The organism is Pseudomonas pudica (assembly GCF_015680405.1).
Classification (GTDB): domain Bacteria; phylum Pseudomonadota; class Gammaproteobacteria; order Pseudomonadales; family Pseudomonadaceae; genus Aquipseudomonas; species Aquipseudomonas pudica.
The window spans coordinates 1-57671 of sequence record NZ_JADLJS010000029.1 but is presented as its reverse complement, the minus strand read 5'-3'; the positions used below and the strand labels follow the sequence as shown (position 1 = coordinate 57671).

The window sequence follows — 57671 nt, the reverse complement described above, 5'->3', positions numbered from 1 at the left end:
AAAAAAACACTGGGTATGCCTACCCATGGCAAGCAGTGAAACAGTGCGTGAAACCTGTCCGGACCGCGCGGGCAAGCAGCCAGGCCCACATGGCGGGAACAAGGGAGCGACAGGCGGAAAAAACACCGGATGCATCTTCGGACGCGGCCGACAACCAATTTCCACAAATAACGCAAGCCAAAGCGAAGGTTCCACCTGCTTGCGGGCATTGCGCCCCGAGCAGGAAAAACAGGTAGAAAACGTTCTTGGCGACCGTCAGTCAGGACACTGATTCAGGTCATGGCAGGCCGAAGGTGCAGCGCTACACTTCATCCGCTCTCCCCCCTTTGGAGGTATGCCGCGATGAAAATTGTCGTCAGTGCGTCGAGCCGAAACCCCGCCTGCCCCTGGCAGGTCCAGCTCGATCAACACGTGGTCAGTTTCCGCAGCGAGGCCGAAGCGCGCGCCTTCGTCGCCACGCTGGAAACCCGGTTGCAGGCACCTCACCCGCTTATGCGGGAGCCTTGGCCGGCAACCGTCGGGTCAGCAGCGCGACACTGACCACCAGCGCCCCACACAGGCTGATCACCAGCGCCATCGGCACCGCACTGCCATCATGCAGCAGCCCGACCAGCGCTGCGGCACCGGCAGCGACGCTGAACTGCAGGCAGCCCATCAGCGCCGAGGCACTACCGGCCCGTGCGCCCTGCCCGCTCATGGCACAGGCAGCGGCATTGGGGATGATACAGCCGAGGCTGGAAATGCAGACGAACAGCGGAACCAACAATGGCCACAGCTGAGTTGGCCGCATTGCCGCCACACCCAGCAACGCCAGGCCCGCAGCCAGGTAAAGCCACACAGCACGCGCCAGCAGGAACGCTGGCCCGCGCTTGGCCAGCAAGCGTGCATTAACCTGTGCCACCAGGATAAAGCCGGCGGCATTGGTACCGAACAACCAGCCGTAATGCTCGGCTGGCACGCCGTAGAGCTTGATGAACACGAAAGGTGAGCCGGCGATGTAGGCAAACATGCCGGCGATGGCGATACCACCGGTCAGGGCATGGCCGACGAATACCCGGTCAGCGAAGAGGCGCAGGTACTGGCGCAAGGCGCCAGACAGCGGTTGCCGCGGTATGTGCTCGGGCAAGCTTTCCGGCAGGCCCAGGCTGACCGCCAGCAGGCAGCCGGCACTGAACAGGCTCAGGGCGAGGAAGATGGATTGCCAGCCGGCCACGTTCACCAGCACCCCGCCCAGCATTGGTGCCAGGATTGGCGCCAGGCCCATGACCAGCATCAACTGCGAGAACACCTTGGCCGAGGCCACCGGGTCGCACTTGTCGCTGACGATGGCCCGCGACAGCACCATCCCGGCGCAGCCGCCCAATGCCTGGACGAAACGCGCCAGCACCAAGGTGTCGAGGTTGGGAGCATAGGCACAGGCCAGTGACGCCAGAGTGAACAGGGTCACCCCGAACATCAGCGGCTTGCGCCGGCCAAAGCGGTCAGCCACCGGCCCGTAGGCCAGTTGCCCGATGGACAGGCCGAGAAAGTAGGCGGCCAAGGTGGCCTGAACGTGTTTTTCATCGGTGGCGAACGCCTGTGCCATGGCCGGGAAGGCGGGCAGGTAAAAGTCGATCGCCAAGGGCCCGAACGCACTGAGTGCGCCCAGGATGAGCACCATTCGCAGGTTCATCAGGAATCCATAGCAGGCTAAGCAAGTGCTCGATTCTACCTGCTGTGGGCCCTATCGACATGAAAACATTTGCAACAACTTCAAGTGCTGCCGCGGTCTCTGTGGGAGCGGGCGTGCCCGCGAATCAGGCAGCGCGGCGGATGGCACCGGCGGTGCCGGTGTTCGCGGGCACGCCCGCTCCCACAGGCAAGTGTTCAGGCTACTTCGGCCTGATAACCTTCATCGCGAATGGCCGTGAGGATCTGCTCCTGAGCCAACTCGCTCTGCACCCGTACCTGCCTGGCCGCCAGGTCGACCTCCACCTTGGCCGCGGCATCCTGCTCCTGCACCGCCCGGGTCACGGCTTTCACGCAATGGCCGCAGGTCATGCCTTGTACATTGAACACTTGCATGGGGTTACCTCCTTCAGGTTTTGCACGAGTCTCAAGCTTGCCATCGGGGCAAGGTCAAGACCTGTCGACAATAGCCGGGGTGGAAATCCGCGCGCGCGTCGGCCAAGCTGCGCCTTTGATGATCACGCAAGCAGGAGATTTTTCATGTTCAGGGCAGCATTGGGCGTCGTCGGGCTATTGAGCACGCTGGCTGCAGTGCCACCGGCCAGTGCCGAGGGCAACTCGGACTACAGCGTGCTGATCATTTCCCGGGAGCGCCTGGAAGTGGCCACCAGTTGCGAAATCGGCATTTACCTCAACGACCAGCTCTCCGGGCGCGTGTTCCAGGAGCAATCCACCTCGTTCAACCTGCCGCCCGGCCCGGTGGACGTGCGTCTGCGCCTGCTGCCCGGGCAAATGCCCGGCTGCGCTGCGGGCGTCGAGGACCAACGCAGCACACGACTGAACCTGCAGGCGGGCCAGATCAACAAATACCGCATCGCCATGGGGCAATATGGGCTGGAGTTGAAGCGAGCCGGCCTGGGCTATTGACCTTACCTGCGTGGCAAGGTTGATGCTGGAGGCCTGTCCAAGGAGGAGAGCCATGCCCGCATCCACCACATACGACCTGCCGATCTCCGGCATGACCTGCGCCAGCTGTGCCGGCCGGGTCGAGCGCGCCCTGCGCAAAGTCACCGGCGCTGAACAGGTCAGCGTCAACCTCGCCACCGAACAGGCCCGGGTCCAGGCCCCGGCCAATAGCTTGCCCGCCCTGGTCGACGCCGTACGCGAAGCCGGCTATGGCGTGCCTACCCGCACCGTCGAACTGCAGATTGGCGGCATGACCTGCGCCAGTTGCGTCGGGCGTGTAGAGCGCGCCCTCGGCAAGCTGCCGGGTGTTGAACAGGTCAGCGTCAACCTGGCCAGCGAACGCGCGCACCTCGAAGTGCTGGCGGCCCTCGCCGACAACCTGCTGATCGACGCCGTGCAAAAGGCCGGCTACAGCGCCAGCCTGCCGCAAACCGCAAGGGACGACCAGAACGCTGCACAACGCCGCCTGCGTAACGAACGCCTGGCGGTCGGCGCAGCCTTGCTGCTAGCCCTGCCATTGGTGGTGCCCATGCTGGTGCAGCCGTTTGGCGTGCACTGGATGTTGCCAGCGTGGGTGCAGTTCCTGCTGGCCACACCGGTGCAGTTCATTCTTGGCGCGCGGTTCTACGTGGCTGCCTGGAAGGCCGTGCGCGCCGGTACCGGCAACATGGACCTGCTGGTGGCCCTGGGCACCAGCGCCGGCTATGGCCTGAGCCTGTACCAGTGGGCGCAGGCCCCCGCCGGCATGGCCCCTCACCTGTACTTCGAAGCCTCGGCCGTGGTGATTGCCCTGGTGCTGCTGGGCAAGTACCTGGAAAGCCGTGCCAAACGCCAGACCGCCAGCGCCATCCGTGCCCTCGAAGCCCTGCGCCCGGAGCGGGCCGTGCGTCTGGTCGATGGCCGGGAAGAAGACGTGGCCATTGCCCAGCTGCGCCTCGGCGATCTGGTACTGGTCAAACCCGGTGAGCGCTTCCCGGTCGATGGTGTGGTGGAAGAGGGCAGCAGCCATGCCGATGAAGCCCTGATCAGCGGCGAGAGCCTGCCGGTGCCCAAGCAGCCCGGCGACAGCGTCACCGGTGGCGCCATCAACGGCGAAGGCCGGCTGCAGGTACGCACCCAGGCACTGGGCACCGAAACCGTGCTGGCACGCATCATCCGCCTGGTAGAAGACGCGCAGGCGGCCAAGGCACCGATCCAGAAGCTGGTCGACCGGGTCAGCCAGGTATTCGTCCCGGCCGTGCTGGTACTGGCGCTGATCACCCTGGTCGGTTGGTGGCTGGCCGGCGCGCCACTGGAAACCGCGCTGATCAATGCCGTCGCCGTACTGGTCATCGCCTGCCCCTGCGCCCTCGGACTGGCCACACCTGCAGCGATCATGGCTGGCACCGGGGTCGCCGCCCGCCATGGCATCCTGATCAAGGACGCCGAAGCCCTGGAGCGCGCCCATGCGGTCAACCGCGTAGTGTTCGACAAGACCGGCACCCTCACTTCCGGCAGCCCGCGCGTTGTCCACAGCCAGGCGCAGGTGGGCAGCAACGCCGACCTGCACCGACTTGCCGGTGCCCTGCAGCGCGGCAGCGAACACCCGCTGGCCAAGGCGGTACTGGATGCTTGCGCCGAGCAGGGCTTGGACGTGCCTGGCGTTGTCGACAGCCAGTCGCTGACCGGGCGTGGTATCGCCGGGCGCGTGGAAGGCCGCGAGCTGGCCTTGGGCAACCGCCGCCTGCTCGACGAAAGCGCCCTGCCACCCGGCGACCTGGCCGCCAAGGCCCAGGCCTGGGAAGCCGAGGGGCGCACCCTGTCATGGCTGATCGAACGTGGCGCACAGCCGCGGGTGCTGGGCCTGTTCGCCTTTGGTGACAGCCTCAAGCCCGGCGCCGCGCAGGCGATCGATACCCTGCACGCGCAACACATCAGCAGCCACCTGCTGACCGGCGACAACCGCGGCAGCGCCAAAGTGGTGGCCGATGCCCTGGGCATCGACGACGTGCATGCCGAAGTGCTGCCGGCCGACAAGGCCGCGACCGTGGCAGCACTCAAGCAGGATGGCGTGGTCGCCATGGTCGGTGATGGCATCAATGATGCGCCGGCGCTGGCGGCCGCCGATATCGGCATTGCCATGGGTGGCGGTACCGATGTGGCCATGCAGGCCGCCGGCATCACCCTTATGCGCGGCGACCCACGCCTGGTACCGGCCGCCCTGGAGATCAGCCGCAAGACCTATGCGAAAATCCGCCAAAACCTGTTCTGGGCGTTCATCTATAACCTGATCGGCATCCCGCTGGCCGCACTGGGTTATCTCAACCCGGTGCTGGCCGGCGCTGCCATGGCCCTGTCCAGCGTCAGCGTGGTGAGCAACGCGCTTTGGCTCAAGGCGTGGAAACCCACCAGCAACACCCAGGAGGCTCCATGAACATCGGCCAAGCCGCCCGCCGCAGCGGGCTCAGCACCAAGATGATCCGTTACTACGAGTCCATCGGCTTGCTCAAGCCCGCCACGCGTAGCGACAGCGGCTACCGCCTGTACCAGGCGGAAGACCTGCACAGCCTGGCCTTCATCAAGCGCTCACGCGACCTTGGCTTTTCCCTCGAGGAGGTCGGCAAGTTGCTGACCCTTTGGCAGGACCGCCAGCGTGCCAGCGCCGATGTGAAAGCGCTGGCCATGCAACACATCGATGAGCTGAACCGACGCATCGAAGAGTTGGTCAGCCTTCGTGACACCCTCGGTGAGCTGGTTTCCCACTGTCAGGGAGACGACCGCCCGGACTGCCCGATTCTCAAGGACCTGGCCAACGGCGCTGCGGATGGCTGCTGCCACTGAACTGCCCGCAGCCCTTTGGTATGCCATATACGTCCAAACACGACCGAATAGTCACCAAAGACGACTTTACCTAGTAATTACGGGCTTTTTTCCTACATAAAACCCGGATCATGCCGATGCAATAGCTACCTGCCTCGTGTGTCGATAATTAAAAAATCCGGGAGCGTCGATGAACATCAAACAGAAACTGACCTGGGCATTCGCGGTCATCGCCGGCTTGCCCATCGTCCTCGTGGCCACGCTGGTGGTCCTCAACCTGCGCGGCGAAGCCCGCGACGGATTCCTCGAAGGCAGCAGCCGGGAAATCCGCCAGGTCAGCAACGCGATGAACATCTTCTTCCAGGGCATCAACCAGAACGTCGAATACATGGCTGCGCAACCGCTGGTCGCCGCCACGGGCAGCGAGCTGAACAAATACATGAGCGCTACCCCGTCCTACGAACTGGGTGACCAGGCCAGCAAGCTGCTCGACTTCATGACCCGCCTGGCCAATGCGCATCCCAGCTATGCGTACATGTCCTATGGGGTGAGTGACGGCGGTTACGTTGGCTGGCCGGCCGGGCAAAAATTCGTCAATTACGACCCACGCACCCGCCCCTGGTACCAGCTGGCCATGGCCAACCCTGGCAAGACCTTGCGTACCGGCGCCTACTACTGGGCTGCCGACGACGCCGTGCTGGTCAGCACCGTGCGCACCGTCGCCAACCAGTTGGGCAACCCCGGCGGCGTAGTCAACGTCGACGTCTCGCTCAAAGGCCTCACCGAAATCGTCCAGCAGATCAAGCTGGGCGAAAGCGGTTACGTGCTACTGGTGGAAAACAACGGCAACGTACTGGTCGACCCTCGTGACGCCAAGCATAACTTCAAGCAACTGGCGAGCTTTGGCGAGGGGTACGCCGAGCTGGCCAAGCACGGCAAGGGGCTGGCCGAAGTGGAGCTGAATGGCGTGCGCTACATGGCCAACATCTACCCGGACGAACAGCTGGGCTGGACCCTGATCGGCCTGATCGAACAAAGCGAAGTGATGCAGACCACCACCCGCCTGACCTGGTTGATCGGCGTGGTGGCCCTGGTACTGGCTGCGTTGTTCGCTGTGGTCGGTACCACCTTCGCCAAGCTGATCGTGCGCCCGATCAATAGCGTAACCAGCGGCCTGGAAGATATCGCCCAGGGCGAGGGCGACCTGACCCGCAACCTGGAAATCCGTGGCCGCGACGAAACCGCGCAACTGGCCAGTTGGTTCAACCAGTTCCTCGGTGCCATTCGCAGCCTGATCCAGCACATCAGTGCTGCCGCCAGCAAGATCCTCAGCACTTCCAGCAGCTCGACCCGCGTTTCCAGCGATATGGCCGAAGCCGCAGGCCGCCAGCGCGAAGCGGTAGACATGGTCTCCACCGCCTTCCACGAAATGGTCGCCACCGCCAACGAAGTGGCACGTTCCTGCAGCCAGGCGGCGCAGTCGGCCGACAGCGGCCAGCAACAGGCCCGCGAAGGCCAGCAGCAGATCGATGCCGCGGTACATAGCGTCGACCGCCTGAGCCAGGAGATCGAGCAATCGGCGCAGTCGATCCAGCAGCTGGAGCGTGACAGCAACGCTATCCAGTCGATCCTCGGCACCATTCGGTCGATTGCCGAACAGACCAACCTGCTGGCGCTCAACGCCGCCATCGAAGCGGCCCGTGCCGGCGAGCAGGGGCGTGGCTTTGCCGTGGTCGCCGACGAGGTGCGGGCGCTGGCCAAACGTACTGCCGACTCCACGGCCGAGATCGACGGCCTGCTTGGCAACCTGGCCAGCCGCACTGCCGAAGTAGCCGCACAGATGCACGCCAGCCTGGAGGTTTCGCAGCAGTCGGTGAGCCGCATCGGCCTGGCCCGTGACAGCTTCGGGCAGATCCGCGAGTCGGTGGATGTGATCCGTGACATGAACACCCAGATCGCCACGGCGGCCGAAGAGCAGCACCAGGTGGCCGAGGACATCAACCGTCATATCAGCCAGATTCATGGCGATGCGCAGTTGGTGGCGGAACTGGCCCAGGCAGCGCGGATGGATTCGGAGAGCCTGGCCGGGTTGTCCAATGAGCTGGATGCGCTGGTGCGCAGGTTCCGTACCTGATTGATACATTACCTGTACCGGCCCTATCGCCGGCAAGCCAGCTCCCACAGGTACTGCACAGGCCCTGAGTGCAGTGGAATCCTGTGGGAGCTGGCTTGCCGGCGATAGGGCCGGTGCAGGCAAACAATGCCTGATTGCCTAAAGCTTCAACTCCCCCGGCGTCGCGCCGAACAATTGCTTGAACGCCGCAATGTATGCCGAGGTGGAGTCATACCCACACCCCAACGCCGCCTCGGTCACACTCTCCCCCGACTCCAGCAACGCCAGCGACGACAACAGCCGCATACGCTGCCGCCAGTTGCGAAAACTCAAGCCCGTCTCCCGCTGGAACAGCCGCATCAGCGTCTTCTCCGAGCACCCCAACTCTCGCGCCCACTGCTGCAAGGTCTGCGACTGATCCGGGGCAGCGATCAGACCATTGCACAGCGCCAGCAACCCCGGGTGCCGTGGTAGTGGCAACGAAAAACCGACTTCGGGCAGCATGCGCAACTGGTCGAGCAGCACCGCCACCAGCCGCGACTCGGCACTGTCCCCCTCCGGGTAGTCTGCCGGGAACAGGCAGAACTGCTTGATCAGTTCGCGCGCCAGCGGGGTCACTTCCAGTACCCGGCATTGCTCCGGTGCCCACGGGCAGGCATCCCGGCGCACGTAAAGGCTGCGCATTTCGGCCTGCATGGAGGTGACCACTTCGTGTTCGGCATCGGCTGGGATCCACACGCCCCACTGGGGCGGGGCGAAGTAGCTGCCTTCGTGGGTATACACCCCGAGGACGCCGCTGATGGCGTAGGAAAACTGCACCCAGTCGTGCTGGTGGCGGGTGGTCCAGGAGCCGGCGCCAAGGCTTTCGGCTCGTGCATAGAGCGGTCTGGGCAGGTGATCCAGCGCCGGAATGGGGCGGGGGTGTCCGATGATGGGCATGGCGGTTTCTTGTAGTTCTGACCAGACAAGCCTAACAGCTCAGCGCTCGACGATGACGGTCACCCCCTGCCCACCCGCTGCACAGATCGAAATCAACCCCCGCCCCTTCCCCACCCTCGCCAGCAACTTGGCCAGGTTGGCCAATATCCGCCCCCCGGTCGCGGCAAACGGGTGCCCGGCCGCCAGCGAACTGCCCTTGACGTTGAGCTTGCTGCGGTCGATCGCCCCGAGCGGCGCATCCAGCCCCAACCGCTCACGGCAATAATCGGCATCTTCCCAAGCCTTGAGCGTGCACAGCACCTGGGCAGCAAAGGCTTCGTGAATCTCGTAATAGTCAAAGTCCTGCAGCGTCAGGCCATTGCGCGCCAGCAGCCGCGGCACCGCATACACCGGCGCCATCAACAGCCCTTCGCGACCAGTAACGAAATCCACCGCAGCGGTTTCACCATCGACCAGATAGGCCAGCACCGGCAGCCCCTGCTGCTCGGCCCATTCCTCGCTGCCCAGCAACACCAGCGAAGCACCATCGGTCAGCGGTGTGGAGTTGCCGGCCGTCAGCGTGCCCTGCCCGCTGCGGTCGAAGGCTGGCTTGAGCTTGGACAATTGTTCCAGGGTCAGGTCGGGGCGCAGGTTGTTGTCACGGGTCAAAGACAGAAACGGCGTCAGCAGGTCATCCTCCCACCCTTCGGCGTACGCGGCAGCCAGCGCCTGGTGGCTGAGCAATGCCAGCTCGTCCTGTTCGGCACGGCCAATGCGCCAGGCCTGGGCCATGCGTTCGCAATGTTCGCCCATCGACAACCCTGTGCGCGGCTCGCCGTTGCGCGGCAATTCAGGTTTCAGGTGGTGAGGACGCAGCTTGAGGAATGGCTTGAGCCGCTCGCCCAGGTTTTTGCCACGGTTGGCCTGCAGCAGGATATGGCGCAGGCCTTCGTTGACTGCAATCGGCGCATCGGAGGTTGTGTCCACGCCGCCGGCAATGCCGCAGTCGATCTGCCCCAAGGCAATCTTGTTGGCCACCAGCAACGCCGCCTCCAGCCCGGTGCCGCAGGCTTGCTGGATATCGTAGGCCGGCGTCTGCGGCGACAGCCGCGAGCCCAGCACGCACTCACGGGTCAGGTTCATGTCACGCGAGTGCTTGAGCACCGCACCGGCAACCACTTCCCCAATGCACAACCCATGCAGGCGGTAGCGTTCGATCAGCCCTTCGAGGGCGACGGTTAGCATCGCCTGGTTGCTGACCGTGGCGTAGGCGCCATTGGAGCGGGCGAAGGGAATTCGGTTGCCGCCCAGGATCGCGACCCGGCGAAATGAACGCATGCGCTTGTTCCTCCTGAAACAATTTGATCCGTACAGCCTAGGTGTTTTTACCGCATTCGAACGACCTTGCCACAAAGTTGGTCCACACTTTCAAGCTTGCCTTCCGGGAGACCCACTCATGAGCGATCGCTACCTCGGCTTTGCCAACTCCAACCTCGGCCGCCGTCTTGTGGATGCCCTTGGCCTGCCACGCCCGGCGCCGCTGGAGCGCTGGCAGGCCGGCCGCCTGCGCCCGGTCGAAGGTGCCCTGGTACTGGGTGGCGGGCCACTGGCTAGCCAGGTCGAAGCCATTGCCCCGCGGCTGACCGACACGCTTTACAGCTTCAATACCGACAACCTCCGGGCCGAGGCGTGGGTGGCAGGCCTGGGGCCGAAGATCAAGGCCGTGGTATTCGATGCCAGCCACCTGTCCGACAGCGATGCGTTGAAGCAGTTGCGCGAATTTTTTCAGCCTCTGCTGCGCAGCCTGGCACCGTGCGCCCATGTAGTGTTGCTGGGCCGCGCACCAGAAGGCCTCGACGACCCGTTGGCCAGCATTGCCCAACGGGCCCTGGAAGGCTTCAGCCGCTCGCTGGCCAAGGAATTGCGCAACGGTGCGACCGCGCAGTTGCTGTATGTCGGCCCCGGCGCGGAAAACCAGTTGGAAGGCGCCCTGCGCTTCTTCCTCTCGCCCAAAAGCGCCTTCATCTCCGGCCAGGTGCTGCGCCTGCATGCCTGCACCAGCCAGGTCGAGGACTGGACTCGGCCTCTGGCTGGGCGCCGCGCCCTGGTGACCGGTGCCGCGCGCGGCATCGGCGCCGCCATTGCCGAAACCCTGGCCCGGGACGGTGCCGACGTACTGCTGCTGGATGTGCCGCAAGCCAGCCAGGACCTCGACGCCCTGGCCGCGCGCCTGGGTGGCAAGGCGCTGCCCCTGGACATCTGCGCCGGCGACGCGGCAACGCAACTGCTTGCGGCCCTGCCCGACGGCATCGACATCGTGGTGCACAACGCCGGTATCACCCGCGACAAGACCCTGGCCAACATGACCCCGGAATACTGGGACGCGGTGCTGGCGGTCAATCTCAAGGCACCGCAGGTGCTGACCCAGGCGCTGTACGACAACGGCGCCCTGGGTGAAAACGCGCGTATCACCCTGCTGGCCTCGGTCAGCGGCATCGCCGGCAACCGTGGGCAGGCCAACTATGCCGCAAGCAAGGCTGGGTTGATCGGCCTGGCACAGGCATGGGCGCCCCGGCTCGCCGAGCGCGGCGGCAGCATCAATGCCGTGGCCCCCGGTTTCATCGAAACCCACATGACCGCCGCCATGCCGATGGGCCTGCGCGAAGCAGGGCGACGCCTGAGTTCGCTTGGCCAGGGCGGCCGCCCGCAGGATGTCGCCGAAGCCATCGCCTGGCTCAGCCAGCCGGGCTCCGGTGCAGTCAACGGCCAGGTGCTGCGGGTATGCGGCCAGGCCTTGATGGGGGCCTGAACATGAGCCGACACTGGCACGATCTGCACAGCCCGGCTTCGCGCGCCAGCCTTTACCTGCGCGCGGCCAGCAAGCGCACCATCAGCGGCGACCAGTTGCCGGATGACGGCCTGCGCTGTTTCATCCGCGTCCAGCCGGGTAACCTGGCCGCCTATCGACGGCTGTGCCACTTCATCGACGATGGCCGCCTGCCGGGTACTTATCCACATGTCATGGCGTTCGCGCTGCAGTTGCAGTTGATGACCGCACCCAACTTCCCCTTCCCGCTGCTCGGCCTGGTGCACCTGCACAACCGCATCGAAGTGCTTCGCCCACTGGGCGGTGTCGAAGGGCTGCGCTTTGCGGTGCATGCAGGCAATCTGCAAGCGCATGCCAAGGGCGGCACCTTCGATCTGGTCACCGAAGCCGAAGACGGCATCGGCCTGCTCTGGCGCGAGACCAGCCGCATGCTGGTGCGCGGGCTGAAGCTTGAAAGCGAGGCAGGTGAGCCTGCCAAGGACGAACCGCAAGCGCTGCCGGAGGCGACCCGCTGGTACGCCGACAGCGATATCGGCCGGCGTTATGCCAAGGTCTGCGGGGACTACAACCCGATCCACCTCAGCGCAGCCAGTGCGCGGCTGTTCGGCTTCCCCACGGCCATTGCCCATGGCATGTGGAGCAAGGCCATGGCCCTGGCGGCACTGCGCGGGCACCTGCCGCACAGTGGCTATGCCTTCGAGGTGGATTTCCGCAAACCGGTGCGATTGCCATCGGAGGTGGTGCTGGGTGCCAGTGAGGCGGGGACCATGGGAGAGCTGCGGCTGGATGGGCATGGAGGGGTGCTGCATATGGTCGGGCGCTGGGCCCCTCTGTAGGAGCGACCTTGTGTCGCGATGGGCCGCAAAGCAGCCCCGGCGATGCCAGCGGCGCAGCTGATAATTTGGGGCCGCTTAGCGCCCCATCGCGACACAAGGCCGCTCCTACAGGAACCATGCCTCTCCTGGCGGTATACGCTTGCTTTGCATCGGGCCTGCGCAGAAGCTATGCAGCATTAGGAGATCCCCGATGAACCTGCAAGAACTCACCCAACGCCTGCACCAGATCCGCGACAACAACGACTGGCGTGGCTTCCACAGCCCGAAGAACCTGGCCATGGCCGCCAGCGTCGAAATGGCCGAACTGGTGGAAATCTTCCAGTGGCTAAGCGAAGACCAATCACGCCAGCTGCCCGCCGACAAGCTAGCCCACGCAGGCCAGGAAATCGGCGATGTGGTGCTCTACCTGTTGCTGCTGTGCAGCGAACTGGGCCTGGACATGGACCAGGTGGTGCGCGCCAAGCTGGCCGACAGCGAGAGGCGCTTCGCCCGATGAACGACCGTCACTTCGATGAGCTGGCCACCCGCTTTGCCGAAAAAATCTACGGCGGCGCCAAAGGCGCCATCCGCCTGGCCGTGCTGCAAGCCGACCTGGCCGAAGTATTGCCCGACCGCCCGCTGCGCATCCTCGACATCGGAGCCGGGTTGGGTCACATGGCCTTGTGGCTGGCCCAGCGCGGCCATCAGCTGACCCTGGCCGAACCCGCCGCGCCCATGCTAGACGGCGCACGGGCGCGCTTTGCCGAAGCCGGCCAACCGGCCACCTTCATCCAGGCCCCCTGGCAAGACCTGCTCGGCCAGCTGACCGAACCCTATGACCTGGTGTTATGCCACGCAGTACTCGAATGGCTGGCCGAGCCCGAAAGCATCATGCCGGTGCTGCATCAGCTCACGGCCCCCTCCGGGTGGCTGTCGCTGGCGTTCTACAACCGCGACGCCCTGGTCTATCGCAACCTGCTCAAAGGCCATTTCCGAAAGTTGCGCAGCAACCGGCTGGAAGGTGAAAAGCAGAGCCTGACCCCGCAAAAACCGCTTGATCCACGCGAGCTCAGGGCGCAACTTGAACCTATGTGGCAGGTTGAAAGCGAAAGTGGCGTGCGGGTGTTCCACGACTACATGCCCAAGGAATTCCAAGGCAAGGCCGAGCTGCTGGACTTGCTGGAAATGGAACTGGCCTACCGTCGACACCCCAGCTTCGCCGGGCTCGGCCGCTACCTGCACTGGGTCTGCCGCCCCCGCTGACCTGCCCACCGGGAGGAATACATGCCGTACCGTCTGTTGTGCCTGGCCGTGCTGCCGCTTGCCCTGGCTGGCTGCCAGGGCAGCAACCCCTATGTGGCCAGCAGCCGCCCGTTACCACCGGCGCCTGCCCAGGCGGCCAGCACCTTCGATGCCAGTGCCTACCCGACACCAGCCCGTGATTATGGGCACTACCGTAGCTGGAGTTGGCGCAACGGCCAGTTGCCCAGTGGCTCGGTCGATACCGACCCGGGGCAACTGGCAGATGCCGTCAGCGGCGCGCTGGACCAGCATGGCCTGCGTCCCGCCCGGGGCGGCGGCCCCGGCGACTTGCTGGTCAGCGCCGATATACGCCTGGAAAAGCGCTTGCGTCAGGTACGTGACTACGATGCCTACGACCCTTACTACGGCCCGTACCCCTACGGTGGAGTCGGTTATGGCGGCTACCGCCATGGTTATGGTGGCTATGCCAGCGTGCCCATCGTGCGCACCTACGAGGTGCAGGTGATGGTGGTGCGTATCGACCTGTACGACGCCCGCAGCGGCCAGCCGGTATGGAGTGCCAGCGCCGAAAGCGGCAGCGACAAGGACTCGCCGCGTGAACGCGAAAGCGCCCTGCGCGATTCTGTGCACAAGGCGCTCAACGGCTATCCTCCCAGTTGATATCCAACGGAGAACCATCATGTTGCGCCGTCTCGTTCTACTGTCATTCGCGTTATTGCTCGCCGCCTGCTCCAGCAATAACGTCCAGCAGGATTTCGATGCCAGCCGTGACTTTGCCGCCTACCGCAGCTGGGCCTGGCAGGAACCGGGCCTGCAGTATCGCCCGGACGACCCACGAATCAAGAGTGACCTGACCGAGCAGCGCATTCGCCAGGCGGTCGCCGACCAGCTCGACCAGCGAGGCCTGCGCCCGGTACAAGGTGGCGCACGGCCCGACCTGACAGTGCGCGCTTACCTGATCGTCGAGCAGCGCCAGCAACAGATCACCACCAACTACGGCGGTGGCTGGGGGGGCTATTGGGGCGGCTACTGGGGTGGCCCGATGTACAACGAAACCCGCAGCGTCGATTACAAGGTCGCCACCATCCAGATCGACCTGTTCGATGGGCGTGACAGCAAGCTTGTGTGGCGCGGCAGTGCCGAGCAGATCATGAACAACTACCCGCCAAGCCCCGAGGAACGCAACAGCGCGATCCAGAACACCGTGACCAAGGTGCTGGCCAACTACCCGCCGGGGAGCAGGAAGTAACGCTCAAACACAAACTCCATGGGCGCCCCGGACCTGTGGGAGCGGGCATGCCCGCGAAGCAGGCACCGCGGTGGATGGCACGGGCTTCGCCCGTGTTCGCGGGCTCGCCCGCTCCCACAGGGGTCGCGCAAGATTTTCAACGGCAAGTACCTGTGCCAGCTACGACAAAATCCATCCCGGCCACGCCTTTTTCCCTTGCCCGCCCCACTCCCACGCAGGTTCCCGTCTATCTTCACTTAAGGAAACCTGACTGACCGGGTAGATGTGTTCAACATTTGGGAAGGGCGACCTGCCAATGCAAAGCATTGTTCTCCTGCTGTGGCTTGCCTTGTGCTCCGAACAGGATGTGCGTCAACGCCAGATATCCAACATGCTCACCCTTGGCGTGGCTGCCTGCGCCCTGGCCTGGCTTTTCGCCACCGGTCGCAGCTGGATCGGCGCCGATGCCAGCGATGCCGGCTGGGCGCTGGCCATCGTCATGCTGCTGACCCTGCCCGGCTACATGCTTGGCCGTTTCGGTGCCGATGACGTCAAGCTGATGGGCGCACTGGCCCTGGCCACCAGCCCGCAATACGTACTTGGCACCTTCATAGGCGCCGGTGTCAGCGTGCTGCTTTGGCTGCTCACCCGCCGGCGCCTATGGACTTTGCTCAACCCAAAGGTGAAAAAGCGACTGCAGGCCCTGACCGAGGAAATGGGTGACAAGCAGGCGTTCGTCCCCTATGTGCTGGCCGGCTTTCTTCTGACAGCGGTATGGGTCCAATGAGCCAGCCTGTGCTCCGTCGCCTTGTACAAAACTTGTACATATTCACTGGGTGCGACTATTTTTAAACTGCCAGAGCGTCTGGCCCCGGGAGCAGGGCCGTATACGAACAGGGAGTGGATCGTGTCCAGACAAGTGAGTGCATTGAAGGTTTTAGTGGTGGATGACCAACCGGTCATTGTCGAACAACTCTGTGAATTCCTCGAAACCAAGGGCTATGTCTGCGTACCGGCCCATTCTGCTGACGAAGCCATCGAGCGTTATATGGCAGACCCAGCCATCAGTCTGCTCATCTGTGATCTGCACATGCCGGAAAGGGATGGCATCGAACTGATGCGCACCTTGAAGCAGGTCAACGGCAGCCATCGCATGTTCGAAGCCATCATGTTGACCGGACGTGCCGAGAAACAGGATGTGATCCGCGCGCTACGCGAAGGCTTTGCCGACTACTACCAGAAGCCGGTGGAGCTCGATGAACTTCTCGAAGGCGTACGTCGACAGGAAGAGGCGTTGCTGGAACGCCAGCGCAACGTCCACGACCTCGGCGGATTGAATCAGCGACTGCAGGATCTGGCCGAATCGATTGACGAGCTCTACCAGGATTTGGAAAAAGCCCGGGGCCAAGGTACTCATCGACGTGCCACGGATGTGGAAGAAAGTGAAAGCGAGCTGCCAGCGGCGTTCGAGAAGCTGTCGCCACGCCAGCTGGAGGTGGCCCGCCTGGTGAGCAAGGGCAAGACCAACTACCAGATCGCCTGCGAACTGGGCATTACCGAGAACACCGTGAAGCTGTATGTGTCGCAGGTGCTGCGCCTGACCCACATGCACAACCGCACCCAGCTGGCACTGGCACTGACACCCAGTTCGTCGCCGGTGCATCAGCGGTTTACTACCCACTAAACAGGTAGCTTCAAGATTTTGGCGGCTGCGTTGCAGCCCATCGCGACACCTGTGGGAGCGGGCGCGCCCGCGAACACCGGCGCAGCCGGTGCCATGCACCGCGTTGGATTCTTCGCGGGCGCGCCCGCTCCCACAGCGCCCCCTTACATTTGAACGCCAAGCGTCAAAGTCAGCCGAGGCCCGCGGCCCAGGCTGTCCAATGCCACATCCGCCAAAGGCTTGGCCAGCTCCAGCGCCACATTGAACAAGCGCCCATCGCCCAACCGTACACCAAGCGCCGCCGAAGCCAGGTGGGCATCCTCCACAGGCCCCCGGTTATGCCAGGCCTGCGCCGTATCCAACACCACATAGGGCTGCACCAACGCCAGCCAGTTGGCGTGCATGCTGTAGTTCAACTCGTAAGCCACACCCCAGCCCTTGTCCCCGTCTGCCTGGTCGCGCGGGTAGCCACGGCCGAAACTCTGCCCGCCAAACCCCGCACGCTCGCTGTCGGGCAAGCGGTCATCACTCCAGTACAACGCCCCGGACACCACACCCTGCCAGCTACCGAGCAACGTGTCGCTCTGCAAACCGGAAAGCCGCAACCGCAGAAAATCCAGATCGTAGTCGGCATCGCTGCGCGCCCCGAGGTAATCCAGGCCCTGATAGACCCCGGCGCTGACGATACGCAAACGGCCCTCTTCCACCTTGCGCCAGTCGCCCTCGAATGACACAGCACGCACGTAGGTGTCGTAGTTCCGTGCCGATGGCACCCCATCCAACCGGTCCTCGAGGTGCTCACTGACCGAATACACCTGCCCCTGAACCACCATCCATTCATCCGGCCTGACGATCACTGGCTGGCGCAGGCCGATCGCATAGCGATCGCTGTCGATCTTGCGGGTGATGTCACGGCCATCGTCCAGACGAATCCGCGTGCCGGGCTCACTTCGGTAGCGCGAAGCTGACAGCAGCAGCTGGCTGCCGCCCGCGTCCAGGTACTGGCTGTAGGCCAGGCGCTGGTAATGCACCTGGTCAGTCCCCGGCGGCAGCGCCAGGCTGGCCTCGATCTGTTCGGCAAAGCGGGTCTGGGCGTGGCTGGTTGCCGTCAGCAGCGCCTGCGCATCGTCGCGGTTGCCATCAGCCACGGTAACAGCAGCGCTGAATGGCTTGCGCCGCGCACGCACGGTCAACCGAGCGGCACCAGCAGTGGTTTGCGCCACGGCCAGTTGCGGCTCTATCGTTACCCCCGGCAGGCGCTCGGCCAGGCCCATGTAGCGCTCCAGCGTTTCTCGGGTCAGCGGGCGCTCGGTGGCAAGCCGCCCCAGCAGTTGGTGCAGATAGGCGCCGGCCGGGCCGATATCGCCGTCTACGCGGTAATCACGGATATAACCTTCGACCAACACCACGTTGACCCGGCCATCGGCCAACTCCTGCGGCGGCAGGTAAGCGTACGACAACAGGTAGCCTTCCTGCCGATAGCGCTGGGTCAGGCGCGCGGTGTACTGCAGCAGCTCGCCCAACGTGGTCTGGCGCCCGATCAGAGGTTGGTAGTGTTCGCGCAGGTCGCTCAAGGGGAACACCGTGCCGCCTTCGAAGCGCACTTTATGCAGCACCAACGGGGTATTCGCAGGCGACCACGCGGGGCTGTCGCCATCCGCCACGCCCAGCTGCAGGTGAGCGCTGACCGGGCGGTAGGCATCTATCGGCAGGTTGGCGCCGGGCAGACGACGTTCGTACTCATGGCTGTCGAGAAAACCCGGCAAAGGTTCGGCATGGGCCGCAAGCGCCCAAGGCAGCAACAACAGGGGCACGACCAGAGGACGCATAGGGCGCTCCATGTTCCCTTGGGTTGCGGGGCGCCAGCCGGTCACACCCGTTACCTGCAAGCGTAGGTGCTGCCTCGGCCCTCGTCGAACAGCTACTCGCTGACCTGGAACGCCACGCGCGCCGTCTCGCCGCTTTCATCCAGCGCGCTGATTTCAGCCTGGCCTACCTGCTGGAAACGCACCAGCAGGCTGTCCTGACCTTGGGTTTCGCCCAATGGCTGGCCGTTGAGGAACCACCAGCGCCGCCCGCCACCGCCCAGGGCCGACACATACAATTGCAACGGTTCGCTGCTGGTGGCCGGGCGGCGCAGGTTGTCGCCCGCGCGAACGCCCACGATCGAAAGCGGTGGCGCGCTGGCCGGCACCTGCGGCGGGCAGGCCGGGTCGATGGCCGGCAGGCGCGCCGCACGCCGCTCCACGCGTGGCAGCCAAGGCTCCAGCGGGGCGGGCCACAAGGCGATGTCGCGTGTCCTGGCGCCCGGGCAACTGCCATCAACTCGCAGCCCCTGGTCGTTGACCCATACGCTTTCGCGCAGGCCCAGGCCTAGTGGCTGGTCGGCGGCCTGCAGGGTTGGCGGCGTAGTACCGTCCAGGGTCCAGGCGAAACGCTGACGCCGGCAGTTTGGGTCCTTTCTGTTCATCGGCTGGCCCAGCGGCCAACAGATCGCCGCAACGCCGACATTGGCCGGCACCCGCTCCACCGGCACGCTGATGCCACGCTGGCTGTCACGGTTGCTCAGCAGGTCGTGCACCTGCAGCATCAGCGGTGCTGCCGAGGCCAGCCCGAATTGCCCGGGTACCGGCGTGCCATCAGGGCGGCCGATCCATACGCCGATCAGGTAGCGGGGGCCCACGCCGATCGACCAGGCATCGCGAAAGCCATAGCTGGTGCCGGTTTTCCAGGCCAGTTGCGGGCGTTGCACCAGCTCGGCATGGGGGTCGCGGTCGGGGCGTGCCTGGCCGCTGAGGATGCGCCGAATGATCCACGCAGCCCCAGGTGACAGCAGGCGCCGTTCCAGCAAGGGATCCTGCGGTTGCAGGCGCACCCGCGCACTGTTGCCACCCCGCGCCAACGCAGCGTAGCCAGCCACCAGGTCCTCCAGGCGGCTTCCCGCGCCACCCAGGATCAACGACAGGTTGGGCTCGGCCAGGGGTGGCAGTACCAGCGGCATGCCCGCCATGCGCATCTGCGCGGCAAAGCGTTTCGGACCATAGGCCTCCAGTAGCTGTACCGCCGGCAGGTTGAGCGAAAGCGCCAGCGCCGAACTGGCCGACACCGGCCCGCTGAAACCCATCGAGAAGTTGCCGGGGCGATAGTCGCCATAGCGTCGCGGCACATCCTGCAGCAACGACTCGGAATGGATCAGGCCGTCATCCAGTGCCATGCCGTAGAGGAACGGCTTGAGCGTGGAACCCGGCGAACGCAACGAACGCACCATATCGACATGCCCGAAGCGGCGCTCGTCGGCCAGGTCTATCGAGCCCAGGTAGGCACGCACCGCCATGGTCTGAGCCTCGACCACCAGGATGGCGGCGGAGGTGCGCTCCGGTAGCCGTGCGCGCCAGCCCAGCAGCAGGTCCTCGAGGCGCCGCTGCAGCGCGGCGTCGAGCGTGGTGCGGATCAGCGGAGGGCTGTTGGCGCTGTTCAGGCGCCTGGCCAGCAGCGGCGCCAGGGCCGGTTCCTGACGTGGCGCCAGTACCAGCGGCTCTTCGCCTGCCTCACGGATTTGCTGGGCCGGCCACACCTGATATTCGGCCAGGCGTTGCAGCACCTTGTCCCGGGCGCGCTGGGCACGTTCGGGGTGGCGGTCCGGGCGCAGGCGGCTGGGCGCCTGGGGCAGCACGGCAAGCAGCGCCGCTTCGGCCGGGGTCAGGTGCATGGGCGACTTGCCCAGGTATGCCCAACTGGCGGCCGCCACGCCCTGCAGGGTGCCGCCGAAGGGCGCACGGTCCAGGTAGATCTGCAGGATTTCGCGCTTGGACAAATGCCATTCCAGCTGCGCCGTACGCCACAGCTGGCGCAGTTTGCCGGCCAGGGTGCGCTCGTGCGGGTCGAGCAGGCGCGCCACCTGCATCGACAGCGTGCTGCCGCCCGACACCACTCGCCCGCCGCGCAGGTTCAGCCAGGCAGCACGGGCCAGGGCCAAAGGGTTGACCCCGGGGTGGCTGTAGAACCAGCGGTCTTCGTAGGTCAGCAACGCCTGCAGATACAGCGGCGAAACCTCGTCGGGGCTGACCGGGTAGCGCCACACGCCGTCGGCATCGGCAAAGCGCCACAGCGGCGTGCCGTCCTCGGCTAGCACCACCCGGGCCAGGTCGTCGCCGGGCAGGGGCAGCGGCCAGAGGCGGTCGGCCAGCCACAACAGGCCGAACAGCACCAGCAGGCCGATCACCGTGGCGCGCAACAGCCTGCCCGCACGGGTACGCGGCCGCGTTAAGCTTGGCATCGGGAACCGACCTGGCCAGGTAATGGCCAAAGGCTTGGGAACGGCAACATCGCCGATTCGTTCATCAGGAAGCAACTATGCATGTAGAAGGTTTTTTCGAGTGGCTGGGCCAGGCGCTGGGGTCGTTGATCCGCTTCATCGTCGATGCATTGAGCGGGCTGTTCAACCTGCTGGCCAGTGCAGGTGGCAATTTCATCGATGGCCTGGCGCGCACCTTGGGCATGGAGGCCTCGCTGCTCGGCATCCTCGCCCTGATCATCGGGCTGGTGCTGCTGTACTCGGCAATCCGCGCGTTCATGCGCGCCTCGATCATCCTCGGGATCATCTGGCTGCTGCTGGGGTTGTGGGTGATGAGCTGGGTGATTCACTGACATTGAACTGCCCGGCGCAGACCTGTGGGAGCGGCCTCGTGTCGCGAAAGGGCTGCGCAGCAGCCCCAGGATCTCAGCTCCGCCGCTTGAAATGCCGGGGCCGCTTTGCGGCCCTTTCGCGACACAAGGCCGCTCCCACATAGTGCGCGCAAGGCAGGTGCCTAGCGGGCTTTGACGGTCATCTCCCCTTGCCCATCCCCCACGGCCTGCAGGTTTGGCCGGTACATCGATTCGACCTGCGGCGGCGGTACTCGGTAGGTACCCGGGGTCACTGCCCGTGCCAGGTACAGCAGGTGGGTAGTGCCGTAGCTGTCCAGCTTGAGCGCGGCGACGTAGCGGTCATCGCGATACTCCTGGTGCACCACGCTGGCATTCTGCATCGACTCGCGCCATTCCTTCACCGCACTGCTGGCGTTGTCCAGGCTGGCGGCACTCTGCGCCAGGTTCTGGTTTTCCAGCTCCAGGCCTGCCGGCAACAAGTCCACCACCAGCGCATCCGGCACCCGGTCTTCAGCCTTGAGCGCCAGGTGCACCAGCACCAGGTCGCCGCTGCGCAGGTTGTGCAGGTCCAACGGCTGGCCATTCATGCCAAGGTACTCACGGCGGATCTGCATGCCGTTGCCACCGGCCGCAGGCGCCTGGCGTGGGTAGCCCGACAAGGTCAGTTGCTGGTACAGCGTTTCGCTGCCTTGGTTCTGCACACTAAATGGCGAAGCCAGCAACGGGCCTTCGAGCTTCATGCCCGACTCGGCATTGTTGAACTCGCGCACTTCGCCCGCGCTGTCCAGGCGCGCCTGCCACTGGCCTTCCGGTTTGCCCAGCAGGCCACGGCCGGCCAGGAACAGCGCATTGCGCTCCTGGGTCGACAGCCAGCGGTTGGCCGCCAGCTCATCCGACAGGGCGAACAGGCGCTGGTCGACCTGGCGGCTGGCCAGGTTGCTTTCCTGCAGCAGCGCCAGGATCAGTGCCTGGTCGCGCAGGGCGCTACCATAGTCGGCCATCCAGCCTTTACCGCGGCTGATGCCCAGCCCTGCCTGCAGCGCCTGCTCGGCACGCGGCTTGTCGCCCATCTTGTCCAGCGCCACCGCCAGTTGCACCAGCGGCAGGCCAGAACGGGCATCGGCGCGGCGTTCGAACAGGCCACGCAGGGCACCCAGCGGCGCCTGCTGGCTGCGCGACAGCACCAATGCCGCATAGGCCTGCACGGCGAATCGGGTGTGTTCGGCGTTCTCGCTGTAGTCGACTTCGATCAGGTTGCGCTCCTGCAGGTAACGCAGCAGGCGCTCGCTGGCCTTCTTCAGCGCTTCGGCCGGCACACCATAGCCTTGGTCACGGGCGCGCAGCAGGAAGTCGGTGACATAGGCGGTCAGCCAGTATTCTTCTTCGCTGTCCGAGCTCCACAGGCCGAAGCTGCCGTTGTAGCGCTGCATGCCCAGCAGGTGCTCGATACCCATCTCGATCTTGCGCTTGCGCACATCGGCTGGCTCGCCCTTGATACCCAGGCGCTTGAGGCTGTCGGCATCGGCGTACAGCGACGGGTACAGGCCGCTGGTGGTCTGCTCCAGGCAACCGTAGGGGTAGGCTTCGAGGGCACGGATCTGCTCGGCCAGGTTCAGCGGTGGCCGGCTCGACAAGGCCAGGCTGGCTTCAAGCCCGGCGGGTTCGAAGGCGGCCAGGTCTGCTTCAGGCAGGGTCCATGGCTGGTCCTTCAAGGCCACGCGGTAGTGCTTGAGCATCGCCGGGTAGGCCGGGCGCACGCCCAGCGTCCACTCGCGCTCGAACGCACCGGTCGGCTCGTTCGGCAGCTGCAGGCCTGTAACCCGCACATGCACCTTGCCCTGCCCCAGGCCACCTTGGGCCTGTACCGGCACCATCAGCGTCGAGCGCTGGCCTTCAGCCAGGGCTACGTTCTGCACGGCGTTGGCCGCCAGGCTCAGCTGCCCTTCGGTGCTGATTTCAACGTTCAGTTGCTGGGCACGGCCCGACAGGTTGGCCAGGTCCAGCGCAAGGCTGGTGCGGTCGCCACCGGCAAGGAAGCGCGGCGCGGAGAGCTCGGCAATCAGCGGCGCGGCGACCACGGTCTTGCCTTCGGCCATGCCGAAGTGTTCCTCGGTCCAGGCCTGGGCCATCAGCCGCAGTTCGCCATTGAAGTCGGGGATATCGACCGTGGCCTGGCCCTCGCCCTTGTCGTCCAGGGTCACCGGCAGGCTCTGTTGGGCGACGATGGTCACCGTGGTGTTGGGGCGCTTGCCACCCTTGGCCATCGCCGCGTCACCACCGAACGCCAGGCTGGCCAGACGGCCCTGGCCCGCTTCGATCAACTGGCCGTAGATATCCAGCTGGTCAGCACCGTAGGCCTTGCGCCCGAACAGGCTGGCGAAGGGGTCGGGGGTCTTGAAGTCGGTGATGTTGAGAATGCCCACGTCCACCGCCGACAACAGCACATGCACCTGCCTGGGCACGCTGCCATCGGCATTTGCAGCCTTGACCTTTACGGTCAGCGGCTGTTTCGGGCGCATTTTCTCCGGCGCCTGCAGGCTCACCGCCAGCTTGCGATCGGCCCGGTTCAGCGGCAGGTGCAGCACACCTACCGCGCGTTTCGGCGTAGCGTTGGCCTTGCGTTCACCCGGGCGGATGACCAGCGCGCTGATGTACAGGTCATGGCGAGCCCACTGTTTGTCCAGCTGCACATCGAACGTCTTGCCCTCGGCGGGCACGTCGATCTCCTGCCACCACAGCGGGCCATCACTGGACTCGATCATCAGGTAGCCACTGCCGGCCGCGGGCGGCGTTACGGTGACCTTGGCGGTAGCGCCGTCGGCGTAGGCCGGTTTGTCCAGCGCCAGCTTGACCTGGTCCGGCCGCACCGCGCCGCCTTCGGCGTTGTCCTGGGCGCGGTAGCCGGCCCAGAAGCGCGCGCTGGACACCAGCCCGGTCTGCGGGTCTTCCACCTCGACACGGTACGGGCCCCATTCCACCTGGAAGCTCAGCTTGGCGGTGGAGCCGGCCTTGACGCTGACGGTCTCTTCGCTCTGGGTGAGGAATTTCTCGTTGTAGGCGTAGCTCCAGCCATCACTCTGCGAGTAGTTCCAGTAGTAGTCGCGGCGCTCTCGTACCAGCCGCACCTTGAGGTCGTTGGCCGCCAGCTTCTTGCCGTTGCGGTCGGCCACCAGGAACTCGAACTCTACCGGCCCGTCACTGTCGGTTTCCTCGCCATCGAACAGGCCACGCAGGCCTGGCAGGCGCTCGGCCGGCCAGATGGGTTGCTCCAGGCGCCGGGTGATCGGCCGGCCACCGGACTCCTGCAAGCTGGCCTGCACGGTCAGTTGCAGCGGCGAGCGGGCTTCGGCCCAGCGGCTTTCGATGTCGACCACAGCCTTGCCGGCCTGGTCGAGGGTGACTTCGTCCAGCTCCAGGTCCTGGTTCAGCTCGGTTTCGGTGACCGAGCCGAATTGGTAGCCAGGCAGCGCCGGTACCGCCTCGCGCAGCGGGCGAACATAGGCCTGGCCGCTCAGGCGGTTGCCGGCAGCCGGGGCGCCGTAGAGGTAGCGGCCATTGACCTGGATACGTGCATCCTGATCCGGAGACAACGGTTTGCTGCTGCCTTTGAGTTCCAGCGCCAGGCGCTCGGGCAGGAAGTCTTCGACGAGGAATTCGTACACCTGCTTGCGCCCGCCGCCCAGGTCGAGCAGCAGTTGCCAGCGGCCGGTCGGGGCCTCGCTGGCCAACTGCAGTTGGTACTGGTACAGGCCATTGCCGTCGGCTTCCCAGACGAATTTGCGGCTGACCTGCTCATCCGGGCGACGCACTTCCACGCTTACAGGCTGAGCCTTGACCGGCTTGCCGTCCTGGTCGCGCAGCAGGCCGTTGAGCAACACCGTTTCACCGGGGCGATACAGGTCACGTGGGCCGAAGATGAAGAACTGCAGCGGGTTTGCCTGTGGGCCAGTGATGTCGAACTCGGCCAGGTCCAGCGCCGCGCTGCTCAGGCGCAACAGCGTGGTGTGCACACCCTGGGTGGCGATCAGGGTGTCGGCCTTGGGCGTGATCGGCAGTTGGGCGTGGCCATCGCTATCGGTGCTGGCCTGGGCCAGCAGCTTGCCCTTGTCGTCATGGATTTCCAGATTTACGCCGTTCATCGCCTTGCCACCTTCCAGGGCCTGGGCGAACACATCGAGGCGGTCGCGGTAGCGGTGCGCAGACACGCCGATGTCGCTGAGGGTGAACAGCGTCGCGGGTTGCGAGTAGTCGTAGGTGCCCGAGGCACGCATCACCGCCAGGTACACGCCTGGCTCCTGCAGCGGCTTGATGCCAGCGATCGGCAGCAGCACGGTCTCGCGGGTGTTGCGTGCGGGGTTGAGGTCGAAGCGGCCGCTGTAGACCAGATCGGCCATGTCCAGGGTTTCCTTGGACTGGTAGTAGTACAGGCTGCTGTTGCGCCCCCAGTTGACCAGGAAGGTCGAGAGCATGTCCGGCTTCACGCGGAAGAACTCGACATCGACCTTGTCGACGTTGAGCGCGATCACCGGCAGGCCCTCGGCCAGGCGCGTGGGCAGCAGCGAACCGCGGCTGGCGAAGCCGATGGTCGGCTGCATGTCGCGGGTTTCCAGGCGGGTGATCGATTCCTCTTCCAGCTGCTTGCCGTTGACGGCCAGTAGGCCCTTGTCGACGGTCAGTACCAGTTTGCGCTGCGGCTCCAGGTGGCGCAGGCGCAGCTCCATCTGGTTGTCGGAGAGTTCCCAGGCGCCATCGAGCTTGCCTTTGACGGTGTCGACCAGGTGCACTTTGCTGGCGAACTCCTGCTTGGCATCCAGCGGCGCGGAAAAACTGATCGACAGCGTTGCAGCGCCATCGAGCTGCACTTCGGAAACATCCAGCACCCTCAGCTCGCGGCCCTCGTAGCGTTTGGCGAGTACAGCCGGGTCTTCGCGCTGGGGGGCAGGGGCGGCGGGCGCTGTGGCCGCCGGCTTTTCGGATGGCGCCGGCTTGTCCGGCGTCGAAGAGTCACAGGCACTGAGCAGAGCCAGCGCGCAGGCCAGCAACAATCCTTTGTTGAACATGGAGTAGAACTCTTAGGCAGCGTGTACGTGAGGGCAGCAACTATAGCGCAACTATGGTCGCGCGAATTGGCTGCATGGCCGGTACACTGCTGGCAATTTAGAAAAGCGGGGGCGCTTTGCGCCCCTTTCGCGACGCAAGGCCGCTCCCACAGGTACTGCACAGGCTTCCGGTTTGCACGCCACCTGTGGGAGCGGCCTTGTGTCGCGAAAGGGCTGCGCAGCAGCCCCAGGATTCCCCAGGACACCCGATGACCTCACTGACCACCGACTGGCAGCACCGCCCAACCCACCACAAGGTCTGGGCCCTGGCCGCGCCGATGATCCTGTCCAACATCTCCGTGCCGCTGGTAGCTCTGGTCGACAGCACGGTCATCGGCCACCTTCCCCACGCCCACCAGTTGGGTGCCGTAGCCGTGGGCGCCACGCTGTTCACCTTCATGGTCGGCCTGATGGGCTTCCTGCGCATGGGCTCCACCGGCTTCGCCGCACAGGCCGCCGGCCGTGGCGACGGTGCAGCGCTGCGCCAGGTGCTGGTACAAGGGCTGCTGCTGGCGGTCGGCTTCGCCCTGATGATCGGCTTGCTGGCCCTGCCCTTCAGCCAGCTGGCGCTGCATGCGATGCAACCCAGCGCGGCCCTGCAGCAAGCCACCGAAGACTTCTTCCATACCCGCCTGCTCGGCCTGCCCGCGGCACTGGCCAGCTACGCCCTGGTCGGCTGGTTCCTCGGCACCCAGAACGCCCGGGCACCGCTGGCCATCCTGCTGACCACGAACCTGCTCAACATCGCCTTGAACCTGTGGTTCGTGCTTGGCCTGGGTTGGGGCGTACTGGGTTCGGCGCGGGCGTCGGTGATTGCAGAATGGAGCGCCGCCCTGCTCGGCCTGGCCCTGACCCGCCCGGCCCTGCGCGCCTACCCGGGGCAGATCGTGTGGGCGGCGCTCAAGCACTGGCAGGCCTGGCGGCCGCTGCTGGCGGTGAACCGCGACATCTTCCTGCGCAGCCTGGCGTTGCAACTGGTGTTCCTGCTGATAACCGTGCAAGGCGCACGCCTGGGCGAGGCCACCGTGGCGGCCAATGCCCTGCTGCTCAACGGCCTGCTGTTGACTGCCTATGCGCTCGACGGGTTGGCGCATGCGGTGGAGGCCCTGTGCGGCCATGCCATTGGTGCTCGCGACCGCGACACCCTGCGCCGCTCGCTGGTGGTGGCCGGTGGCTGGTCGCTGATCACCAGCCTGGGGTTTGCCGGGTTGTTCCTGCTGGGCGGGTACCTGTTCATCGATTTGCAGACCGACATCGAGAGTGTGCGGGCAGCGGCCTATCCGTACCTGCCGTACCTGGCATTGCTGCCGTTGATTGCGGTGTGGAGCTATTTGCTGGATGGCTTGTTCATTGGCGCGACACGGGCGCGGGAGATGCGTAATGCAATGCTGGTGTCGGTGGTGATTGCGCTGCCCTTGGGAGTGCTCATGGGTGGGTTTGGCAACCATGGATTGTGGTTGGCGTTTCTCGGGTTCATGGCGTTGCGGGCGGTGACGTTGGGGTGGGTGGGGTGGCGGTTGCAGGAAAAAGGTGGGTGGATTCAGTAATGCCGGGGCCGCTTTGCAGCCCATCGCGACGCAAGGCCGCTCCAACATTGATCAGCGTACGCAGGACTTTGTGGGAGCGGCCTTGTGTCGCGAAATGAGGGCGAAGCCCTCACCTGCGGACTCACAGCCACACACAATCCCAATGTGGATAATCACCAGCCCGCCGCACCAGACCAGCCCGAATGGGATTGGCGATGATGTAGCGCGCCACTGCCCTCACATCCTCCTCGCGGCGCAACGCCCGGTCATGAAAGCTGGTCTGCCAGATATGCCGCCTGTCAGCCCCCACCTTGTACAGCGCACAACTGCTTCTGGACTTGAACTCGCACATCAGCCTACCCAGGCTCAACGGCCCAAGTTCAATAAGCCAATGAAGATGATCCGGCATCAAGACCCACGCCAAAGATCGACACGCCTTGCGCTCTTCGCTGAGCCGCAATTGCTGGATAACTGCTCTGGCGAACAAGAAGTTCTTGAACAACGGTGTTCGGTTGCGAGTGGTTGTGGTGAGCAGGTAGAGACGCCCTGGTTCGGACACTCGGCCACTACGTAAACGATGGGAGCCGGGACTTTCCATGTCATCCTCCTTTGAACATTGCATTCAAAGGTAGCGGCGCTGATGCGATAGCCGAGGACTGGACCATTACCAGGTATGACGCGGTGAGGGCTTCGCCCTCATATCGCGACGCTAGGCCGCTCCCACAAAAAAGCGGGAGCGGCCTGGCGGTTAAGACGACAGGTACGAAGACCGCGTCAACCCAAGGCGCAAGGCATCCAGGAACTGGGTCCGCTCCCGCGCAGTGATCTTGGCGCTGGCGACCTTGTCACGGTAGTGGGTCATCAACTCCTCCGGCGACAGGTGCACATAGCGCAGCATGTCTTCGATGGTGTCGTGGGTCTCGATACCGGCGTGGTACACGCTACCGTCGGCGTTCTGATAGATGTTCACCGAGTCGGTGTCACCGAACAGGTTGTGCATGTCACCGAGGATTTCCTGATAGGCACCGACCAGGAACACACCCAGCAGGTAGTCCTCGCCCTCCTTCACCGCATGCACCGGCATGCTGGTCTCGATGCTCTGCTCGTCAACGTACTGGTTGATCTTGCCGTCGGAGTCGCAGGTAAGGTCCTGCAGCACGGCACGACGCATCGGCTCTTCGTCCAGGCGGTGAAGCGGGATGATCGGCAGTACCTGGCCGATGGCCCAGGTGTCCGGCAGGCTCTGGAACACCGAGAAGTTGCAGATGTACTTGTCGGCCAGCTTGTCGTTCAGCTCGTCCAGCACCTGGCGGTGCGAGCGCTGGCGGGCTTTCAGCGAGTTGTGCAGGCGGCGGCACACGGCAAAGTAGCACTGCTCGGCCAGGGCCTTCTCGGCCAGGCTGATCTTGCCATCGGCATACTGCGCGGCCACGTCACCCATGTAGTGGGTGGCGCGCCAGTAGGTCTCGGTCACCATTTCGATATCGGTCGGGCCGAGCAGGTCGACCAGCCACTGGACGGTCTCGGGCAGGGCTTCCTTGTTCTCGATGGTCGGCACCTCGTCGTTGTGCTTCTCGACGTCGGTCACCTGGATCACCAGCATGGCGTGGTGCGCGGTCAGCGAACGGCCGCTTTCGGAGAAGATGTGCGGGTGCGGCAGGCCCTGCGCGTCGCAGAACTCCTTGAGCATGCCCACCACCACGCCGGCGTAGTCGTCCATGTCGTAGTTGATCGAGCTGGCGTTGCGCGAGTGGGTGCCGTCGTAGTCCACACCCAAACCACCGCCAACGTCGATATGGTCGACCGGCAGGCCCAGCGCACGCAGCTCACCGTAGTAACGAATGGCTTCCTTGAAGCCGTGCTGGTAGTCGGCCAGGTTGGCGATCTGCGAACCCATGTGGAAGTGCAGCAGGCGGATGCCCTGGTCCAGGCCGGCATCGCGGAAGCGCTGTACCACCGAGATCAGCTGAGCGGCGGACAAACCGAACTTGGACTTCTCGCCACCGGTGTCGGCCCACTTGCTCGAAGCCAGCGACGAAAGGCGCACGCGCAGGCCGACCTGCGGCTTGACCTTGAGCTCGGCGGCCTCGTCGATCACCAGGGCCACTTCCGACTCTTTCTCGATGACGATGAACACGTTGTGGCCAAGCTTCTGGCCCATCAGCGCCAGGCGAATGAACTCGCGGTCCTTGTAGCCGTTGCAGACGATGGTGCCGCCCTTCGGCGCCAGCGCCAGCACGGCCAGCAGCTCAGGCTTGGAGCCGGCTTCCAGGCCGATGGAGACGTTCTGCGTGGCGATGATGTTTTCCACCACCGCTTCCTGCTGGTTGACCTTGATCGGGTACAGCGCGGTGTACTTGCTCTGGTACTCCAGGCGCGCGATGTTGGCGTCGAAGGCGCCGGTCAGCTGGCGCACGCGGTCCTGCAGAATGTCGGGGAAGCGCACCAGCAATGGCAGCGACAGGCCGCTCTGGCGCAGTTCGTCGACCTGTTCGAACAGGTCGATCGGCGCGCTTTTCGGGCCGTTGGGGCGTACTTCGACGCGCCCGGCTTCATTGATGGCGAAATAACCAGCGCCCCAATGACGGATGCCATAAACACTGCGGCTGTCGGCCACGGTCCATTGGCTACCATCGTCTTTGCGTGTGCGTCGTACGGACATTCAAGTCCCCTATAGATAAGTCGAAGACACTGCCCCGCAAGGAGGCGGGCGCAGTGTAGAAGCCAAAAATGACGATTCGTCCGCGCCCTGGGGTAGACCCTGGTCACGGCAACGAGTTTAGAAAGCACTGGGCAAAAAATCGCGTGGCCGTATCAGCCGCCGGACTTTTTCGCCTTGAAGCCCTGCCTGGTCAGCTCACCGATCAGCAGTTCGACATGGTCGCCCTGGATTTCGATGACCCCGTCCTTCAGGGCGCCACCAGTACCGCAGCGGCGCTTGAGGGCAGAGGCCAGCTCCTTGAGCTGATCGAGCGGCAACGGCACACCAGTGACGGTGGTCACGGTCTTGCCGCCGCGGCCCTTGCTTTCGCGGCGCACACGGGCAATGCCATCGCCTTCGGGGATGACCTGCTGCTTGCAGGTACAGGCATCTACCGGCTGGCCACAGTCGGGGCAGTGCCGACCGGCGTCGGTGGAGTAAACGAGACCGCCAAGGGCGGCGAAGGAAGAAGCTTTCTTGGCCACTTTTGTTCCTCTGTGCTGAGGACAAAAACTGGTCGGCCCCAGGGGGTTGAGCCCGACCGCGAAGCCCCACTCTGGCAGGGGCGGCGCTACCACCGCAAGACCTGCGGCAGCCCGAAAAGGGCGCGCAGTTTAACGATAAATCCGGCTGTTGCTAAGTACTGGATTGCGGCATTTTGCGAATGTTTTGCGACCCCTTCGCGGGTGAACCCGCTCCCACAGGTACCGCGCAGGTTTCACGACCTGTGAAATCCCTGTGGGAGCGGGTTTACCCGCGAAGGGGCCGGCATGGGCCACGCATCTATTTGAGGCTTGCTTTATAGCGCTGCAAGGCCGCCAACGAGTCCGGGCAATACGGCTTGGTCAGGCTTTCTTGCTCAGCCTGCTCCAGGCCAATGAAGCGCGCCTCGATCACCTCTTCCGGCTGTAACCGCAACGGAGCATCCGACACCGCCGAATACACCGCACACCACAAGTGGTTATCCGGCTGGTCAAAGTAGAACCGCTCATGAAAACGCAGCTCCACACCGTCGATCCCCAGCTCCTCGGCCAACTCCCGCGCCGCCGACTCGGCATACGCCTCCCCGGCCGTCACCATGCCGCCTGCCGCCACATCCCAGTACCCCGGGTACAGCGCCTTGCTCAGGGTCCGCCGGTGCACGCACAGCTCACCGGCACTGTTGAACAGCAGAATGAACGTGCAACGCCCTATCAGGCCGCGCTCGCGCAGCTCGGCGCGGGGCAAGGCCCCCAGCACCTGGTCGGCTTCGTCCACCCAGGTGACCAATTCTCGGTCGGAGGCCGCCCGATGTGCGGCCTCGGTCGGGCTGATAGCCATCATCAACCTTGCGACAGCAGCTGACGCAGGTCGATGACCGCCGCGTTGGCCCGGGAAATGTAGTTGGCCATGACCAGCGAGTGGTTGGCCCACATGCCGAAGCCGCTGCCGTTGAGCACCATCGGGCTCCACAGGGCTTCCTGCGAGGCTTCCAGCTCACGGATTATCTGGCGCACGCTGACCGTGGCGTTCTTCTTCGCCAGCACGTCGGCAAAGTCCACCTCGATGGCGCGCAGCAGGTGCGACAACGCCCAGGCCTGGCCACGGGCTTCGTAGAACACGTTGTCGATCTGCAGCCATGGGGTTTCCACCAACTCCTCGTCCACCTGCGGCGCCTGGCCGGCGACCACCGACTCGGTCTTGAGCGTGGTGTTGAGCTTGACTCGGCCAACGCTGGCCGAAAGACGCTGCGACAGCGAACCCAGGCGGGTGGCCACGTCACCCAGCCAGTTGTTCAGGTTGTCGGCACGGGTGTAGAAGATCGCGCCCTTGTCGCCGGCAGCCAGACGGGTCTGGTAGCGGGTCAGCGACTTGATGCCCTCTTCGAACTCCGACTCGCTCGACGGCAGGATCCAGCTCTTGTTGTCGAAGTTGAAACGCGGTTCGGCCTTGGCCAGGTCGGCGTCTTCGGTCGACTGCGACTGCGAACGGGCGAAGTCCTTGCGCAGGGCACGGGATAGGTCGCGCACCTGGACCAGCACGCCATATTCCCAGCTCGGCATGTTGTCCATCCACAGCCCTGGCGGGAAGCGGTCGTTGGAAATGTAGCCGCCGGGCTTGTTCAGCAAGGTGCCGGCCACGGTCTTGAGGGTTTCGATGGTGGTGTAGCCCACCACCATCTGCTGGCCGGTACGCTCGGCGGCGGCCTGGGCGTTCTGCTGCACCGGGAACAGCTCCGGCTCCTGGCTCCAGTACCAGCCCAGGCCGATACACACCAGCAGGTACAACCCGATCAGAGTCCCCAGGGCACGGCTCCAGAGGCCGCCAAGGTAGCTACGGGCCGCGGCGCCACGGCCGTCGACACGCTCGCGGGGCTCGGCTTTGGCCTCGCGGTTTTTCCAGTCCAGCATGGCTTTGTCCTTAATCAGTCACGACGGTTCAGGGGCTTTGACCACAGGCCTGCGCCAGGGTGCCACGGCAAGCCCGCGTGGCAGCACTATAAAGCAGACACCGCCTTACGCATAAGCGACCAATCGGTCAGCAACTGAATATTCGTTCCGGCAGCTTTGTTGATGCAGGGCACTCACGCACCTGAAAAGAACTGCTAGCATAGAGCCATCATTGCCCCTGCACACCCCAACCTACAAGTAGCCAGGACATGAGCCAAGCAGCCGAGCCGAGCCCGCTGTGCCCCGCCCAACAGCTGTCGCGTAGCGGCCTGCGCAAGGACGACCCGCTCGATCAGGTGCTGCTGCCGCCCCTGCGAAAGCCGGTGTACATCCTGCTGCAGGACCACGAGCGTGCGCAGCGGCTGGCCCAGCAACTGGAATTCTTTGGCCTGGTGGTTCAGGCGCTGGCCAATGCCGCGGCGTTTCAGGCCTCGATCGGCGAATACCCGCCCTCGGCCATCATCATGGATGTCGATTTCAACGGTGCCGGCCAAGGCCTGCTGCTGGCTGCCCAGGTGCAGCAGGGGCTGGCCCGGCATATACCGCTGCTGTTCTTCAGCCACCACGAAACCGACACCCCGACCCGCCTGGCCGCAGTGCGCGCCGGTGGCCAGGACTTCCTCACTGGCACCCTGGAAGCCTCCAGCCTGCTGGAGAAGATCGAACTGCTGACCAATGCCACCCAGCATGACCCGTTGCGCGTGCTGATCATCGACGACTCGCGCACCCAGGCCTTGTATACCGAGCGCGTGCTGGCCAGCGCCGGCATGATTACCCGCAGCCTGACCGACCCGATCCGCACCATGGCCGAGCTGGCCGACTTCCAGCCCGACCTGATCATCCTCGACCTGTACATGCCAGCCTGCACCGGCCCTGAGCTGGCCAAGGTGATCCGCCACAGCGACCGTTATGTGAGCGTGCCGATCATCTACCTGTCTGCCGAGGACGACCTGGACAAACAGCTGGATGCCATGAGCGAAGGCGGTGATGACTTCCTGACCAAACCGTTTCGCTCACGCCACCTGATCACCACCGTACGCAACCGCGCCGCACGCGCCCGGCACCTGAAGGCGCGCATGGTGCGCGACAGCCTGACGGGGTTGTATAACCACACCCACATTCTGCAACTGCTGGAAGACTGCAGCTTCCGCGCCCGTCGCGAGCAGCAGCCGTTGAGCTTTGCCATGCTCGACATCGACCACTTCAAGAAGATCAACGACCGCCACGGCCACCCCATGGGCGACCGGGTGATCAAGAGCCTGGCGCTGTTTCTCAAGCAGCGCTTGCGCAAGACCGATTTTATTGGCCGTTACGGTGGTGAAGAGTTCGCCATTGTCATGCCCAATACCGCGCTGGACGCAGCGCACAAGGTGCTGGACGAAATCCGCCGGCGCTTTGCCGAGATTCTCTACCCGGCGCAGCCGCGGGACTTGCAGTGCACCTTCAGTGCAGGGGTGGTGCAAATGGATGAGGGGCTGGATGCGCTGACCATGGCCAGTGCGGCGGACGAGGCGCTGTACCGGGCCAAGCATGCCGGGCGTAATTGCGTGGTGCGTGTGGAGCCCTGAACCAAACTTTGCCTGTGCCGGCCTCTTCGCGGCTGAAGCCGCTCCCACAGGTACTCCACCGGACTGACGGATTGCGCAATCCCTGTGGGAGCGGCTTCAGCCGCGAAGAGGCCGGCACAGGTTAAAATAGAGGCACTGTGCCACTTTTTTATGGTGCCAACCCCCTGCCGTCATCACGCCGTCACAAGATCGCAATAACTTCAGCCACCGACCTCCCCTCCTCCCCGCAGGAAGCTCGCGGCTATGCGCCTGAAGTGGCTGACCAATTTCAACACCTTGTTGCTGGTAACCGTGTGTATCGCCCTGGGCGCCACCCTTTGGTGGTCGCAGCGGGCCCTTGAGCGCCCCTACCAGTTGATGGAGCGCTACCTGGGCCTGTCCCAGCAGTTCCAGAACCAGGCGGCGCGCAATATCCAGGCGTACCTGAGCAGCGGTGATGCCCTGCGCCACGCCGCAGCGATGGAGGCCAACCAGCACCTGCAGGCCGCGCTGGCCGAATGGCCCAGCGAACTGGCCGACAAACTGCGCCCCAGCCTGGACAGCCTGCAAGCCTTTACCGCCGAGGAGCTGCTGGCCGCCGGCAAACTGGCCGGCGACCCGCAAGCCCTGCTGCTGCAAGCCGAGCGGGAATTGGGCGCCAACTTCGAACAACTGGCCGGCTACGCCCGCGACAGCGGCAGCGCCGACGCCAACCGCTATCTGATGCCACTGCTCGGCGCCACCGTGCACCTCGGTCGCCTGTCGCTGGCCCGGGACAAGCTGGTCAGCAGCGGCCGCCCGGAGCTGGCCGACGAAGTGGAGCGCGAGCTGCAACTGATCCGTGCCCAGGCCCAGGCGATCGACGCCTTGCCCTTGCTGGGCGTAACCCGTAGCGCCGAATCCGGTGCCGACGACTTCGCCGCGATGATGGGCCTGGAAACCCAGGCCAGCGCCCAGCAGGAAGACATTGCCGTCGGCCTCAAGCGAGAACTGCAGAGCCTGCTCGGCCGTTACCCGGCCGAACTGCAGCGCACCCGCGAACAGATCGAGCGCCGCGTCGCCCTGGCTGCCAGCACCGGCCAGCGCCTGGAGGCCGTGCAGCAGGCCATTGCGGCGCTGGAACCCGAGGTACGCGGCCAGCATGCGAAAATTGCCGCCGAAGTGCGCATCATCCAGGGCCTGATGATCGGCCTGATCCTGCTTATCGCCTTGCTCATCGACACTTTGCAACGCCGCTTGGCGCGCACCTTGACCGGCCTGGCCCCGGCCCTGTCGCGCTGGGCCGAGGGTGACTTCGCCGAGGCCATCGCCCTGGGCAGGACCAACCGTGAACTGCGCGACATCCAGGAATCGCTCAACCGCCTGCGCCAGTATCTGGTGGAACTGGTCGGCACCATCCGGCACAACGCCGAGCAGGTGGCAGGTAGCAGCCACGCCCTGGCCGGCATGAGCGCCGCCCTGCATGACGGCGCCGAACGCCAGGCCGGCGACACCGGGCAGATCCGCGATGCCCTGGGTGAACTGGAAGCGACCATCCAGCAAGTGGCCGGCGACGCCAGCGCCGCAGCCGACGCCAGTCGCGATGCCGGACGTGCAGTGGAGCAGGGTCAGGCGGTGATCGGCCAGAGCCTGACGGGCCTGCGTGAGTTGGTCGACGAGGTGCAGGGCAACGCTCGCATGATCGAACAACTGGCGGAGGAGTCGGCCACCATCGGCGGCGTGCTGACGGTGATCCGCTCTATTGCCGAGCAGACCAACCTGCTGGCGCTCAATGCCGCGATCGAAGCGGCCCGCGCCGGTGAGATGGGCCGTGGTTTTGCCGTGGTGGCCGATGAGGTGCGTTCGCTGGCACAACGCACTACCGGGGCGACTGGCGAGATTCAGGTACTGATCGACCGCTTGCAGCAGGCAGCCAGAAGTTCGGTGACCGGGATGCGTGCGCAGCTTGAGCATGCCGAGGCCACGGCCAACCAGGCCCAGGCGGCGGATGGGGCGCTGGACGAGATTGTCTGTGCCATTCGCACCATTTCGGATACAGCGGTGCGGATTGCCGATGTCACGGCGCAACAGAGTGGTGCCGTGAGTGAGATTCGCGACCACAGCGAGCGGATTCACGAGCTGGGTGAGGACAACCTGCAGCGCATTGGCGAGGGGCGCGAGCAAGGCGAGCAGTTGCTGAGCCTGGGCGGTGAACTGAACCGGGCGGTGCGGGCCTTCAGAGTCTGAAAAGGCATACGCTGTACCTTTGTGGGAGCGGCCTTGTGTCGCGAAAGGGGTGCGAAGCGCCCCCAGTATCTGTGCATCACAGCTGATATTGCCGGGGCCGCGTTGCGGCCCTTTCGCGACACAAGGCCGCTCCCATAGGTACAGCATATGCCTCGAGGTTGGAGCAGGCCCTGTGGGAGCGGGTTTACCCGCGAAGAGGCCGGCACAGGCAGCACATCAGCCAGCGGCCATGTGTCGCCCCCGCCACCAGCATGGCCCCAACCTGCACCAACTCCGCTATCATGCCCAGCACGTTTCACCTCGCGAGTCCGCCATGCGCCGCCTGTTTTTCCTGCTGTTCCTGCTGCTGGCCAGCCCTGCCTTCGCCACAGGCCTGCTCGACAACCGCCCCAGCGCCACCCTCGGCGCAGCTTCGCTGACCAATAATGCCGACTTTCTGCCGGTACACGAGGCCTTCAAGCTCAGCCTGGTCCAGGCCGATGCGCAAACCATCAAGCTGCGCTTCGTCGCTACCGACGGCTACTACCTCTACCGCCACCGCTTCCAGTTCCGCACCGAACCGGCCGACATTGCCCTGGGCACACCAAGCATCCCCAAGGGCGAGGCCAAGCACGATGAGTTCTTCGGTGATGTCGAGGTGTACCACGGCGTGCTCGATATCGAGCTGCCGCGCAACGACCCGCGTGCCTTCACCCTGTTGGTGGGCTACCAGGGCTGCGCCGACAAAGGCCTGTGCTACCCGCCGGAAACCGCACGCCTGAGCATCGATGGCGAAGGCGGCGCAAGCACCCCGGCCAGCGCTGAACACGCCTGGACCTGGAAGTCGCTGGCGCTGTTCTTCCTCGCCGGAGTAGGCCTGACGTTCACCCCCTGCGTGCTGCCGATGCTGCCGATCCTTTCCGGCGTGGTGCTGCGTGGCCAGGCCGGCGGCCTGCGCGGGCTGGCGCTGTCGCTGGCCTACGTGCTGCCGATGGCAGCCAGCTTCGCTGTACTCGGTGCCCTGATGGGGCTGTTCGGCGCCGGCCTGAACCTGCAGGCGCGCCTGCAGTCGGCCTGGGTGCTGGTGCCCTTCGCGCTGTTCTTCGTGGTGTTCGCCCTGGCCATGTTCGGCCTGTTCGAACTGAAACTGCCGCAAGCCCTGAGCAACCGCCTGAACAATGTCGCCAACCACACCCGGGGCGGCTCGCTGCTGGGCGCGGCAATACTGGGCGTACTCTCCAGCCTGCTGGTTTCGCCCTGTGTGTCGGCGCCGCTGGCCGGTGCGTTGCTGTACATCAGCGCCAGCGGCGATGCCCTGGGCGGTGCACTCAAGCTGTTCGCCCTTGGCCTGGGCATGGGCGCACCATTGCTGCTGGTGGCCACCGGTGGCGCGGCCTGGCTACCGAAAAGCGGCCCTTGGCTGAACACGGTGAAGAACGCCATCGGCGTTCTGCTGCTGGGCTTGGTCATCGGTTTGCTCAGCCGTGTGCTGCCAGGCCCGCTGACCTTGCTGCTGGTCGGTTTCCTTGCCGCTGGCGTGGCGCTGTTCCTCGGTGCTCTCGAATTTGTCGTCAAGACCGCACGCCAGCGCCTGGCCCAACTGCTCGGTCTGGCCTTGCTGGTGTATGCCCTGGCCTGCTGGTATGGCGCCCTCAGCGGCCAAGGCGACCCGCTACGCCCGCTACCGCCGGCAACCCTTGTCGCCACCGGCAACGGGCCGGCGGTGCAGGCGCAGAGCTGGCAGACCATCACTACACCCGCCGCACTGGACGCAGCACTGGAGCAGGCCAAGGAGGCCGGCCAGCCGGTACTGCTGGACTGGTACGCCGACTGGTGCATCAGCTGCAAGGTGATCGAGCGCGAGGTGCTCACCGCCCCGCAGGTGCAAGCACAACTGGCTGGCTTCAAGCTGCTGCGTTTCGACATCACCGAAAGCAATGCCGAACAACGCAGCCTGCTGGACCGCTACCAGCTGTTCGGCCCTCCCGCCTTGTTGTTCTTTGCCGCGAACGGTAGCGAAATAACCGCTGATCGGGTCATTGGCGAGATAAATGCCGGCGAATTTGCACAAATTCTGACACGCGTGCGCGGCAAAGTCGGTCTATAACTTCCCGCGAGCTGTGAAAAATCCTGAAATCAGTGACCGAATTTAATTATCCGGTCACATACTTCGCGCGAACCTCGGACATCGTGCTGGCTATTGCCGGGAACTGGACACTTGCCGTCGCTTTACGGCACACTCGCCGCGCTGTGTCGAATTGCCCTACAAATCCAAGGAATCCGCAGATGGCAACGCTACTGGTGCTCCACGGCCCCAACCTCAACCTGCTCGGTACCCGCGAGCCTGGCCATTACGGCGCCGTGACCCTGGCCCAGATCAACCAGGACCTGGAGCAACGTGCCCGCGCCGCAGGCCACCATCTGCAGTACCTGCAGAGCAACGCCGAATACGAACTGATCGACCGCATTCACGCCGCACGCAACGAGGGTGTGGACTTCATCCTGATCAATCCGGCTGCTTTCACCCACACAAGCGTCGCATTACGTGACGCATTGCTTGCGGTGAGCATCCCATTCATCGAAGTGCACCTGTCCAACGTGCACAAACGCGAACCGTTCCGCCACCACTCCTACTTTTCCGATGTTGCCGTAGGGGTGATTTGCGGTCTGGGCGCCAGCGGTTATCGCTTGGCCCTGGAGTCCGCGCTGGAACAACTGGCTGCCAACGCACAGCCCAAATGATGAAAACCCTGGCCTCGGTGGGCCAGGGTTCGAGAGAAACGTTTCAGATACGTTTTTTGTATTTCGCCCCCTGACCGAACCTTTGGGAGTTGATGATTAATGGATATCCGTAAAGTCAAGAAACTGATCGAGCTGCTGGAAGAGTCTGGCATCGACGAACTGGAGATCAAGGAAGGCGAAGAGTCGGTCCGTATCAGCCGTCACAGCAAGACCCCAGCTGCCCAGCAGTACTTCGCACCGGCTCCGGTAGCCGCTGCCCCTGTTGCTGCCCCAGTCGCCGCTGCCGCTCCGGCCGCCGAAGCCGCTGCCGCTGCCCCGGCCCTGAAAGGCACCGTGATCCGCTCGCCGATGGTAGGTACCTTCTACCGCAAGCCTTCGCCGACCTCGCCGAACTTCGCTGAAGTTGGCCAGACCGTGAAGAAAGGCGACACCCTGTGCATCGTCGAAGCCATGAAGATGATGAACCACATCGAAGCCGATGTTGGCGGTGTCATCGACGCCATCCTGGTAGAAGACGGCCAGCCGGTTGAGTTCGACCAGCCGCTGTTCACCGTCGTTTGAATCGCGGAGAGCCAACGATGTCTGGGAAGCTCGAAAAAGTCCTGATCGCCAACCGCGGGGAAATTGCCCTGCGGATCCTGCGTGCCTGCAAAGAGCTGGGCATCAAGACCGTCGCAGTGCACTCCACTGCCGACCGTGAACTGATGCACCTGGGCCTGGCAGACGAGTCGGTCTGCATCGGCCCTGCATCGTCCAAGGATTCCTACCTGCATATCCCGGCGATCATCGCTGCCGCCGAAGTGACCGGCGCCACCGCGATCCACCCGGGCTACGGCTTCCTGGCGGAAAACGCCGATTTCGCCGAGCAGGTGGAAAAATCCGGTTTCGCCTTCATCGGCCCGAAAGCCGACACCATTCGCCTGATGGGCGACAAGGTTTCGGCCAAGGACGCGATGATCAAGTCGGGCGTACCGACCGTGCCGGGCTCCGATGGCCCACTGCCGGAAGATGAAGAAGTCGCCCTGGCGATTGCTCGTGACGTCGGCTACCCAGTGATCATCAAGGCCGCCGGTGGCGGTGGTGGTCGCGGCATGCGCGTGGTGCACAAGGAAGAGGACCTGATTGCCTCGGCCAAGCTCACCCGTACCGAAGCCGGTGCAGCCTTCGGCAACCCGATGGTCTACCTGGAGAAGTTCCTGACCAACCCACGCCACGTGGAAGTACAGGTACTGTCCGACGGCCAAGGCAACGCCATCCACCTGGGTGACCGTGACTGCTCGCTGCAGCGCCGACACCAGAAGGTACTGGAAGAAGCGCCAGCCCCGGGCATCGACGAAAAAGCCCGTCAGGAAGTGTTCAAGCGCTGCGTCGATGCGTGCATCGAGATCGGCTACCGTGGTGCGGGTACTTTCGAGTTCCTGTACGAAAACGGCCGCTTCTACTTCATCGAGATGAACACCCGCGTGCAGGTTGAGCACCCGGTGTCGGAGATGGTTACCGGTATCGACATCGTCAAGGAGATGCTGAGCATCGCCGCTGGCAACAAGCTGTCGTTCCGCCAGGAAGACGTGGTCATTCGTGGCCATGCGCTAGAATGCCGTATCAACGCCGAAGACCCGAAGAAGTTCATCCCGAGCCCAGGCAAGGTGAAGCACTTCCACGCCCCGGGCGGCAACGGCGTGCGTGTGGATTCGCACCTGTACAGCGGTTACTCGGTTCCGCCGAACTACGACTCGCTGATTGGCAAGCTGATCACCTACGGCAAGGACCGCGACGAAGCCATGGCGCGCATGCGCAATGCCCTGGACGAGATCGTCGTCGACGGCATCAAGACCAACATCCCGCTGCACCGCGACCTGGTGCGTGATGAAGGTTTCTGCAAAGGCGGCGTCAACATTCACTACCTCGAGCACAAACTGGCTAGCCAGGAGTGATCGTGTAGTGTGATGTACCGAAAACCCCGGACTTGTTCCGGGGTTTTTTATTGCCTGGGGGATCCTGGGGCCGCTTTGCGGCCCATCGCGACACAAGGCCGCTCCCACAGGGTTTTGCAAGGCCTCGAGGTTGACGCTGTACCTGTGGGAGCGGCCTTGTGTCGCGAAAGGGGCGCAACGCGCCCCCTGGGCCCTACCCCTTCATCCGCGGCATCTCGATGTGGTGCTCATGCACCCGCCGGTACAAGGTCGCCCGCGATATCCCCAGAGCCCGCGCCGCATCGGCCGGCTTCCAGCGATGGCGGATCAGCGCATCCAGCAGCAACTGCCGGGCAGGACAAGACATGCTGCTTTCAGCCGACGCGACTATCTCGCCGCGCACTTCCTGCGGCAGGTCCTGCACCTGCACCCGCCCGCCCTCGCTCACCGCACAGGCATAGCGCAGCACCTGCCGCAGCTGGCGCAAGTTCCCAGGCCAGCGGTAAACCAGCAGCGCCTGCAGCGCATCATCCGCCAACACCGCCTCGACCCCGCAGGCCTCGGCCTCCTCGGCCAGCAACTGGTGAATCAACCCCAAGCGGTCCTCACGCTCGCGCAGTGGCGGCAACTCGAAGCGGGCATTGGCCAGGCGGAAGTACAGGTCCTCACGAAAACGCCCATCCTCCACCATCGCTGCCAAATCACGGTGGGTCGCGCAAATCACCTGGATATCCACCCGCTCCCGCCGCGCCGCGCCCAGCGGCGCCACTTCACCTTCGGCCAGTACGCGCAGCAACCGGGTTTGCAGGTTCAGCGGCATGTCACCGATTTCGTCGAGGAACAGCGTGCCGCCATCGGCCTGCTGCAACAGCCCCTGCATGCCTTTGCTGGAAGCCCCGGTGAAGGCCCCGGCCACATAACCGAACAGCTCGCTCTCGATCAGGCTCTCCGGAATGGCCGCGCAGTTCAGGGTGACGAACGGGCCATCGCGACGCTGGCTTTGCTGATGCAGCTGGCGGGCGAACACCTCTTTGCCAGCCCCCGTCTCGCCTTGCACAAGCACCGCCAGGTTGCAGTCCTTGACCCGCGTGGCCAGGCGCAGATGCTGCTCGATGCGGGCGTCCTGGGCCTGGCGCAACGGCTGCGCACGCTGGCGCTGGCGGGGTGCGCTGACCCGGCCGTACAGCCCACCCAGGCCCGGCAGCCGTTGAGCGGACGATGCATTCACGCGGCGCAGCTGGTCCATGTCGAAAAGCTCGCCAATGTGCTCGGGCAAACGCCCCAGTTGCTCCACCAGCCGCTGGCGCGCCAGGCTGTTGATCGCCTGCAGGCGGCCATCGCCATCCCAGGCCAGCAGGTAGTCGGGCTGGCTTTCCACATAGCCCGGCGTGCCATGGGCACGCATCACCCAATGGCCCTGGGCACTGTGCATGAAGAAGGCGTTCTCGATCTCGCGGGCGGTCTGCTCGACCAATTGGCGGATCAGGTGCTGGCTGCGGCGGTCATCCGGCGACTGCAAGGCCGAGACATCCACCACGCCCAGCAACTCGCCCAACGGGTCGAACACCGGAGCCGCCGTACAGGTCAGGCCAATGAACGCAGCGCGGAAGTGGTCGCGCTTGTGCACCGTGACCGGGGCCTTGCTGGTCAACACTGCCGCCACGCCGCAGGTGCCCTCCTCGCCCTCCGACCAGCAGGTGCCCAGATACAGCCCGGCCTTGCGGCAGTCGTTGCGGATGGCCGACTCGACCCGGTAATCGATGGTGCGCCCCAAGGCATCGGTGAGCAGCACGCAGTAGTCGGCACCGCGCACCCGCTCATGCAGGCGGGCCACTGCATCGCTGGCGATACGCAGGAACAGTTCGGCGCGCTCGCGGCATTCGTTGAGCAGGCTTTGGGACAGGATGCGCGGCCCCTGCTGGGACCCGGGGTCGAGGCGGTACAGCTCCATGGAGCGGCGCCATGAATCGAGGATCAGCGTTGGCACCGGCGCCTGCGGCAGGCGGTCGGCATTCTTCAGCACCCTGCTGACGCAGTCGACATGGGCTCGGGAGTTCGCGGCAAGCATTCAGGCCCTCCGGTTCTCGTTGCTGTTTTTATCGTTGTCCGGCCATTAAGCGCTTCCGGGCAGGCCCCGACAAGCACTGCGTGATTACCGGCCGGCTTGAGACGCAGCGTCTCAGCGTCTCGGCAACGTAGGCCCCAGGCTGGCACCGGGCGTCTCGCCAGCCCAACCATCAGCCTCCGCCGAAGCACAAGAAAACCTCTCTATTGCGGGCACTTCAGCCAATTCAGAAGAAGCTGGCACCGCGCTTGCTCCTGCCATGGCAAACAAGAATACGAGGTGCGCCATGCCGCTACCCGCCCCGACCGTCGGGATCATTGCCAACCCTGCCTCTGGCCGCGACCTGCGCCGCCTGACTGCCAACGCCGGGCTCTATTCGAGCACCGACAAGGCCTCGGCGATCCAGCGCTTGCTCGCTGCCTTTGGTGCCACCGGCATCGGCCAGGTGCTGCTGCCCAGTGACATGACCGGCATTGCCGCCGCGGTGCTCAAGGCCAGCCAGGGCCCAGTAGCCCGTGACCAGCACTGGCCGGCCATCGAAATAATCGACCTGCCGCTGACCCAGACCGTTGCCGATACCCGCCTGGCCACCCGCCGCATGGTCGAGCGAGGCGTGGCGATGATCGCCGTGCTCGGCGGCGACGGCACCCACAAGGCAGTGGCCGCCGAGGCCGGTGACGTACCGCTGCTGACCTTGTCCACCGGCACCAACAATGCCTTCCCCGAACTGCGCGAGGCCACCAGCGCCGGCCTGGCCGGTGGCCTGCTTGCCAGCGGCCGCGTACCGGCCAGCATCGGCCTGCGCCGCAACAAGCGCCTGCTGGTGAAGGTGCCCGAACAACAGCTTGCCGAATGGGCCCTGGTGGAGGTGGCGGTGTCGCCCCAGCGTTTCATCGGCGCTCGGGCACTGAGCCGCAGCGAGGACCTTTGTGAAGTCTTCGCCTGTTTCGCCGAACCCCATGCCATTGGCCTGTCGGCCCTGTGCGGCCTGTGGTGCCCGGTCTCGCGCCAGGACCCGCACGGCGCCTGGGTACGCCTGAACCCCGGGGCCGAACAAGCCCTGCTCGCACCCCTGGCACCCGGCCTGCTGCAAGGCTGCGGCATCACCGCCAGTGGCCGGCTGACGCCCGGCGTAGCCCATCGCCTGAGCCTGGCCAGCGGCACCCTGGCGCTGGACGGCGAGCGCGAAATCGAATTCGCCGAACACGACACCCCCACCATCACCCTCGATCACCAAGGCCCGTTGAGCGTGGATGTCGAGGCCGTGCTGGCGCATGCCGCCCGCCATCACCTGCTGGCCGTACCGCGCGGCCACCGGTTGCACCCTGCAAACCCGTGTTGAGACAACCCTGGAGAACAACAAGATGTCCAATCAACTCAGTAACGAACAATTGCTGCATGCCTATGAAGTGATGCGCACCATCCGCGCCTTCGAAGAACGCCTGCACGTGGAGTTCGCCACCGGCGAGATCCCCGGCTTCGTCCACCTGTATGCCGGCGAAGAGGCTTCCGCTGCCGGGGTCATGGCCCACCTGCGCGACAGCGACTGCATCGCCTCGACCCACCGCGGTCATGGCCACTGCATCGCCAAGGGAGTGGACGTGTACGGCATGATGGCCGAGATCTACGGCAAAAGGACCGGCGTGTGCGGTGGCAAGGGCGGCTCGATGCATATCGCCGACCTGGAAAAAGGCATGCTCGGCGCCAATGGCATCGTCGGTGCCGGTGCACCGCTGGTGGCCGGGGCCGGGCTGGCGGCCAAGATCAAGGGCAGCGACGATGTGTCGGTGGCCTTCTTCGGCGATGGCGCTTCCAACGAAGGCGCCGTGTTCGAAGCCATGAACATGGCCTCGATCATGAACCTGCCATGCATCTTCGTGGCCGAGAACAACGGCTACGCCGAAGCTACCGCCTCGACCTGGTCGGTTGCCTGCGACCATATCGCCGACCGCGCGGCCGGGTTCGGCATGCCCGGTGTCACCATCGACGGTTTCGACTTCTTTGCCGTATACGAGGCCGCCGGCGCTGCCATCGAACGAGCACGTTCCGGGCAAGGCCCATCGCTGATCGAGGTCAAGCTCAGCCGCTACTACGGCCATTTCGAAGGCGATGCACAAACCTACCGCGCCCCGGACGAAGTGAAGAACCTGCGCGAATCCCGCGACTGCCTGATGCAGTTCCGCAACAAGACCACCCGCGCCGGCCTGCTCACGGCTGCGCAACTGGATGCCATCGACGCCCGCGTCGAAGACCTGATCGAAGACGCCGTGCGCCGCGCCAAGTCCGATCCCAAGCCACAGCCCGCCGACCTGCTCACCGACGTCTACGTCGCCTACCCCTGAGCCGCGGATTACAAGAACAACAGGAGAATCACCATGGCAAGAAAGATCAGCTACCAGCAGGCCATCAACGAAGCCCTGGCCCAGGAAATGCGCCGCGACAACACGGTGTTCATCATTGGCGAAGACGTTGCTGGCGGCGCCGGTGCCCCCGGCGAGGATGACGCCTGGGGTGGCGTGCTGGGCGTAACCAAGGGCCTTTACCACCAGTTCCCGGGGCGCGTGCTCGACGCTCCGCTATCGGAAATCGGCTACGTCGGCGCCGCCGTTGGTGCTGCCACCCAGGGCCTGCGCCCGGTGTGCGAGCTGATGTTCGTCGACTTCGCCGGCTGCTGCCTGGACCAGATCCTCAACCAGGCCGCCAAGTTCCGCTACATGTTCGGCGGCAAGGCGGTCACCCCGTTGGTGATGCGCACCATGTACGGCGCTGGCCTGCGTGCGGCGGCCCAGCACTCGCAGATGCTCACCTCGCTGTGGACACACATTCCTGGCCTGAAGGTGGTCTGCCCGTCCTCGCCGTACGATGCCAAGGGCCTGTTGATACAGGCGATTCGCGACAACGACCCGGTGATCTTCTGCGAGCACAAGCTGCTGTACAGCATGCAAGGCGAGGTGCCGGAAGAGGTTTACACCGTGCCGTTCGGCGAAGCCAACTTCCTGCGTGATGGTGACGACGTGACTCTGGTCACCTATGGCCGCATGGTGCATGTGGCGCTGGAAGCAGCCAACAACCTGGCCCGCCAGGGTATCGACTGCGAGGTGCTGGACCTGCGCACCACCAGCCCGCTGGACGAGGACAGCATCCTGGAAAGCGTGGAAAAGACCGGCCGCCTGGTGGTTATCGACGAAGCCAACCCGCGTTGCTCCATGGCCACCGACATCAGCGCGCTGGTGGCACAGAAGGCCTTCGGCGCGCTCAAGGGCCCGATAGAAATGGTCACCGCCCCGCATACTCCTGTGCCGTTCTCCGATGCCTTGGAAGACCTGTACATCCCTGACGCGGCGAAGATCGAGGCTGCGGTACGCAAAGTGATCGAAGCCGCAAGGAGTGCCGCATGAGCCAGATCCATACCCTGACCATGCCCAAGTGGGGCCTGTCGATGACCGAGGGCCGGGTGGATACCTGGCTGAAACAGGAAGGTGACGAAATCAACAAGGGTGACGAGGTGCTGGATGTCGAGACCGACAAGATCAGCAGCAGTGTCGAAGCCCCGTTCAGCGGTGTGTTGCGCCGCCAGGTGGCCAGGCCTGATGAAACCCTGCCGGTCGGTGCCCTGCTGGCAGTAGTGGTGGAAGGCGAAGCCGAAGAGGCTGAAATCGATGCCGTGGTGCAGCGCTTCCAGGCCGAGTTCGTCGCCGAGGGTGGCGCCGACCAGGCTCAGGGGCCGGCCCCTCAGAAGGCGCAAGTGGGGGGCCGTCTGCTGCGCTGGTTCGAGCTGGGCGAAGGTGGCACGCCACTGGTTTTGGTGCACGGCTTTGGTGGCGATCTCAACAACTGGCTGTTCAACCACCCGGCGCTGGCTGCCGAGCGACGTGTGATCGCCCTCGACCTGCCTGGCCATGGCGAGTCGGCCAAGGCCCTGCAACGGGGCGACCTGGACGAGTTGAGCGAAACAGTGCTGGCCCTGCTCGACCACCTGGACATCGCCAAGGCCCACCTGGCCGGCCACTCCATGGGCGGCGCGGTCAGCCTGAACGTGGCGCGCCTGGCGCCGCAGCGGGTTGCCAGCCTGAGCCTGGTGGCCAGTGCCGGGCTGGGCGAGGCAATCAACGGGCAGTACCTGCAAGGCTTCGTCGCTGCCGCCAATCGCAATGCCCTCAAGCCGCAGATGGTGCAGCTGTTTGCCGACCCGGCACTCGTCACCCGGCAGATGCTGGAGGACATGCTCAAGTTCAAGCGCCTGGAAGGTGTGGACGAGGCGCTGCGCCTGTTGGCATCGGCCATCGCCGACGGCGACCGACAGCGCCATGACCTGCGCGGGGTGCTGGGGCAGCACCCGGCACTGGTGGTGTGGGGTGGCAAGGACGCGATCATTCCGGCCAGCCATGCCGAAGGGCTGGAGGCTGAAGTGCTGGTGCTGCCTGAGGCCGGCCACATGGTGCAGATGGAGGCGGCCGAACAGGTCAACCAGCAACTGCTCGCGTTCCTGCGCAAGCACTAAGCCCTTTCCGTGAGCCTGGAGAAAAGCAATGAACGACCTGAGCCACACCCACATGCGTGCTGCCGTCTGGCATGGCCGCAATGATATTCGCGTCGAACAGGTGCCCCTGCCGGCCGACCCTGCGCCAGGATGGGTGCAGATCAAGGTGGACTGGTGCGGTATCTGCGGCTCCGACCTGCACGAATACGTCGCCGGTCCGGTATTCATCCCCGTGGAAGCACCACACCCGCTGACCGGCATACAGGGTCAGTGCATCCTCGGCCACGAATTCTGCGGCCAGATCGCCAAGCTGGGTGAAGGCGTGGAAGGTTTTGCCGTCGGTGACCCGGTGGCTGCGGACGCCTGCCAGCATTGCGGCACCTGCTACTACTGCACTCACGGCCTGTACAACATCTGCGAGCGCCTGGCCTTCACCGGCCTGATGAACAACGGCGCCTTTGCCGAACTGGTCAACGTGCCCGCCAACCTGCTGTACCGGCTGCCGCAGGGTTTCCCGGCAGAGGCCGGGGCACTGATCGAGCCGCTGGCGGTGGGCATGCATGCGGTAAAGAAGGCCGGTAGCCTGCTTGGCCAGACAGTGGTGGTGGTCGGCGCCGGCACAATCGGCTTGTGCACCATCATGTGTGCCAAGGCGGCTGGCGCGGCGCAGGTGATCGCACTGGAGATGTCCTCGGCACGCAAGGCCAAGGCCAAGGAAGTTGGCGCCAGCGTGGTGCTGGACCCCAGCCAGTGCGACGCCCTGGCGGAAATCCGCAAGCTGACTGCTGGGCTGGGGGCGGACGTGAGCTTTGAATGCATCGGCAACAAGCACACGGCCAAGCTGGCCATCGACACCATCCGCAAGGCGGGCAAGTGCGTACTGGTGGGCATTTTCGAAGAACCCAGCGAGTTCAACTTCTTCGAACTGGTGTCCACCGAAAAGCAGGTGCTGGGGGCGTTGGCCTACAACGGCGAGTTTGCCGATGTCATTGCTTTCATCGCTGACGGCAGGCTGGATATTCGCCCGCTGGTGACCGGGCGGATCGGGCTGGAGCAGATTGTCGAGCTGGGCTTCGAGGAGCTGGTCAACAACAAGGAGGAGAACGTGAAGATCATCGTTTCGCCGGGCGTGCGCTGATTGCACCTCAAAGGCGACACTGAACCTGTGGGAGCGGGCGTGCCCGCTAATCAGGCGACGCGGTGCCTGGCACCGGCTTCGCCGGTGTTCGCGGGCACGCCCGCTCCCACAGGTTCCGTGCCAGCTTTTGGATGCAGTGCAGGCTCGCGAGCTGCGCCAGCACCTGCGTTCGCTGTTTCAGGATCCCATTCTGCGTCATACTCGGCAGACCTATTGCCCGGTTCTCGCCATGCGTTCACTGCTCCCCATCACCCTGGTCCTGCTGCTTGCCGCCTGCGGCGATGGCGAATCGCTGCTCCCGCCGGACGCGCGCCTGCCTGACGGTGGGCGGTACCGGGGGCAGGTGGTCGATGGCCTGCTGCAAGGCGAGGGCCGGATCGACTATCCCAACGGCAGCTGGTACGCCGGTACCTTCAAGGACGGTCAATGGCACGGCCAGGGCGAATGGCACGGCCGCAACGGCGAGGTGTATCGCGGCCAGTTCGCCGCAGGGCTGTTCCAGGGGCTGGGTGAGCTGACCACCTCGGGCAGCCACTATGCCGGCACCTTCAGCCACGGCCGCCGCGACGGCGAAGGCACCCTCAAGCAAGCCGACCAGACTTACCGCGGCCAATTCAAGGACGACCTGTACGAAGGCGCCGGCGAGCTGGAACTGGCCGACGGCAGCCGGTACCAGGGCCTGTTCGCCAAGGGCAAGCCCAACGGTGCCGGGGTGCGCAGCGATGCCAGCGGCAACCAGTTCAGCGGCCACTTCATCAACGGCCAACTGGAAGGCAGCGGCACCTATGACAGCGTCGACGGCGAGCAGTACATCGGCGAGTTCAAGGACAACCGCCTGGAAGGCCGTGGCCGCTACGAAAATGCCGATGGTGATGTGTGGATCGGCGAATTCAAGGACGGCTCACTGGTCGGCGAAGGCGAACTGCTGGGCAGCGATGGCAGCCACTACAAGGGTACCTTCGCCGACTGGCGCCTGTCGGGCCAGGGCAGCCTGCAACTGGCCGACGGCAGCAAGTACATCGGCGGCTTCCTCAACGATGCCTACCACGGCCAGGGCCGGCTGATCCTGGCCAACGGCAAGGTCGAAAGCGGTACCTGGAGCAACGGCGTGCGCGTACGCGACCAGAACGGCAAACTGTTGCCCGACCCGCTGGACCTGGCTTTGCTCAACCAGGGCCGTTTGCTGGACGAAGCGCTGGCCCGGGTACCGCGTTCGGCGCCATCAGTCCAGCTGTACAGCCTGGTGGTGGGCGGCGATGGCCAGCAGAGCGTGTTCATGCGCGAAGCCGACTACGTCAGCAACATGCTCAAGGTGCGCTTTGGTGCCCGTGGCCAGGTGACCTTGGTCAACCACCGCGACCACATGACCACCCGCCCCATGGCCACGCGTGAAAACCTGACCCGCGCCGCCCGCACCCTGGCCGAGCGCAGCGGCCCCGAAGACCTGGTGTTCATCTACCTCACCAGCCATGGCAGCCACGACCACCAGCTGGTGTTCGACCAGCCGCGCCTGCAGCTGGCCGACCTGTCCGCCGACGAACTGGCCAGCGCCCTGGCACCGCTGAAGAACCGCGACAAGGTCATTGTCATATCCGCGTGCTATTCAGGGGGCTACATAGCCCCACTCAAGGATGAGCGCACGCTGATCATGACCGCCGCCCGGGCCGATCGCGTGTCCTTCGGTTGCTCGGAAGAAGCCGATTTCACCTACTTCGGCGATGCCCTGTTCGCCGAAGCGCTGAACCAGACCGACGACCTGAAACAGGCGTTTGAACTGGCGCGCGCCAGCGTTGCCGAAAGAGAACAAAGGGAAGGTTTCGAGGCCTCCGAACCGCAGCTGTGGGCGCCGCCGAACGTGCTTGAGCACTGGCAGCGCCTGCGCCGGCAACAGGCTGAAGAAGCATTGCGTAACGCCGCACAGGCCAACGTGGGGGAACAGGCGGAAACGCCACGCAACCACTAAGCTTGGTGTAACAAGGGAGAGACATCATGTATTTGACGCCTCAGCATGTCCTGCTTGCCGGTGCCACGGGGCTGACAGGTGAACACCTGCTCGACCGCCTCCTCAACGAGCCCACCATCACTCGCGTACTGGCGCCTACCCGCCGGCCATTGGCCGAGCACCCGCACCTGGAAAACCCCGTGGGCGACCCGGCGGTATTCCTCCCACAGCTGGGTGGGCGGGTCGATATCGCCTATTGCTGCCTGGGCACCACACTGAAGCAGGCCGGTTCCGAATCGGCCTTCCGCGCGGTGGACCTGGACATGGTGGTGGCATTCAGCAAGCGTGCCCGGGAGTTGGGCGCGCGGCATCTGCTGGTGGTCAGTGCATTGGGCGCCGACCCGAAATCGTCGATTTTCTACAACCGGGTCAAGGGCGAAATGGAGGAGGCACTCAAGGCCCAGGATTGGCCGCAGCTGACCATCGTGCGGCCGTCATTGCTGCTGGGCGAACGGGTCGAGCCGCGGCTCGGCGAACAGTTGGCTTCGCCATTTGCCAAGCTGATACCCGGGAAGTATCGGGGGATCGAGGCTTGTACCTTGGCCCGGGCGCTGTGGCGGCTGGCGCTGGAGGAGGAAGACGGGGTGCGGATTGTGGAATCGGATGAGTTGCGCAGGCTGGGCAAGAATTAGGCTTCACTTGTGATGGCTCTTCGCGGGCACGCCCGCTCCCACAGGTACAGTGATCCCTGTAGGAGCGGGCGTGCCCGCGAAAGGGCCCTTACAGGCCACCAGTGGCCTGGAAGCCTACACCGGCTGCCGTGAGCAGCGACAACGGCAGCAACAGGGTATCGAGCAACATGCTCCCCGGCAGGTCCAGCCCCGGATACGCCGGCGCATCAGCCCCGTAATGATCCCGTGGGCAGCACCCACCATTGATCACATACAAGTCCAACCGGGTACCGGCATACACCACCGGTGCCCCGGGCTTGTTGGCATCCAGCGTGCGCACCGTGGCGCAGCCACCGAGCAGCACCAGCGCCAGCAAACCCGCCAGTGCTCGCTTCAATCATCCACCCCGAAGTGGTGCTCACCCCAGCGCGGCAACATGTCCTGGGGAATGTTCAGCAGGTTTAGAATGCGCGCGACCACGAAGTCGACCAGGTCGTCGATAGTCTGCGGCTGGTGATAAAAACCCGGCGCCGCCGGCAGGATCACCGCGCCCATCTGCGACAGCTTAAGCATGTTCTCCAGGTGGATGGTGGAGAATGGCGCCTCGCGCGGCACCAGGATCAACTGGCGACGCTCCTTGAGGGTAACGTCGGCAGCACGTTCGATCAGGTTGTTGCACGCACCGGTGGCAATCGCCGACAACGTTCCGGTGGAACAGGGCACCACCACCATCGCCGCCGGAGCGCCGGAGCCGGAGGCCACCGGCGACATCCAGTCTTCCTTGCCATACACGCGAATTTGCCCGTCGGCAGCGCCGGTATATTCGGTGAGGAAGGCCTGCATCGCCTGTGGTTTGGCCGGCAGCACCACGTCCGTCTCGGTGGCCATCACCAGTTGCGCAGCCTTGGAGATCAGGAAGTGCACCTCGCGGTCCTCACGCACCAGGCAGTCGAGCAGGCGCAGGCCATACTGGGCGCCAGAGGCACCCGTCATGGCCAGCGTGATGCGTTCCGGCCCGCTCACTTCAGTGCCTCGGCCAGCTTGCCGTGCAGGCCGCCGAAGCCGCCGTTGCTCATGATCACTACATGTGTACCCGGGCGGGCCTGCCCCTTGACCCGCTCGATGATCGCTTCCAGGCTGTCGGCCACCACGCTAGGCACTTTGCATTGCGCAGCGGTGGCAGCCAGGTCCCAGCCAAGGTTGGCCGGGGCGTACCAGATCACCTGGTCGGCGTCGTTGACGCTTTCCGGCAGGCCATCTCGATGGGCACCGAGCTTCATCGAGTTGGAGCGTGGCTCGATCACGGCGATCACCGGGGCCTCGCCAACGCGCTTGCGCAGGCCGTCAAGGGTGGTGGCGATGGCGGTCGGGTGGTGGGCGAAGTCATCGTAGATGGTCACTCCCTGCACTTCGGCAACCTTCTCCATGCGCCGCTTGACGCTCTTGAAGGCGCTCAGGCCTTCGATGCCCATGGCTGGCACCACGCCTACATGGCGCGCCGCTGCCAAGGTGGCCAAGGCGTTGGCGACGTTGTGCTGGCCGGTCAGCGCCCAGTCCACCACGCCCTGCGCTTCACCATCGAACAGCACTTCGAAGCGCGAACCGTCGGGGCTGAGCAGACGGGCTTGCCACTGGCCACCTTCGCCGGTGGTCTGCACCGGGGTCCAGCAACCCATGCCGATCACTCGTTCCAGCGCCTGCTCGGTGGTGGGGTGGATGACCAGGCCTTCGCTGGGAATGGTGCGCACCAGATGGTGGAACTGCCGCTCGATCGAGGCCAGGTCGGGGAAGATGTCCGCATGGTCGAACTCGAGGTTGTTGAGGATTGCCGTGCGCGGGTGGTAGTGGACGAACTTCGAGCGCTTGTCGAAGAAGGCGCTGTCGTATTCGTCGGCTTCGACCACGAAGAACGGCGTAGCGCCCAGGCGCGCCGACACCGAGAAGTTCTGCGGCACACCGCCGATCAAAAAGCCCGGGCTCATGCCGGCGTGCTCCAGCACCCAGGCCAGCATGCTGCTGGTCGTGGTCTTGCCGTGGGTACCGGCAACGGCCAGCACCCAGCGGCCCTGCAACACGTGGTCGGCCAGCCACTGCGGGCCGGAGACATAGGGCAGGCCCTTGTTCAGCACGTACTCCACCGCCGGGTTGCCACGCGACATGGCGTTGCCGATGACCACCAGGTCTGGCGCCGGGTCCAGCTGGGCCGGGTCATAGCCTTGGGTCAGTTCGATGCCCTGGGCTTCGAGCTGGGTGCTCATCGGGGGATAGACGTTGGCATCCGAGCCGGTGACGCGGTGGCCAAGTTCCTTGGCCAGCACCGCCAGCGAGCCCATGAAAGTGCCGCAAATACCGAGAATGTGAATATGCATGGTCGACCTCGCAAAACATCGAGGCAGGGTAGCCCAGGGCGCGACAAATCGCACCAGATGTTTCGCTCAGCCGGCCCGGGTGATGCCGTGTTTGCGCAGTTTTCGATACAAGGTATTGCGGCTGATGCCCAAGTGCTCGGCGACACGGGTGAGGTGCCAGTGTTTTGCCTCTAGCGTCTCCAACAATGCTTGCCGCTCCGCATCCTGTAGGAGCGGCCTTGTGTCGCGATCGGGCTGCGACGCAGCCCCTGCAGATTGGTCGGCGCTGCTGAGACCCTGGGGCCGCTCTGCGACCCTTTCGCGACACAAGGCCGCTGCTACAGGGACGGTGCTGTTGCGGAGAATGGCGGGGAGATCCGGGAACACAATCCGGGAGTCTTCGCAAAGCGCCACCAAGGTACGCAGCACATTGCGCATCTGCCGCACGTTGCCCGGCCAGGCAAAGTCGAGCAGTGCCTGTCGCGCCCTGGGCTCGATATCGATCGGTTCTCCACGTGCCTCCTGACGCAGCAGAAAGTCCAGCAACTGCGCCTTGTCACTGCGCTCGCGCACCGCAGGCAATGCCACTTCCAGGCCATTGAGCCGGTAATACAGGTCCTCGCGGAAACTGCCCTGCTCCACCCGCTCCAGCAGGTCACGGTGGGTAGCGCTGACGATGCGCACGTCGACCGCCTGCGGTTCGCCACCGATCGGCACCACCTGGCGCTCCTCCAGCACACGCAGCAGGCGGGTTTGCAGTGCCAGCGGCATGTCGCCAATCTCGTCCAGCAGCAAGGTGCCGCCGTCGGCCTGCAGCAGCTTGCCGCGCATGCCTTCCTTGCGCGCACCGGTAAAGCTGCCGCCACGGTAGCCGAACAGTTCGCTCTCGATCAGGCTCTCCGGAATAGAGGCACAGTTGATGGCAACGAACGGCTTGCCGCGCCGCTCGCTGGCCTGGTGCACGGCCTGGGCGAAGGCCTCCTTGCCGCAGCCGGTCTCGCCGCGCAGCAACAGCGGCACATCGCGCTCGAACACCCGCACACTGCGGCGGAAGTCGTTCTGCAAGGCCGGGTCGAGCAGGCAGATAAGCGGCTCCGCTTCCCGCGTGGGTCGCGGCTGGGCGGCTGGCACCGACCACACCGGTGCACGCGCTTGGCCACGCAGGCTGGCGAACACCTGGCGCCCGTCCAGGGTATGCAGCGGCCAGGCCGTGCTGCCGCCGGGCGTGGCGCGGCTGAACAGTTCGTCGTGGCAGCAAGCGAAAAAGCGTTCCAGCGGCTTGCCCAGCACACCACCACGCACCGTGCCCAGCAGGTTCAACGCGCTCTGGTTGGCGGCGCAGATCCGCCCGTCACCGTCGAACGCCAGCAGGCCTTCGCTGAACAGGCCGACCGACTCGGCCTGCAGGTGAAAACGCAGCAGCCATTGCTGTTCGAAATGACGCAGGAAGTAGCAGCTTTCGATCATCTTCGCCGACAGGTTGACCAGGGCCATGGTGTGGAACTGGCTCTGCCGGGAAACGTCGGGCCGCGCCGAAGATACATCCAGCACTGCCAGCAACTCGCCATGCGGGTCGAACACCGGGCTGGCCGAGCATGTCAGCCCCGTGTGGCGACCGCGGAAGTGCTCGTTCTGGTGAATGGTCAGCGCCTGGCGCTCGACCAGGCAGGTGCCGATGCCGTTGGTGCCCTCGCGCGCCTCGCTCCAGTCAGCGCCCAGCCACAAGCCGGCGCGCTCGAAGCTGCGCCGCTCGGTCGGCGCGCTGACGCAATTGAGGATTACCCCACGGGCATCGGTCAGCAGCACCGCATGGCCGGCCCCGGAAAGCTGCTGGTGCAGGCTGTTCATTTCATGGTCGGCAATCTGCAGCACCTGGCGCAGGCGCTCGCGGCTTTCCAGCAGGCGCCCGTGCTCGAGCACCACCGGGGCCTCGATCACCGACGGGTCGAGGTGGTAGTCCTCCAGGCAGCGCAGCCAGGAGCGGGCGATGGACGGGTCACTGCCGCCCTCCCCGGCCCCACCATGGGCGACGGTATGGACTTGCTGGGCATGGCGACTGAAATGATTGCTCTGCATTGTTGTAGTTCTCCGCAGATAGAGAGTCCCGCCAGCATCCTCCACCCGGGAAGGCTTTGCAATGCACCCTCCGGTTACGTGTCGCAAATGGCACAAAGTGTCACCCCCGCGCGTACCGGCGCTGGTACAGCTACCGTGAATCAGGCCCAAAGAACCGAGCCAAGTCATTGATTTGCCTGGTGCTCGAAACGCTGGCCCAACCTTTGCTCTACGCTTTCCAACTCCCTAACAAACACAATAGCCAGGAGACACACCATGCGTTACGCACATCCCGGTACCGAAGGCGCGAAGGTTTCCTTCAAGAGCCGCTACGGCAACTACATCGGTGGTGAGTTCGTTCCTCCGGTAAAGGGGCAGTACTTCGAAAATACCTCCCCGGTGAATGGCAAGCTGATCGCTGAATTCCCCCGGTCCACTGCCGAAGACATCGAGAAAGCCCTGGATGCCGCCCACGCTGCGGCCGACGCCTGGGGTCGCACCTCAGTTCAGGACCGCTCCAATGTCCTGCTCAAGATCGCCGACCGTATCGAGCAGAACCTCGAACTGCTGGCCATTACCGAAACCTGGGATAACGGCAAGCCGATCCGCGAAACCCTCAATGCCGACATTCCGCTGGCGGTCGACCACTTCCGCTATTTCGCTGGCTGCATCCGCGCCCAGGAAGGCGGCGCCGCGGAAATCAACGAAGGCACAGTGGCCTATCACATCCACGAGCCGCTGGGCGTGGTCGGGCAGATCATCCCGTGGAACTTCCCGATCCTGATGGCGGCCTGGAAGCTCGCCCCAGCCCTGGCCGCCGGCAACTGCGTGGTGCTCAAGCCGGCCGAGCAGACCCCGCTGGGCATCACCGTGCTGCTGGAAGTGATCGGTGACCTGCTGCCAAAAGGCGTGCTCAACGTGGTGCAAGGCTATGGCCGCGAAGCCGGTGAAGCATTGGCCACCAGCAAGCGCATCGCCAAGATCGCCTTCACCGGCTCGACTCCGGTGGGCTCGCACATCATGAAGTGCGCGGCCGAGAACATCATCCCGTCCACCGTCGAACTGGGCGGCAAATCGCCGAACGTGTATTTCGAAGACATCATGCAAGCCGAGCCAAGCTTCATCGAGAAGGCGGCCGAAGGCATGGTGCTGGCGTTCTTCAACCAGGGCGAGGTATGCACCTGCCCGTCACGGGCACTGGTACAGGAATCGATCTACCCGCAGTTCATGGAAGTGGTGATGAAGAAGGTGCTGCAGATCAAGCGCGGCGACCCGCTGGACACCGACACCATGGTCGGCGCCCAGGCCTCGCAACAGCAGTTCGAGAAGATCCTGTCGTACCTCGACATCGCCCAGAAGGAAGGCGCCGAGTTGCTGACCGGCGGCAAGGTCGAGAAACTGGAAGGCTCGCTGGCCACCGGTTACTACATCCAGCCGACCCTGCTCAAGGGCAACAACAAGATGCGCGTGTTCCAGGAGGAGATCTTCGGCCCGGTGGTCAGCGTCACCACCTTCAAGGACGAAGCCGAAGCGCTGGCAATCGCCAACGACACCGAGTTCGGCCTGGGTGCCGGCGTGTGGACCCGCGATATCAACCGTGCCTACCGCATGGGCCGTGGGATCAAGGCCGGGCGCGTGTGGACCAACTGCTACCACCTTTACCCGGCGCATGCCGCGTTCGGTGGCTACAAGAAGTCGGGGGTCGGGCGTGAGACCCACAAGATGATGCTCGACCACTATCAGCAGACCAAGAACCTGCTGGTGAGCTACGACATCAATCCGTTGGGCTTCTTCTAAACCTGGGATGGCCTCGGGGCTGCTTTGCAGCCCATCGCCGGCAAGCCAGCTTGTGTCTTGAGAGGGGATTAGAATCTGAAGTGAGAGCGGTGAATGGCAAGCTGAA

At 64.7% G+C, this 57671-nt stretch carries 46 protein-coding genes and 1 pseudogene; 30 read left to right on the top strand and 17 right to left on the bottom strand.

Annotation, left to right across the window (positions count from 1 at the left end; all coding sequences use genetic code 11):
* Window positions 1-342 precede the first annotated feature (342 nt).
* Window positions 343-540 (top strand): hypothetical protein, encoded by a 198-nt coding sequence (locus IRZ77_RS26995; protein ID WP_085601455.1) that lies wholly within the window; start codon window positions 343-345, stop codon window positions 538-540.
* On the opposite strand, the gene IRZ77_RS18880 is transcribed toward IRZ77_RS26995, so the two are convergent.
* On the bottom strand, window positions 491-1672 hold the full coding sequence (locus tag IRZ77_RS18880) for a multidrug effflux MFS transporter (protein ID WP_085601454.1): 1182 nt from the start codon (window positions 1670-1672) through the stop codon (window positions 491-493). The genes IRZ77_RS26995 and IRZ77_RS18880 overlap by 50 nt on opposite strands.
* Before the next feature lie 194 nt (window positions 1673-1866).
* Window positions 1867-2064 (bottom strand): heavy-metal-associated domain-containing protein, encoded by a 198-nt coding sequence (locus IRZ77_RS18875; protein WP_046616858.1) that lies wholly within the window; start codon window positions 2062-2064, stop codon window positions 1867-1869.
* Window positions 2065-2208: 144 nt separating this feature from the next.
* Here IRZ77_RS18875 and IRZ77_RS18870 point away from each other — a divergent pair, with 144 nt between their 5' ends.
* The 5 genes and pseudogenes from IRZ77_RS18870 to IRZ77_RS27355 all read left to right on the top strand — a co-directional run bounded on the left by IRZ77_RS18870 (window position 2209) and on the right by IRZ77_RS27355 (window position 7567).
* On the top strand, window positions 2209-2595 hold the full coding sequence (locus IRZ77_RS18870; protein ID WP_046616857.1) for a hypothetical protein: 387 nt from the start codon (window positions 2209-2211) through the stop codon (window positions 2593-2595).
* 52 nt (window positions 2596-2647) lie between these two features.
* On the top strand, window positions 2648-5047 hold the full coding sequence (locus IRZ77_RS18865) for a heavy metal translocating P-type ATPase (RefSeq protein WP_196174115.1): 2400 nt from the start codon (window positions 2648-2650) through the stop codon (window positions 5045-5047).
* Window positions 5044-5454 (top strand): Cu(I)-responsive transcriptional regulator, encoded by a 411-nt coding sequence (gene cueR, locus IRZ77_RS18860; protein WP_046616852.1) that lies wholly within the window; start codon window positions 5044-5046, stop codon window positions 5452-5454. The genes IRZ77_RS18865 and cueR overlap by 4 nt, the downstream gene beginning before the upstream one ends.
* Before the next feature lie 169 nt (window positions 5455-5623).
* Window positions 5624-6709: pseudogene (locus IRZ77_RS27360) on the top strand (cache domain-containing sensor histidine kinase); the annotation flags it as partial.
* Between the two features lie 90 nt (window positions 6710-6799).
* Window positions 6800-7567 (top strand): methyl-accepting chemotaxis protein, encoded by a 768-nt coding sequence (locus IRZ77_RS27355; RefSeq protein WP_371033815.1) that lies wholly within the window; start codon window positions 6800-6802, stop codon window positions 7565-7567.
* A 138-nt stretch (window positions 7568-7705) separates the two neighbouring features.
* Here the strand turns inward: IRZ77_RS27355 and IRZ77_RS18850 are convergent, their stop codons facing one another.
* Window positions 7706-8485, bottom strand: a complete 780-nt coding sequence (locus IRZ77_RS18850; RefSeq protein WP_046616850.1) for an AraC family transcriptional regulator — start codon at window positions 8483-8485, stop codon at window positions 7706-7708.
* 39 nt (window positions 8486-8524) lie between these two features.
* On the bottom strand, window positions 8525-9802 hold the full coding sequence (locus IRZ77_RS18845; RefSeq protein ID WP_196174113.1) for an acetyl-CoA C-acetyltransferase: 1278 nt from the start codon (window positions 9800-9802) through the stop codon (window positions 8525-8527).
* Between the two features lie 118 nt (window positions 9803-9920).
* On the opposite strand from IRZ77_RS18845, the gene IRZ77_RS18840 reads away from it, so the two are divergent.
* The 8 genes from IRZ77_RS18840 (at window position 9921) to IRZ77_RS18805 (ending at window position 16281) form a co-directional block, all read left to right on the top strand.
* Complete coding sequence (locus IRZ77_RS18840; RefSeq protein ID WP_046616848.1) at window positions 9921-11273, top strand: 3-oxoacyl-ACP reductase; 1353 nt, start codon at window positions 9921-9923, stop codon at window positions 11271-11273.
* Window positions 11274-11275: 2 nt separating this feature from the next.
* Complete coding sequence (locus IRZ77_RS18835; protein ID WP_196174112.1) at window positions 11276-12127, top strand: MaoC family dehydratase; 852 nt, start codon at window positions 11276-11278, stop codon at window positions 12125-12127.
* 190 nt (window positions 12128-12317) lie between these two features.
* A complete protein-coding gene (locus tag IRZ77_RS18830) occupies window positions 12318-12623 on the top strand; it encodes a MazG-like family protein (RefSeq protein ID WP_013970728.1) in 306 nt (101 codons plus the stop codon).
* Window positions 12620-13369, top strand: coding sequence for a methyltransferase domain-containing protein (locus IRZ77_RS18825; RefSeq protein WP_196174111.1), 750 nt, complete (start codon window positions 12620-12622; stop codon window positions 13367-13369). Before IRZ77_RS18830 ends, IRZ77_RS18825 begins: the two co-directional genes overlap by 4 nt.
* 21 nt (window positions 13370-13390) lie before the next feature.
* Complete coding sequence (locus IRZ77_RS18820) at window positions 13391-14029, top strand: DUF4136 domain-containing protein (protein ID WP_046616846.1); 639 nt, start codon at window positions 13391-13393, stop codon at window positions 14027-14029.
* Window positions 14030-14048: 19 nt separating this feature from the next.
* A complete protein-coding gene (locus tag IRZ77_RS18815; protein WP_196174110.1) occupies window positions 14049-14618 on the top strand; it encodes a DUF4136 domain-containing protein in 570 nt (189 codons plus the stop codon).
* 295 nt (window positions 14619-14913) lie between these two features.
* Window positions 14914-15384, top strand: a complete 471-nt coding sequence (locus tag IRZ77_RS18810; protein ID WP_046616844.1) for a prepilin peptidase — start codon at window positions 14914-14916, stop codon at window positions 15382-15384.
* A gap of 120 nt (window positions 15385-15504) precedes the next feature.
* A complete protein-coding gene (locus IRZ77_RS18805) occupies window positions 15505-16281 on the top strand; it encodes a response regulator transcription factor (protein WP_085601448.1) in 777 nt (258 codons plus the stop codon).
* Between the two features lie 143 nt (window positions 16282-16424).
* Here the strand turns inward: IRZ77_RS18805 and IRZ77_RS18800 are convergent, their stop codons facing one another.
* Window positions 16425-18089: a ShlB/FhaC/HecB family hemolysin secretion/activation protein gene (locus IRZ77_RS18800; protein WP_196174109.1), complete on the bottom strand. Its 1665-nt coding sequence runs from the start codon at window positions 18087-18089 to the stop codon at window positions 16425-16427.
* A gap of 92 nt (window positions 18090-18181) precedes the next feature.
* Window positions 18182-20536: a peptidoglycan glycosyltransferase PbpC gene (pbpC, locus tag IRZ77_RS18795; protein WP_196174107.1), complete on the bottom strand. Its 2355-nt coding sequence runs from the start codon at window positions 20534-20536 to the stop codon at window positions 18182-18184.
* 77 nt (window positions 20537-20613) lie between these two features.
* Here pbpC and IRZ77_RS18790 point away from each other — a divergent pair, with 77 nt between their 5' ends.
* Window positions 20614-20907: a hypothetical protein gene (locus IRZ77_RS18790; RefSeq protein ID WP_046616840.1), complete on the top strand. Its 294-nt coding sequence runs from the start codon at window positions 20614-20616 to the stop codon at window positions 20905-20907.
* Between the two features lie 161 nt (window positions 20908-21068).
* Here IRZ77_RS18790 and IRZ77_RS18785 read toward each other — a convergent pair whose 3' ends face one another.
* Window positions 21069-25967, bottom strand: coding sequence for an alpha-2-macroglobulin family protein (locus IRZ77_RS18785; protein ID WP_108481549.1), 4899 nt, complete (start codon window positions 25965-25967; stop codon window positions 21069-21071).
* A 248-nt stretch (window positions 25968-26215) separates the two neighbouring features.
* Here IRZ77_RS18785 and IRZ77_RS18780 point away from each other — a divergent pair, with 248 nt between their 5' ends.
* Entirely contained in the window at window positions 26216-27553 is a 1338-nt protein-coding gene (locus IRZ77_RS18780) for an MATE family efflux transporter (protein ID WP_108481550.1), read from the top strand.
* 121 nt (window positions 27554-27674) lie between these two features.
* On the opposite strand, the gene IRZ77_RS18775 is transcribed toward IRZ77_RS18780, so the two are convergent.
* From IRZ77_RS18775 to IRZ77_RS18755, 5 genes are all read right to left on the bottom strand, one after another.
* The gene (locus IRZ77_RS18775) at window positions 27675-28130 is read right to left on the bottom strand and encodes an REP-associated tyrosine transposase (RefSeq protein ID WP_108481551.1); all 456 of its coding nucleotides are present in this window, start codon (window positions 28128-28130) and stop codon (window positions 27675-27677) included.
* 150 nt (window positions 28131-28280) lie between these two features.
* Window positions 28281-30194, bottom strand: coding sequence for an arginine decarboxylase (gene speA / locus IRZ77_RS18770; protein WP_046616837.1), 1914 nt, complete (start codon window positions 30192-30194; stop codon window positions 28281-28283).
* A gap of 152 nt (window positions 30195-30346) precedes the next feature.
* A complete protein-coding gene (locus tag IRZ77_RS18765) occupies window positions 30347-30718 on the bottom strand; it encodes a translation initiation factor Sui1 (protein ID WP_046616836.1) in 372 nt (123 codons plus the stop codon).
* A gap of 298 nt (window positions 30719-31016) precedes the next feature.
* Window positions 31017-31553, bottom strand: coding sequence for an NUDIX hydrolase (locus IRZ77_RS18760; protein ID WP_046615997.1), 537 nt, complete (start codon window positions 31551-31553; stop codon window positions 31017-31019).
* A gap of 2 nt (window positions 31554-31555) precedes the next feature.
* Window positions 31556-32623: a DUF2333 family protein gene (locus IRZ77_RS18755; protein ID WP_046615996.1), complete on the bottom strand. Its 1068-nt coding sequence runs from the start codon at window positions 32621-32623 to the stop codon at window positions 31556-31558.
* A gap of 248 nt (window positions 32624-32871) precedes the next feature.
* On the opposite strand from IRZ77_RS18755, the gene IRZ77_RS18750 reads away from it, so the two are divergent.
* The 6 genes from IRZ77_RS18750 to accC all read left to right on the top strand — a co-directional run bounded on the left by IRZ77_RS18750 (window position 32872) and on the right by accC (window position 41090).
* Window positions 32872-34230: a diguanylate cyclase gene (locus IRZ77_RS18750; RefSeq protein WP_085601441.1), complete on the top strand. Its 1359-nt coding sequence runs from the start codon at window positions 32872-32874 to the stop codon at window positions 34228-34230.
* A gap of 243 nt (window positions 34231-34473) precedes the next feature.
* On the top strand, window positions 34474-36435 hold the full coding sequence (locus IRZ77_RS18745) for a methyl-accepting chemotaxis protein (protein WP_108481552.1): 1962 nt from the start codon (window positions 34474-34476) through the stop codon (window positions 36433-36435).
* 313 nt (window positions 36436-36748) lie between these two features.
* Window positions 36749-38521: a protein-disulfide reductase DsbD gene (locus IRZ77_RS18740; protein WP_196174105.1), complete on the top strand. Its 1773-nt coding sequence runs from the start codon at window positions 36749-36751 to the stop codon at window positions 38519-38521.
* Between the two features lie 179 nt (window positions 38522-38700).
* Window positions 38701-39156: a type II 3-dehydroquinate dehydratase gene (gene aroQ / locus IRZ77_RS18735; RefSeq protein WP_003255330.1), complete on the top strand. Its 456-nt coding sequence runs from the start codon at window positions 38701-38703 to the stop codon at window positions 39154-39156.
* Between the two features lie 99 nt (window positions 39157-39255).
* Window positions 39256-39717: an acetyl-CoA carboxylase biotin carboxyl carrier protein gene (accB, locus tag IRZ77_RS18730; protein WP_015268813.1), complete on the top strand. Its 462-nt coding sequence runs from the start codon at window positions 39256-39258 to the stop codon at window positions 39715-39717.
* A 17-nt stretch (window positions 39718-39734) separates the two neighbouring features.
* Window positions 39735-41090: an acetyl-CoA carboxylase biotin carboxylase subunit gene (accC, locus tag IRZ77_RS18725; protein ID WP_046615992.1), complete on the top strand. Its 1356-nt coding sequence runs from the start codon at window positions 39735-39737 to the stop codon at window positions 41088-41090.
* A gap of 193 nt (window positions 41091-41283) precedes the next feature.
* Here accC and IRZ77_RS18720 read toward each other — a convergent pair whose 3' ends face one another.
* Window positions 41284-43137 (bottom strand): sigma-54-dependent Fis family transcriptional regulator, encoded by a 1854-nt coding sequence (locus tag IRZ77_RS18720; protein WP_108481554.1) that lies wholly within the window; start codon window positions 43135-43137, stop codon window positions 41284-41286.
* Between the two features lie 283 nt (window positions 43138-43420).
* Between IRZ77_RS18720 and IRZ77_RS18715 the strand changes: the two genes are divergently transcribed.
* The 7 genes from IRZ77_RS18715 (at window position 43421) to IRZ77_RS18685 (ending at window position 51386) form a co-directional block, all read left to right on the top strand.
* Window positions 43421-44476, top strand: a complete 1056-nt coding sequence (locus tag IRZ77_RS18715; RefSeq protein WP_108481555.1) for an ATP-NAD kinase family protein — start codon at window positions 43421-43423, stop codon at window positions 44474-44476.
* Between the two features lie 22 nt (window positions 44477-44498).
* Window positions 44499-45476, top strand: coding sequence for a thiamine pyrophosphate-dependent dehydrogenase E1 component subunit alpha (locus IRZ77_RS18710; protein WP_046616001.1), 978 nt, complete (start codon window positions 44499-44501; stop codon window positions 45474-45476).
* A 33-nt stretch (window positions 45477-45509) separates the two neighbouring features.
* A complete protein-coding gene (locus IRZ77_RS18705) occupies window positions 45510-46532 on the top strand; it encodes an alpha-ketoacid dehydrogenase subunit beta (protein WP_013970705.1) in 1023 nt (340 codons plus the stop codon).
* Window positions 46529-47635 (top strand): acetoin dehydrogenase dihydrolipoyllysine-residue acetyltransferase subunit, encoded by a 1107-nt coding sequence (locus IRZ77_RS18700; RefSeq protein ID WP_108481556.1) that lies wholly within the window; start codon window positions 46529-46531, stop codon window positions 47633-47635. The genes IRZ77_RS18705 and IRZ77_RS18700 overlap by 4 nt, the downstream gene beginning before the upstream one ends.
* Window positions 47636-47687: 52 nt before the next feature.
* Window positions 47688-48752, top strand: a complete 1065-nt coding sequence (locus IRZ77_RS18695) for a 2,3-butanediol dehydrogenase (protein WP_230386520.1) — start codon at window positions 47688-47690, stop codon at window positions 48750-48752.
* 229 nt (window positions 48753-48981) lie between these two features.
* Window positions 48982-50715 carry a C13 family peptidase gene (locus tag IRZ77_RS18690; RefSeq protein ID WP_196174103.1) on the top strand — a complete coding sequence of 578 codons (1734 nt, stop codon included), beginning with the start codon at window positions 48982-48984 and terminating at the stop codon, window positions 50713-50715.
* Between the two features lie 26 nt (window positions 50716-50741).
* Window positions 50742-51386: an oxidoreductase gene (locus IRZ77_RS18685; RefSeq protein ID WP_196174101.1), complete on the top strand. Its 645-nt coding sequence runs from the start codon at window positions 50742-50744 to the stop codon at window positions 51384-51386.
* An 88-nt stretch (window positions 51387-51474) separates the two neighbouring features.
* Here the strand turns inward: IRZ77_RS18685 and IRZ77_RS18680 are convergent, their stop codons facing one another.
* The 4 genes from IRZ77_RS18680 to IRZ77_RS18665 all read right to left on the bottom strand — a co-directional run bounded on the left by IRZ77_RS18680 (window position 51475) and on the right by IRZ77_RS18665 (window position 55789).
* Complete coding sequence (locus IRZ77_RS18680) at window positions 51475-51762, bottom strand: YceK/YidQ family lipoprotein (protein ID WP_025337554.1); 288 nt, start codon at window positions 51760-51762, stop codon at window positions 51475-51477.
* Window positions 51759-52388 (bottom strand): flavin prenyltransferase UbiX, encoded by a 630-nt coding sequence (gene ubiX, locus IRZ77_RS18675; RefSeq protein ID WP_013970698.1) that lies wholly within the window; start codon window positions 52386-52388, stop codon window positions 51759-51761. Before ubiX ends, IRZ77_RS18680 begins: the two co-directional genes overlap by 4 nt.
* Complete coding sequence (mpl, locus tag IRZ77_RS18670; RefSeq protein ID WP_046615985.1) at window positions 52385-53734, bottom strand: UDP-N-acetylmuramate:L-alanyl-gamma-D-glutamyl-meso-diaminopimelate ligase; 1350 nt, start codon at window positions 53732-53734, stop codon at window positions 52385-52387. Before mpl ends, ubiX begins: the two co-directional genes overlap by 4 nt.
* A gap of 66 nt (window positions 53735-53800) precedes the next feature.
* A complete protein-coding gene (locus tag IRZ77_RS18665) occupies window positions 53801-55789 on the bottom strand; it encodes a sigma-54-dependent Fis family transcriptional regulator (RefSeq protein ID WP_196174100.1) in 1989 nt (662 codons plus the stop codon).
* Window positions 55790-56044: 255 nt separating this feature from the next.
* Here IRZ77_RS18665 and exaC point away from each other — a divergent pair, with 255 nt between their 5' ends.
* Complete coding sequence (gene exaC, locus IRZ77_RS18660; RefSeq protein WP_046615983.1) at window positions 56045-57565, top strand: acetaldehyde dehydrogenase ExaC; 1521 nt, start codon at window positions 56045-56047, stop codon at window positions 57563-57565.
* Window positions 57566-57671 lie beyond the last annotated feature (106 nt).

Coding starts and splice junctions, on each gene's coding strand:
- IRZ77_RS26995 (WP_085601455.1), top strand. CDS start 343: ATGAAAATTGTCGTCAGTGCGTCGAGCCGAAACCCCGCCTGCCCCTGG.
- IRZ77_RS18880 (WP_085601454.1), bottom strand. CDS start 1,672: ATGAACCTGCGAATGGTGCTCATCCTGGGCGCACTCAGTGCGTTCGGG.
- IRZ77_RS18875 (WP_046616858.1), bottom strand. CDS start 2,064: ATGCAAGTGTTCAATGTACAAGGCATGACCTGCGGCCATTGCGTGAAA.
- IRZ77_RS18870 (WP_046616857.1), top strand. CDS start 2,209: ATGTTCAGGGCAGCATTGGGCGTCGTCGGGCTATTGAGCACGCTGGCT.
- IRZ77_RS18865 (WP_196174115.1), top strand. CDS start 2,648: ATGCCCGCATCCACCACATACGACCTGCCGATCTCCGGCATGACCTGC.
- cueR (WP_046616852.1), top strand. CDS start 5,044: ATGAACATCGGCCAAGCCGCCCGCCGCAGCGGGCTCAGCACCAAGATG.
- IRZ77_RS27355 (WP_371033815.1), top strand. CDS start 6,800: ATGGCCGAAGCCGCAGGCCGCCAGCGCGAAGCGGTAGACATGGTCTCC.
- IRZ77_RS18850 (WP_046616850.1), bottom strand. CDS start 8,485: ATGCCCATCATCGGACACCCCCGCCCCATTCCGGCGCTGGATCACCTG.
- IRZ77_RS18845 (WP_196174113.1), bottom strand. CDS start 9,802: ATGCGTTCATTTCGCCGGGTCGCGATCCTGGGCGGCAACCGAATTCCC.
- IRZ77_RS18840 (WP_046616848.1), top strand. CDS start 9,921: ATGAGCGATCGCTACCTCGGCTTTGCCAACTCCAACCTCGGCCGCCGT.
- IRZ77_RS18835 (WP_196174112.1), top strand. CDS start 11,276: ATGAGCCGACACTGGCACGATCTGCACAGCCCGGCTTCGCGCGCCAGC.
- IRZ77_RS18830 (WP_013970728.1), top strand. CDS start 12,318: ATGAACCTGCAAGAACTCACCCAACGCCTGCACCAGATCCGCGACAAC.
- IRZ77_RS18825 (WP_196174111.1), top strand. CDS start 12,620: ATGAACGACCGTCACTTCGATGAGCTGGCCACCCGCTTTGCCGAAAAA.
- IRZ77_RS18820 (WP_046616846.1), top strand. CDS start 13,391: ATGCCGTACCGTCTGTTGTGCCTGGCCGTGCTGCCGCTTGCCCTGGCT.
- IRZ77_RS18815 (WP_196174110.1), top strand. CDS start 14,049: ATGTTGCGCCGTCTCGTTCTACTGTCATTCGCGTTATTGCTCGCCGCC.
- IRZ77_RS18810 (WP_046616844.1), top strand. CDS start 14,914: ATGCAAAGCATTGTTCTCCTGCTGTGGCTTGCCTTGTGCTCCGAACAG.
- IRZ77_RS18800 (WP_196174109.1), bottom strand. CDS start 18,089: ATGCGTCCTCTGGTCGTGCCCCTGTTGTTGCTGCCTTGGGCGCTTGCG.
- pbpC (WP_196174107.1), bottom strand. CDS start 20,536: ATGCCAAGCTTAACGCGGCCGCGTACCCGTGCGGGCAGGCTGTTGCGC.
- IRZ77_RS18790 (WP_046616840.1), top strand. CDS start 20,614: ATGCATGTAGAAGGTTTTTTCGAGTGGCTGGGCCAGGCGCTGGGGTCG.
- IRZ77_RS18785 (WP_108481549.1), bottom strand. CDS start 25,967: ATGTTCAACAAAGGATTGTTGCTGGCCTGCGCGCTGGCTCTGCTCAGT.
- IRZ77_RS18780 (WP_108481550.1), top strand. CDS start 26,216: ATGACCTCACTGACCACCGACTGGCAGCACCGCCCAACCCACCACAAG.
- IRZ77_RS18775 (WP_108481551.1), bottom strand. CDS start 28,130: ATGGAAAGTCCCGGCTCCCATCGTTTACGTAGTGGCCGAGTGTCCGAA.
- speA (WP_046616837.1), bottom strand. CDS start 30,194: ATGTCCGTACGACGCACACGCAAAGACGATGGTAGCCAATGGACCGTG.
- IRZ77_RS18760 (WP_046615997.1), bottom strand. CDS start 31,553: ATGGCTATCAGCCCGACCGAGGCCGCACATCGGGCGGCCTCCGACCGA.
- IRZ77_RS18755 (WP_046615996.1), bottom strand. CDS start 32,623: ATGCTGGACTGGAAAAACCGCGAGGCCAAAGCCGAGCCCCGCGAGCGT.
- IRZ77_RS18750 (WP_085601441.1), top strand. CDS start 32,872: ATGAGCCAAGCAGCCGAGCCGAGCCCGCTGTGCCCCGCCCAACAGCTG.
- IRZ77_RS18745 (WP_108481552.1), top strand. CDS start 34,474: ATGCGCCTGAAGTGGCTGACCAATTTCAACACCTTGTTGCTGGTAACC.
- IRZ77_RS18740 (WP_196174105.1), top strand. CDS start 36,749: ATGCGCCGCCTGTTTTTCCTGCTGTTCCTGCTGCTGGCCAGCCCTGCC.
- aroQ (WP_003255330.1), top strand. CDS start 38,701: ATGGCAACGCTACTGGTGCTCCACGGCCCCAACCTCAACCTGCTCGGT.
- accB (WP_015268813.1), top strand. CDS start 39,256: ATGGATATCCGTAAAGTCAAGAAACTGATCGAGCTGCTGGAAGAGTCT.
- accC (WP_046615992.1), top strand. CDS start 39,735: ATGTCTGGGAAGCTCGAAAAAGTCCTGATCGCCAACCGCGGGGAAATT.
- IRZ77_RS18720 (WP_108481554.1), bottom strand. CDS start 43,137: ATGCTTGCCGCGAACTCCCGAGCCCATGTCGACTGCGTCAGCAGGGTG.
- IRZ77_RS18715 (WP_108481555.1), top strand. CDS start 43,421: ATGCCGCTACCCGCCCCGACCGTCGGGATCATTGCCAACCCTGCCTCT.
- IRZ77_RS18710 (WP_046616001.1), top strand. CDS start 44,499: ATGTCCAATCAACTCAGTAACGAACAATTGCTGCATGCCTATGAAGTG.
- IRZ77_RS18705 (WP_013970705.1), top strand. CDS start 45,510: ATGGCAAGAAAGATCAGCTACCAGCAGGCCATCAACGAAGCCCTGGCC.
- IRZ77_RS18700 (WP_108481556.1), top strand. CDS start 46,529: ATGAGCCAGATCCATACCCTGACCATGCCCAAGTGGGGCCTGTCGATG.
- IRZ77_RS18695 (WP_230386520.1), top strand. CDS start 47,688: ATGCGTGCTGCCGTCTGGCATGGCCGCAATGATATTCGCGTCGAACAG.
- IRZ77_RS18690 (WP_196174103.1), top strand. CDS start 48,982: ATGCGTTCACTGCTCCCCATCACCCTGGTCCTGCTGCTTGCCGCCTGC.
- IRZ77_RS18685 (WP_196174101.1), top strand. CDS start 50,742: ATGTATTTGACGCCTCAGCATGTCCTGCTTGCCGGTGCCACGGGGCTG.
- mpl (WP_046615985.1), bottom strand. CDS start 53,734: ATGCATATTCACATTCTCGGTATTTGCGGCACTTTCATGGGCTCGCTG.
- IRZ77_RS18665 (WP_196174100.1), bottom strand. CDS start 55,789: ATGCAGAGCAATCATTTCAGTCGCCATGCCCAGCAAGTCCATACCGTC.
- exaC (WP_046615983.1), top strand. CDS start 56,045: ATGCGTTACGCACATCCCGGTACCGAAGGCGCGAAGGTTTCCTTCAAG.